A 54,241-nucleotide genomic window follows, 5' to 3' on the forward strand; every position below is an offset into this window, starting at 1 on the left:
TGGCTAGGTCGCCATTGGCCCAGTCGGTCCCGATCGTCGTGGCGTGGCCGGCGTCGTATTCGATCTCGCTCAGGGCGTCGTTCAGGCAGGCTAGCTGGTCGGATTCGGAGAGCTTGCCGACCACGCCGAGGATCGGCCCCAGCCGGTACTGGCTCATGGCCTTGACCTTGACCCCCTTGGCCTTGGCCATCCGCTCGACCGTGCTGACCGGCTTGGCCTCCGAAATGCCGGCGGCCTGGCGGAAGTCGGACATCAGGATGAAGCCGGCCACCCCGGGCTTCCAGTCCTTGTAGGGCACGGCGGTGCGCTGGGCCTGTTCGCGCAGGTTGACGAACCGGGCCCGCAGGTCGGGCGGCAGACGTTCTTCGAGCCGCTTGCCGAACATCGGTTGGCGCAGGCCGGCGCCGCCGGTCAGGAAGAACTTGGTGACCTGCAGCGGCCCGACCGAGGCCTCGGGCGGAACCAGCACCAGGCTGGCCTGGTCCATGGCCCGGTTAAGCCGGGGGCTGTCCCACTTCAGCTGGTGCGGCAGCGGCGGGGCCGAGCCGAGCACATAGAGCTTGGCCCCGCCCTTCTCGACCAGCCACAGGGCCGGTCCCGGCGGGCGGGCGATCACCAACAGTTCCGAGACCACGGCGCTGCCGGGATCGGTCGGGGTCAGCTCGACGGTCTGGGGCGGCGGGGGAGCCTGGGCGGCGGCGGGCGAGGCGAGGGCCAGGGCGGCGACGGCGCTCAACGCCAACAGGGATCGCATCGTCCGGTCTCCTTCATCCGCTCGCCTGTAAGAATAGGTGGCCGCGGGTCGTGGCGAAAGCGCGGCCGTCGTTTCTAGGCGCGCAGTTCCAGGCCGTTGCCCTCGGGGTCGGACAGGCCCAGGAGGCGCATGGCGAAAACCTCTACTGTCGGGGGGAAAGCGCAGCGGGCGGCAGGTCGCGCAGGGTCTCGGCCAGCAGCCGGCCTTCGGATTCGCGGCTGGAGCCGTGGCGCCAGGCGACCACGATCTCGCGGCTGGAATGGTCGGAGATCAGCGGCCGGACGGTGACCGGGGCGTTCTCGGCCAGGCCAGCGGCCACGGCCATCGACGGCAGGAACGACACGCCCAGGCCCGAGCCGATCATCTGCACCAGGGTCGGCAGCGAGGTCGCCGCGAAGGTCTCGTCGTCGTCGCCCAGGCCGACGCCGCGCGGCGGCTCCAGCCCGCAGGCGGCCAGGGCGTGGTCGCGCAGGCAGTGACCGTCCTCCAGCAGGATCATGTCGTCGTCGCGCAGGCTGTCGGGATCGACCCGCTCGAAGGCGGCCATGCGGTGGTTGGCCGGGGCGGCGGCCAGCAGCTCGTCGTCCTCGACATGGGCCCAGTCCAGGCCGGTCATGTCGTAGGGCAGGGCGATCAGGGCGGCGTCCAGGGCCCCGGACTTCAGGCTGGCGATCAGCCGGTGGGTCAGGTCCTCGCGCAGATAGAGCCTCAGCTTGGGAAAGCGGTCGCGCAGGGCCGGCAGGGCGCGCGGCAGCAGGTAGGGGGCGACGGTGGGGATCACCCCGAGCCGGAAGCGTCCGGCCAGGGGCTGACCGGCCCCGCGCGCGGCCTGAACCAGATCCTCGGTCTGGGCCAGTATGCCCTCGGCCCGGCGCACGGCCTCCTGGCCGGCGGCGGTCAGGATCACCCCCGAGCGGGCCCGGTCGACCACCGGCGCGCCGAGGATCTTCTCCAGTTCCTGGATGCCGGCCGACAGGGTCGGCTGGGTGACGTGGCAGGCCTCGGCCGCCCGGCTGAACGAGCCGTGTTCGGACAGAAGCTTCAGATAGCGGAGCTGGCGCAGGGTGGGGAGCATGGCCGTTATATAGGGCATCTCATAGATCGCGCCTATTACCGATGATGAATTAATCGATTGGCCCTATCGCGCGGCGTCTCGTACAAGGGCCTGGCAATTTCGCAGGAGCACTTCATGTCCTTGATCAACACCGCCATCAAGCCGTTCACCGCCGAGGCCTTCAAGGCCGGCAAGTTCATCACCGTCAGCGACGCCGACCTGAAGGGCAAGTGGTCGGTCGTGTTCTTCTATCCGGCCGACTTCACCTTCGTCTGCCCGACCGAGCTGGAAGACCTGGCCGACAACTACGCCGAATTCCAGAAGCTCGGCGTGGAGATCTATTCGGTGTCGACCGACACCCACTTCGCCCACAAGGCCTGGCACGACACCTCCGAAGCGGTCGGCAAGATCCAGTACACCATGGTCGGCGACCCGACCGGCAAGATCACCCGCAACTTCGAAGTGATGATCGAAGAGGTCGGCCTGGCCGACCGCGGCACCTTCGTGGTCGACCCGGACGGCAAGATCCAGATCGTCGAGATCACCGCCGGCGGCATCGGCCGCGACGCCCTTGAGCTCCTGCGCAAGGTCAAGGCCGCCCAGTACGTCGCCGCCCACCCGGGCGAAGTCTGCCCGGCCAAGTGGGAAGAGGGTGAAGCCACCCTGAAGCCGTCCCTCGACCTGGTCGGCAAGATCTAACCGACCCCGACCCGGGGCCCCCCCCCCGGGGGGGGGGGGCCCCGCCCGCCGCCCCCCCCCCCCCCCCGGTTTTTGGGGAGGGGCGCGCGGGTGTTTGTCGCCCACCAGAAGGACCAGCTGAAGGCCTATCTGGGCAATCTGCGCCAGCCGATCGAGCTGGTCGCCGCGCTCGACGACGGCCCCAAGTCCCGCGAGATGCTGGACCTGCTGGAAGACATCGTCGCCGCCTCCGACAAGGTCAGCCTGGCGCGCCGCGACGACGCCCGCACGCCGTCCTTCGCCATCGAGCGCGACTCCCGTGACGCCAGCGTCCGCTTCGCCGGCCTGCCCCTGGGCCACGAGTTCACCTCGCTGGTGCTGGCCCTGCTGCATGTCGGCGGCCACCCGCCGAAGTTCGACGCCGAGGTGCTGGACCAGGTCCGCGCCCTGGAGGGCGAGTTCCGCTTCGAGACCTATTTCTCGCAGAGCTGCCAGAACTGCCCCGACGTGGTGCAGGCGCTCAACACCATGGCCGCCCTGAACCCCAACATCACCCATGTCGCCATCGACGGCGCCCTGTTCCAGGACGAGGTCGAGCAGCGCCAGGTCATGGCCGTGCCGACCGTGCTGCTGAACGGCCAGCCCTTCGGCCAGGGCCGGATGAGCCTGGAGCAGATCCTGGCCAAGCTCGACACCGGCGCGGTGGCCCGCGAGGCCGAGAAGATCAAGGCCAAGGACGCGTTCGACGTGCTGGTCGTCGGCGGCGGCCCGGCTGGGGCCGCGGCGGCGATCTATGCGGCCCGCAAGGGCATCCGGGTCGGCGTCGCGGCCGAGCGCTTCGGCGGCCAGGTGCTCGACACCATGGCCATCGAGAACTTCATCTCGGTGCGCCACACCGAGGGCCCGCAGCTGGCCACGGCGCTGGAGCAGCACGTCAAGGACTATGACGCCGACATCATGAACCTGCAGAAGGCGGTCGGCCTGGTTCCGGCCTCGACGCCGGGCGGCCTGATCGAGGTCAAGCTGGAAAGCGGCGCCAGCCTGAAGTCGCGCAGCGTGATCCTGGCCACCGGCGCCCGCTGGCGGAACATCAACGTGCCCGGCGAGGCCGAGTACAAGAACAAGGGCGTGGCCTATTGCCCGCACTGCGACGGCCCGCTGTTCAAGGGCAAGCGCGTGGCGGTGATCGGCGGCGGCAACAGCGGCGTCGAGGCGGCCATCGACCTGGCCGGCATCGTCGCCCATGTGACCCTGATCGAGTTCGACAGCCAGCTGCGGGCCGACGCGGTGCTGCAGCGCAAGCTGGCCAGCCTGCCCAACGTGCGGATCGTCACCTCGGCCCTGACCACCCAGGTGCTGGGCGACGGAACCCGGGTCACCGGCCTGACCTACAAGGACCGCAACCACGACCAGGTCCATCAGGTCGACCTGGAAGGCGTGTTCGTGCAGATCGGCCTGGTGCCCAACACCGAATGGCTGAAGGACGCCGTCGCCCTGACCCCGCGCGGCGAGATCGAGGTCGATCATCGCGGCGAGACCTCGCTGCCGGGCGTGTTCGCGGCCGGCGACGCGACGACGACGCCCTACAAGCAGATCGTCATCGCCATGGGCGACGGTTCGAAGGCGGCCCTGTCGGCCTTCGACTACCTGATCCGGCTGGAACCCGCGGTTCCGGCCCAGGAAGCCGCCGCCGCCTGAGGCGAAATCGACCTCTGAACGCAGATTTCGAAGCCGTCGCGTCCACCTTTCGAGGCGGATGCGGCGGCTTTCGTCCGTCTGGCGATGCGTCAATGCGCCCCTCGCCGGAAAGGCGATCTTCGCCTCGACATCAATCTTGGCCACGGGCATTCTGTTAACGAATGGGCAAATGATTCTGCGTGGTCGAGGGGCCGAATCGGCGCGATGGGCGTCGCTTCCGCAGGTCGTTAGAGGGTGGGCGAGATGAGGCTGCTGTCGAAGGGCGATCGTAACGGCAAGACCGTGAAGCCGGTGATGCTGGCCACGGACAACGACCGTCCGGAGGCGCCGGAAAGCGTCGACCGCCTGGTCGAGGCCACCCAGGCCATCGGCGTGCGCTATGAGACCATCCATGGCGGCCTCGACAGCATCAGCCGCGTGGTCGAGCACCTGCGGGCGATCGAGCCGCTGCTGTCGGAGATCCGCGGCCCGGTCGCCGAGGAGTTCGAGGCCCGCCGCGCCGAGCACGCCGAGCTGATCTCGCTGCGCGCCGCCTTCGACCAGGCCTCGCGCCAGCTGGGCCTGGCCCAGGCCGAGGAACGCGAGCTGGCCGCCAAACTGGCCACGGCCGAGGCCGCCCTGACCGAGTCCGACGCCCGCCGCCAGGCCCTCGACGTGGCCCTGGAGGACGGGGCGCTGGAGATCGATCGGCTGCGTAATGGCCTGCAGCAGTCCGACCTCAAGGTCGGCGGGCTGGAAGCGACCCTGCGCGACGCCGTCGCCCGCGGCGAGCACCTGTCGCAGGACGTCGACACCCTGCGCGCCCAGACCCAGGACATCGACGCCCGCCGCGGCGAGGCCGAGGCCGCCCTGGCCCGCGCCAACCAGCTTTCGGCCCTGCAGGTCGAGGAGCTGGCCACCCTGAAGAAGCGCCTCGAACAGGCCGGCTCGGACGTCGCCCGGCTGTCGCGCATCGAGACCGAGCTGGAGGCCCACGTGGCCGCCGAGCGCTCGCGCCTGCTGGCCGCCGAGAACGCCCTGGCCACCTTCCAGTCCGACAGCGCCCGCACCATCCGCGGCCTGGAAGCCCAGGTCGAGGCCGGCCGCACCGAGGTCTCGGCCCTGCAGACCCGCCTGGAGACCGCGACCGGCCGCGCCGACAAGCTGGAAGAGATGAACGGCCAGATCTCGGCCCGACTCAACGAGTCCAGCGCCCAGCAGCAGGCGGTCGAGCGCCGGGCCGGCGACCTCAATGTCGCCCTGGAGCGCGCGCTGGAACGGGTCCGCAACCTGGAGGACGAGGTCGAGGACCTGCGCGCCCGCCACGCCGGCGTCGACACCGCCCGCGCCGCCGCCATCGAGCGCGCCGACCAGCTGGCCAAGTCGGTCGGCTCGCATGAAAAGGCGCTCAAGCGCGCCGAGGAGCGGGCCGGCCAGCTGCGCACCCGCTTCGAGGCCCTGCAGGCCTCCGAGGACGAAACGCGCCGCCTGCACGACGAGAAGGTCGCCGAGTTGCAGACCGAGATCGAGCGGATCCGCGCCGAGGCCGCCCTCGCCGAGGGAGCCCTGGAATCGGCCCGCCGCGACCGCGCCCGCCTGCAGATGGCCCTGCTGGGCGCCACCAGCGACGACCTGGCCGTGGCGGGGTAAGCTGCTCTTTCTGTCATTGACGTCATCGTGATCCCGGGCCTCGCGCCCGGGATTTTCGTTTGGTCTGCTCCCTACGGGACCTTGCCGGTCTCGACATAGAGCTTCAGCCGATCGAACTGCTCGCCCAACACCTGGTCGACGACCGGGGCGATCTTGTCGAGGCCGCCCTTCATGTAGCCGCCGACGTCATAGGTCTGGGTCAGGGTGGTCTTGCCGTCCTTCTCCGCCAGGGTCCAGCCCAGGTGCCCGGCCGCGCCGGACATCTGCAGCGGGCCCAGGCCGCCGAACAGCCGCAGGCCCTGGCCCGGCTGGGCGTAGACCACGCTCATGTGCAGCACCGAGCCGCCGCCCGGCAGCTTCTCGCAGAAACAGCCGCCCGACATCGCCGCCAGCGACAGATTGGCCGCCGAGCCCGACCAGGTGTGGTCCTTGTTCCACCAGGCCGAGGGCTGGATCAGGGCGGCGTAGACCTTGTCGGCGGGCGCGTTCAGCACCGCCTCGCGCCGGACCTCGAAACCGTTGGCCTGGGCGTCGACCACCTCGGCGTGCGCCGCGGTGGTGGCGAGGGCCAGGGCGGCGGCGAGGAGGAATTTCATCAGACCCACCATGGCTTCCGCGCGCAAAAAACCCCGCCGGAGCGGGGTGAATCTGCGTCGTGAAATGGCTTGACGTCGCCATGGCTCACGACGGCCCCGGGTGGGGTCTTAGGCGCGGATCGCCAAGGCGAGAGCCGCTTACGGAGACGTAAATGCCTCTCTACAGGTGTTTTGTCAAGTGGGAGAGGCCTATTCCGTTCAAGATGCAGGCCCGAACCTTGCCGAGGTGTTGGGCGCTTATTCTGGAATAGTAGTATTGTCGGCGGCCATCAACAGCCTTTCCCGTTCTTATGAAGTCGAGTCGATGAAAGCCGACACTGGAGATCATGTCTCCTTTCACCCAGACGCCGTCGCTCTGCATCCAATCGGGAAGTTCGGGACGGATATCGATTTGACAATGATAGGCCATGGGCGGAGCCGGTGGCGTCGTGCTCAAGGCGACGACGGTGCAAAGGCCCGGCCTCGCCGCGATCTTTGGACTCACGACGACCACCGGGCGGCGTTTGACCATCTCGGGTTCGCGAAATCCCGAACCGAAGTCGCACATCAACAAAGAACCGATGGGCGGATGCTCTTTGATCGCCACGTTGATCCCTCAGGTCAAACTCAACCTTAGGAACATGTGCGGCTTGCTTCAAGCCGCCGCGAACGCCAGCGGGCCGCCCCAGAAGCTCTCGACCAGGCCGTTCTGCGGGCCCGGCTGGCCGGTGGTCAGGAACTGGCGCCCGCCGCCGGTTCCGGGATCGAGTTCCGGGTGGCGCTGCAGGTAGAGCGCCAGGGCGTCGGCCGTCGCGGCCGGCTGGTGGATGACCGGGGTGCCGGCCGGCAGGGCGGCGCGGAAGATGTCGGCGATGATCTCGTAATGGGTGCAGCCCAGCACGGCGCGGTCGGGATAGCGGCCGATGCGGGTCTTCAGCGCCTGGACATAGCCCTCGACCGCCCTGGCCAGGTCGACCGCCCCGGCGTCGGCCTCGATCATAGGCACAAGGTCCGGGCAGGGTTGCGAGAACACCGCGATGTCCTGCTTGCGCTTGTCGATCTCGATCTCGTAGACGCGCGAATGGGTCGTGCCCTGGGTCGAGAAAACCCCCAGCACGTCGAGCTGCTCGACCTTGTCGCCGCGCCGCTCGGCCTCGTGCTCCCAGGGCAGGCCGGTGGCCGCCTCGATGGTCGGGACGATGATGCCCAGCACATTGACCGGCCGGCCCAGGGCCTTGCGATAGCCGGGCAGCCAGGTCTGCTGCAGGCGGCGCAGGGCGATGGCCGAGGCGGTGTTGCAGGCCAGGACCACCAGGCTGGCGCCGGTCGCGAACAGCCGCTCGCAGCCGGCCCGCGTCAGGTCGACGATTTCCTCGCCCGGTCGCCCGCCATAGGGGGCGTTGGCCTGGTCGGCGAGATAGACGAAGTCCGCCTGGGGCAGACGCTGCACGAGGGCGCGGTGGACCGTGAGGCCGCCCACGCCGGAGTCGAAGACGCCGATGGACATGCCCCTGGCTTAGCGCGCGGCTGCGGAGGCGTCCACGCGCCGGGCTTGAGATTTTGGTGCAGACACCGCGCAGGCGGGGTGGAAACGCCTCGGCGGCGGGCGCGTTGTCGATGAACCTGTCGCAGAATTCATGTTCGGCGGGCGTTTTTGTCGGAAAACCACCTACGCATGCACGGCGCGCCGTCCTAGGGTCGAGGTTCGTCCTTCCGGAGACCCTGCCTTGAAGCGTCGCTCCTTCCTCGCCGCCGCCAGCGCCACGGCCCTGATCCCCATGACCGCCAAAGCCACCGCCCCCGACAATCCGCTGCTGGCCCCCTGGACGGGGCCGCACGGCGGCCTGCCGCCGTTCGACAAGGTCAAGCCCGAGCTGTTCGGCCCGGCCTACGAGGCGGCCATGGCCCAGGAGCGCCAGGAAATCTTCGTCCTGACCGCCAAGCGCTCGGCGCCGACCTTCGAGAGCATCGTCGCAGCGCTGGAGAATTCGGGCCGCGCCCTGACCCGGATCAACGCCGTGTTCGGGGTGTTCACCTCGACCATGAACGACGCGGCCATGCAGAAGGTCGAGGCGCAGACCACCCCGAAGCTGGCGGCCTTCAGCGACGAGATCATCCAGAACGAGCAGCTGTTCGCCCGCATCAAGGCGGTCTACGACGCCCGCGAGACCGCAGGCCTGACGCCCGAGCAGAAGCGCCTGACCTGGGTGATCCACAACAACTTCACCCGCCAGGGCGCAGCGCTGGACAAGGCTAAGAAGGCCCGGCTGGGCGAGATCAACCAGGCCCTGGCCAGCCTCTACACCCAGTTCAGCCAGAACGAGCTGGCCGACGAGGAAAGCTACACCCTGGTGCTCGACGCCGAGGCCGACCTGGCCGGCCTGCCCGAGGCGACCCGCGCCTCGGCCGCCGCGGCTGCCGAGGACAAGGGCCTGAAGGGCAAGTGGCTGTTCTCCAACACCCGCTCGTCGATGGAGCCCTTCCTGGTCTATTCCGAGCGCCGCGACCTGCGCGAAAAGGGCTGGCGGATGTGGATCTCGCGCGGCGACAACAACGACGCCCACGACAACAAGAAAGTGATCACCGGCATCCTCAAGCTGCGAGCCGAAAAGGCCCAGCTGCTCGGCTTTCCGACCTACGCCCACTGGGTCACCGCCGACCAGATGGCCAAGACCCCGGACGCGGCCATGGCCCTGATGATGCAGGTCTGGGCCCCGGCCGTGGCCCGCGTCCACGAGGAGGTCGCCGACATGCAGAAGGTCGCCGACGCCGAAGGGGCGAAGTTCAAGATCGCGCCCTGGGACTACCGGCACTACGCCGAGAAGGTCCGCAAGGCGCGGTATGACCTCGACCAGAACGAGGTGAAGTCCTACCTGCAGCTGGAAAAGCTGCGCGAGGCCATCCACTGGGCGGCCGGCCAGCTCTACGGCTTCACCTTCACCCAGATCAGCGACGTGCCGGTCTGCCATCCGGACGTGCGCGTCTGGGAGGTGACCAAGGGCGGCCCCAATGGGAAGCAGCGCGTGGGCCTGTGGTACTTCGACCCCTATGCCCGGGCCGGCAAGCAGTCGGGGGCCTGGATGAGCGAGTATCGCAGCCAGGAGCGGTTCCGCGGCGAGGTGACGCCGATCGTCTCCAACAACTGCAACTTCGTGAAGGGCAAGGCCGGCGAGCCGGTGCTGATCTCCTGGGACGACGCCGTCACCCTGTTCCACGAGTTCGGCCACGCCCTGCACGGCCTCAATTCCAATGTCACCTATCCGACCCTGGCCGGCACCAATGTGGTCCGCGACTTCGTCGAATTCCCCAGCCAGCTCAACGAGCACTGGCTGCCGACCAAGCCGGTGCTGACCAAGTTCGCCGTCCACTACCAGACCGGCCAGCCGATCCCCGACGCCCTGGTGGCCAAGATCGAGAAGGCCAAGACCTTCAACCAGGGCTTCAAGACCGTCGAGTACCTGGCCTCGGCGATCTACGACATGAAGATCCACCTGGCGGCCAAAGGGCAGGCCATCGACCCGGCGGCGTTCGAGAAGACGACGATGGACGAGATCGGCATGCCGTCGGAGATCGTCATGCGCCACCGGCCCACCCAGTTCGGCCACATCTTCTCGGGCGACGGCTATTCGGCCGGCTATTACAACTACATCTGGGCCGACACCCTGACCGCCGACGCCGCCGAGGCCTTCGCCCAGGCGCCGGGCGGCTTCTACGACAAGCCCCTGGCCAAGCGCCTGCACGACGACATCATGAGCGTCGGCAACACCATCGAGGCCGGCGAGGCCTTCCGCCGCTTCCGCGGCCGCGACGTGCAGATCGGCGCCCTGATGCGCGACCGCGGCTTCCCGGTTCCGCCGGGGGCGTAGGGCGGCAAGGTTCTTTTTCCTTCCCGTCGGCGGATGGGGGTGAACGCGAAGCGTTCCTCGCGCCGCCGACTCAGCAGTCACCCCCATCTCCGACCCTTCCCCCATCGAGGGGGAAGGGAGTCATGCTGCGCGCCGGCTTACTTTTCAGATATATCTAAAACCACTCTTGACGCCATCCTAATCCGATATATCTATAATTCCGATATAACGAAACAGGATCGAACTCTCAATGTTTGGACGTCATTTCCACCCCCACCCCGGCCGTCATGGCCATCACAGCCGCCATCCGTTCGGCTTCCACGGCCATGAAGGCCATCATCGTCGCGGCGGCCGCATGGGTCGGTTCTTCGACCATGGCGACCTGCGCCTGGTCGTGCTCAAGCTGATCGCCGACAAGCCCAGCCACGGCTACGAGCTGATCAAGGCCGTCGAGACCGCCGCCGGCGGCGCCTACAGCCCCAGCCCGGGCGTGATCTACCCGACCCTGACCCTGCTCGAGGAGCTGGGCTACGTCACCGCGGCCGACGCCGGCGGCGGCAAGAAGCTCTACACGATCACCGACGAGGGCCGGGCCTTCCTCGACAGCAACAGCCAGCCGGTCCACGGCCTGTTCACGCGGATGGCCGAGGCCGCCGCCCAGAGCGCCGCCTTCTCGCCGCAGATTCTGCGGGCCCGCGAGAACATCAAGACCGCCCTGCGCCTGAAGCTGACCGCCGGCGCCCTGACGGCCGAACAGGTCTCGGCCATCGCCAAGATCCTGGACGAGGCGGCGGCCGCCATCGAAGGGGTCTAGCGATCATGCAAAGCCACGCCCGCCTGACCACCGACAAGGCCGCCCGCTACATGACCCAGTTGGCCAAGCACTGGTCGCACCGCTTCGAGGTCGCGCTTGACGCGACCTCGGCCCGCATCCCGCTGCCGCTCGGCACCTGCGTGATGCTGGCCGAGCCGGACGGCCTGAACGTCACCGTCGAGGCTCCTGTCATGGAGAGCCTCGCGCGGCTGGAGGACGTTGTCGCCGAGCACCTGTTGCGATTCGCCTTCCGCGAGCCGGTCACCCGCCTGGCCTGGACGCGGGCCTGGGAAGCCGGCCGGATCGACCCGCCGGCGTTGAGGATCAACCGCCTTACAGCCTAGGGGGCGGATGCCGATCGCCTTTTCGGGGAATTCTTCGCCGGACGAGCCGTTAACCCTACTTGCGCAACCCCGCGACCGGGCGTTCTATCGTCGCAAGCTCCAGCGAGAGAGCTTTCGGAGGAAACCCATGGGTCACGTGGTTCACAACGTCCATTTCCGCCCGCGGCCCGACCATCCCCGGCATCGCGGCCATGGCCGTGGGGCCCGGCTCATCGCCGTCGCGGGTTTCAATCTGCTGGTGTGGAGCGGCCTGGTCCTGCTGATCGCGCACGCGATCTGAAGGTCAGCCCAGGCCGCGCAGCACGTCGAGCCGCCGCATCGCCTTGCCCGGCAGGGCCGAGACCGGTCCGAGCGGCAGGGCCTCGGCGACTTGCCGCACGCGATAGGCCGCCTGGCGGGCGAGGGTCGAGACCGAGGGCGCGCCCAGGAAGCCGAACGTCACCATCTGTTGGCGGTTGGACAGCTCGCGCTTGAAGCGATAGTCGCCGGCCCCAAGGTCCAGCCGTTTGTAGGGGCTGGAATCCAGGCCGCGCAGGATGTCCTGGAACAGCAGCAGGCCCGGCGAGTAGCGCTCGAAGCGCGGGTCGTGGGCGATCAGCCAGCCGTGAATCGTGCCGCCGCCGCGCAGGTGGAAATGCGCCGCCGCCAGCTCGTCGCCCAGGTGCAGGGTGTAGAGGCCGCCGCCGAACGCCGGGTCGCGGACCTCGCGCAGCGCCTCGATCAGCCGCATCACCCAGGGGGTCTTGAACAGGTCGGTCTGGCCGGTCGCCGCCAGCTGGGCCCGTTTCCAGGCGATCAGCTGCTCGAAGTCGGCCCGCGAGTCCGACAGGGCGGTGAACCGCGCCGGCCCGACCTCGCGCTCGACCTTGCGGCGCTTCTTGTCGATGTCCTTGAGCACGCCGATCCCGGCCGCCCGGCGCTCGGCCTCATAGGCGGCGTAGCCGTCGCCGAGCTCGACGATCCATGAGGTGCACTGGCCGCGACCGTGGCCGCGAAAGCCCGGATCCTCGGCCTGCATGTGGCAGAAATCGTAGCGCGAGACGCCCATCGCTCTCAGCATGGCGCGGGGGTCGGCGGTGACGTCCTGGCGGGCCACCACGGCCTGGTAGTCGCACATCGGCGCGCCCGGCGGCATGGCGGTGGGGCCGCGCTGGCGTACGGCGAGGAAGGCGGCGGCCTCGCCGGCCCCGTCCCGCTGGATCGCCACCCGCACGCCGCTGGCCGGACCCTGGGCTTGGGCCACGGCCTGCGCCCAATGCGGCGACAGGAAGGGGCTGTCGAACCGCGGATCGGACGCCTGCGCGGCCGACCAGCTCTCGCAGGCCTCCGGCGACAGTTCCAGGGCGGGGACGACGTCGATCTTCAAGACAAACCTCGCTCCGGCCAGCGGACATGCGGCCGAAATCGAGGCGATCTTGATCCCGATAGATTTCCCTGAGGTTTACGCCGCGGCGAACGCCGTTCTTCAGGTTGCGGACTGTCAGTCCATCAGCTTTTTCGACAGATAGACATATTCCAGGGCCTGGCGGCGGGCCGTTTCGGCCAAGTTGGCGCTGGCGGCGTGGCCGCCGTCGATGTTCTCGTAATAGAGCACCGGATAGCCGAGGTCCTCCAGCCGGGCGGCGGCCTTGCGGGCGTGGGCCGGGTGGACGCGGTCGTCCTTGGTCGAGGTCTCGATGAACACCTCGGGATAGGGCCGGCCGGCCTTGAGGTTGGAATAGGGGTCGTACTTGGCGATCACCGCCCGCTGGGCCGGTATGGCCGGGTCGCCGTACTCGCCCACCCAAGAGGCGCCGGCCCCGATCTGGCTGTAGCGGATCATGTCGAACAGCGGCACCTGCACGACGATGGCGTTGTAGAGCTCGGGCCGCTGGGTCAGGGCCACGCCCATCAGCAGGCCGCCATTGCTGCCGCCCATGATCCCCAGGCGGCGGGGCGAGGTGATCCTGCGGTCGATCAGGTCCTGCGAGACGGCGAAGAAATCGTCATAGGCCTTCTGGCGGTTTTCCTTCAGCGCCGCCTCGTGCCAGCGCGGCCCGAACTCGCCGCCGCCGCGGATATTGGCGACCACATAGGTCCCGCCCCGCTCCAGCCACAGCTTGCCCATCACCCCCGAATAGGCCGGGGTCATCGACACCTGGAAGCCGCCATAGGCGTAGAGCAGGGTCGGGGCCGAGCCATCGTACTTCACGGCCTTGGGACGGACGACGAAATAGGGGATCTTGACTCCGTCGCGGCTGGTCGCCTCGAACTGCTCGACCACGTGGGTGGAGGCGTCGAAACGGGCGGGCGAGGCCTTGACCTGCTCCAGCGTCAGCGAGGCCGCGTCGGCCAGCCAGTAGGTGGTCGGGGTCAGGTAGCCGGTGACGCTGACGAACAGGCGCTCGTCCTTCTCCGAGGTCGAACCCACGCCGATCGTCGAATTGGCCGGCAGGGCCAGCTTCCGGAAAGTCCAGCCCCCCGGACCGTGGCCGTAGGCGTAGGCGGCGCCGGTGACGTTGTCGAGCAGGCCGACGATCAGCCGGGTGCGGGTGCTGGCCACCTGTTCGACCGACTGGCGGGCGGTGGGCCGCAGCACCAGGGTGGCGACGGCCTTGGCCGGATCGGCCTTCAGCGCCGCCAGGTCGAAGCTGAGCAGGTCGCCGGTCTTGAAGCCGCGCTCGGCCCAGTCCTGCTCCAGCGACAGCACCAGCTGGCCGGCGACATAGGCCTGGATCGAGCTCTTCAGCGGGAAGGGCAGCTTGATCGGGCCGCCGTCGGCCAGCAGATAGGTCTCGTTCTCGAAGAAGCTGACGCCGCGATAGGCCAGCACCGCCTGGACGACGCCGTCGCTGTCGCGCACCACATTGGGGCCGACCGACACGTCGTCGACGGTTCCGCGATAGAGCTCCTTGGCGTCGGCCAGGGCCTGGCCGCGCTTCAGCGCCTTGAGCACATAGGGATAGCTCGACTTGGTGACCTGGCCCGGCTCCCATTCGCGGGCCACCAGCACGGTGTCGCGGTCCAGCCACTCGACGTTCTGCTTGCCCTCGGGCAGCACGAAGCCGCCGGGAACGAAGCTGCGCGTGACGGTGTCGAATTCGCGGATGGTCACCGCGTCCTTGCCGCCGTCCGACAGGGTGACCAGGCAGCGGGTGTCCTCTGGCGGCAGGCACTGCGCGCCCTTGAACACCCAGTTGGCGTTCTCGGCCTTGGCCAGGGCGTCGACGTCGAGCAGCGTCTGCCACTGCGGCGTGGCCGTGCGGTAGCTGTCCAGCGTCGTCGCCCGCCACAGGCCGCGCACGTGGTCGGCGTCCTGCCAGAAGTTGCGCAGGGATCCGTCGCCGGCGAACGACACGCCCGGCACCCGGTCCTTGGCGTTGAGGATGGCCAGGGCCTGGGCCTGGAGCTCGGCATAACGCCCGTCGCCCTGCAGCACCGGCAGGCTGTGGGCGTTCTGGGCCTTGGCCCAGTCGAGGGCGCGGGTCCCCTCGATCTCCTCCATCCACCTGTAGGGATCGTCCTTGCCCAGTTCGGTGAGCGGCGTGCGGGCCTCGGTGTCGGCCGGAACCGCGGGTTCGGCCGCCTGGGCCGTGGTCGAAAAGGTGGAGGTCATGAGACTCGTGGAGGCGAGAAGGGCCAGAAGCAGGCTGCGCATGTAGGCGTCCATCGGCGATGATGACAGAGCCTAGCCAGCGGCGCCGTTCGACGCCAGCGGCCCGTCGAAACGGCCAAAAGGCCGCAACTTCCGCCCAGCCCTGACGCGGCCACGTTTTTTCGACTATATAGCCGGAACCATGAGCCGCACCTTTCTGAAGATGAACGGTCTGGGCAACGACTTCGTCGTGCTCGAGACCGCCACCCAGCCGTTCCATCCGACGGCGGAGGAGATCCGCGCCATCGCCAAGCGGGACGGCGGCATAGGCTGCGACCAGGTGATCGCCATCGATCCGCCGCGGGCGGAGGGCGCCAGCGCCTATGTGCGGTTCTGGAATTCCGACGGCGAGGAGATCGGGGCCTGCGGCAACGGCACCCGATGCGTGGCCTGGCTGCTGATGGAGTCGGCCAAGAAGACGTCCGTGGCTTTCGACACCGTGACCGGACGGCTGTCGGGGGTGATGGCCGGCGACAAGCGGGTGACGGTCGACATGGGTCCGCCCGGCCTCGACTGGCGGCAGATCCCGCTGGCCGAGGAGATGGACACCGCCCGGGTCGAGCTGCAGGTCGGCCCGATCGACGCGCCCCTGGTCCACACCCCGGTCTGCGTCTCGATGGGCAATCCGCACGTGGTGTTCTTCGTCGACGCCCCGGTCAGCGACGATTTCGCGCGGGGGACCGGATCCCTGATCGAGCATCACCCCCTGTTCCCGGAAGGGGTCAATGTCGGCTTCGCCCACGTTGCCGCCCGCGACCACATCCAGCTGAAGGTCTGGGAGCGCGGCGCCGGCCTGACGGCGGCCTGCGGCACCGGGGCCTGCGCGGCCCAGGTGGCGGCGGTGCGCCGCGGCCTGACCGACCGGGTCGCCAAGGTCGAGTTCGAGAGCGGCGCCCTGACCATCGAGTGGCGCGAGAGCGACGGCCACGTGATCATGACCGGCCCGGTGACCCTGGAATTCACCGGCAAGCTGCCCGAGCGGGTCGCGGCGTGACCGACTCCGTGCTCTACGACAAAGCCGACTGGCATTCGGGTGGAGATTTTCCTGATGATCTTCCGCCCGTCGCCGGTGGGACGCACATCGGGATGTTTTTCGCTTGGGCGGCCATCCACGACTTAGCCGGGGAGCTTCATCGTGAGGATTTTCCGGAGGGTCTTGCGTCACTGATCGACCGTCGCGTCACGCCGGCTCAGGCTTGCGAAGAGTTGTTGGATGGGAAATTCCACGACGAGGATCTGTCACCCGAAGGCAATGCGTTTGCGCAGGCCTACTACAATGCCAAAGGCTACTATCGAGATCTCGGCGCGGTGAGCACGGCGCTTGAGCTTGCCTCTGTCTATCACATTCCGGATTCATGGGTGTCATACGACCTGATCGCCCCATACATCGACAAGCAATTCAAGAAGTGGAAGAGGCCAGGCCTGTTGGGTCGGCTTTTCGAGCGATGACCGAAGATACCGCCATAAAGGTCGATGAAGACGACGTCGCCATCGTCACCTTCGGCTGCCGGCTGAACGCCTATGAGTCCGAGGCCATTCGGGCCCGGGCCGCCGCCGACGGCCTCAGCGACGCCGTGGTGTTCAACACCTGCGCGGTGACCAACGAGGCCGTGCGCCAGGCTCGGCAGGCGATCCGCAAGGCGCGGCGCGAGCGGCCCGACGCCCGGCTGATCGTCACCGGCTGCGCCGCCCAGATCGACCCCGCCGCCTTCGCCGCCATGCCCGAGGTCGACCTGGTGCTGGGCAACGCCGAAAAGGCCGCGCCGGGGGCCCTGCTCGACACCTCCACCCGCGTGCGGGTCAACGACATCATGTCGATCAAGGAGACGGCGGGCCACCTGATCGCAGGCCTCAAGGATCGCGCCCGGGCCTATGTCGAGGTCCAGAACGGCTGCGACCACCGCTGCACCTTCTGCATCATCCCCTATGGTCGCGGCAATTCGCGCTCGGCCCCGGCCGGCGAGGTGGTCGAGCAGGTCCGCCGCCTGGCCGCCGAGGGCTATAACGAGGTGGTGCTGACCGGCGTCGACGTCACCTCGTGGGGCGCCGACCTGCCCGGCCAGCCGACCCTGGGCCAGTTGGTCGGCCGCATCCTGCGGCTGGTCCCCGACCTGCCGCGCCTGCGGCTGTCGTCGATCGACGCCGCCGAGATCGATCCGGACCTGTTCAGGCTGCTGGAGACCGAGCCGCGGCTGATGCCCTATCTGCACCTGAGCCTGCAGGCCGGCGACGATCTGATCCTCAAGCGCATGAAGCGCCGCCACAGCCGGGCCGACGCCCTGAGGCTGGTCGAGAGCGTGCGGGCCGTGCGCCCCGACACCGCCTTCGGCGCCGACCTGATCGCCGGCTTCCCGACCGAGACCGACGAAGCCTTCGAGAACACCCTGAGGCTGGTCGAGGAGGCGGGCCTGGCCTTCCTGCACGTCTTTCCCTACAGCGCCCGGCCCGGCACCCCGGCCGCCCGGATGCCGCCGGTCAAGGGTCCGGTGATCAAGGACCGCGCCCGGCGCCTGCGCGAAGCGGGCCAGGCGGGGCTGGAGCGGCATCTGGGCCGCCAGGTGGGCCGCATCCTCTCCGGCCTGGTCGAGCGCGACGGCGTGGCCCGGGCCGAGGACTTCACCGAGATCGCCTTCGATCCCGCCTCGGGGGGCGCCGCCCCGCAGGGCCAGATCGCCGCCTTCCGGGTCACCGGCCATGACGGAACCCGGGTGATCGCGGAGCTCGCCGCCTGAACTCGATCTTGACGACCGCCGCCCTGGCCGCGGCCCTGCTGACCGCCGCCCCGGCCGCCCTGGCGCAAACCCAGGCCCAGGCGCCGCCGGTCGTCCTGACCTTCCCCGCCCCGGCCACCGAGGACACCCCGCCCGCCCCGTTCCAGCCGGTCGGCCCTATCCGGCCGGTGACGCTGAGCGTGATGACCTACAATGTCGAGGGCCTCCCCTGGCCGGTGCGGACCGGGCGCGGCTCCAAGCTCAAGGCCATCGGCGAGCAGCTGGCGGCCCTGCGCGCCCGGGGCCTGCAGCCCGACGTCGTACTGCTGCAGGAGGGCTTTCGGGCCGAGGTCGCCGACCTGATCGAACGGAGCGGCTATCCCCATGTCGCCCGCGGCCCGCGCAAGAAGCAACGCGACGGCAGCCTGCTCAGCCGGGACGACCGGCCGCGCTACAAGCGCGTGAAGTACCGTCGCAAGGGCGAGGGCTGGGGCAAATGGGGCTCCAGCGGCCTGTGGGTGCTGAGCGACCACCCAATCAACTGGGTCAAGTCGCACGCCTACCACTATTGCGCCGGCCTCGACTGCCTGGCCAACAAGGGGGTGATGCTGGTCAGCCTCGACGTGCCGGGCCTGCCGGTTCCGGTCGAGATCGCCGACACCCACCTGAACTCCAAGGGCGCCTCGGGCGTGCCGCGCAACCGCAACCGCGTCGCCCACCACCTGCAGGCGGCCGAGCTGGGGCGGTTCATGCAGGCCGACCGCACCCCGGGCGCCCCGCTGATCGTCGGCGGCGACTTCAACGTCATGCACGCGCCCGACCGCTACGACTATGTGATGCAGCGCTACCCGTTCGAGGTGGTCAGCCAGGTCTGTTTCCAGACGCCGCAGAGCTGCGACGCCAAGATCTCGGCCGACGGCGACGCCCCTTGGCTCGACACCCAGGACCTGATCGGCTTCAAGGCCGGCGACCGGGTGGCGATCCGGCCGATCCAGGTCGAGGCCCGCTTCGACGGCTCGGCCACCGGTGGGCCGGTGCTGTCCGATCACGACGCCTATGAAGTGACCTTCCGCCTGACGCCGCTGCCCGCTCCCCAGCCCTGAGGCCCTCCATGCCTGATCCGTCCTCGCCCCTGACCGGCGGCTGCCAGTGCGGCGCGGTGCGTTTCCGGGTGGAGGGAGAGGTCGGCCGCGCCTCGATCTGCCACTGCCGCATGTGCCAGAAGGCCTTCGCCGGGCCGTTCGGGGCGCTGGTGACCGTGGCGGTCGCCGGCCTGACCTGGACCCGCGGGGCCCCGGCCGGCTTTCAGAGCTCCGACGCGATCCGGCGCGGCTTCTGCGCGGCCTGCGGCACGCCGCTGACCTTCGAATGGAGCGCCGAGCGGATCGACCTGGCGGTGTTCGCCTTCGACGATCCGTCCCGGGTCGAGCCGGTGGTGCAGCTGGCCGTCGAGGGCCGCCCGGCCTGGATGGACCACCTGGCCGATCTGCCGGTGCGCCCGCCGCAGGGGCCGTCGGGACCGGTGATCAGCCGCCAGCACCCTGACCACGACACCTGAGCGCGTTCCCAGCTTTTTCGTTCATCCCCGCGAAGGCGGTAAACTACGATATTCCTCATCCTGAGGCGCCCGCGTAGCGGGTCTCGAAGGACGCGGCGCCGGTCCGCTTCGCGGCAAACGGACTATGACAGGATCGATCCGGAGACGGTGAGTGGAACAGGAGATCAGTATCATTCGCGACGAGGCCGACTACCTGGCGGCCCTGGCGGTTTATGAAGCCTATTTCGACAACGAACCCCCGGCCGGCAGCGAGGACGGCGATCGCTTCGAGCGCCTGGGCCTGTTGCTGGCCGAATACGAAGTGAAGACGGGCATTCAGCCCTGAACTTCACTCCCGTTGCGGCTCGCAAGCTCCACCAGCCGCGCGATCAGTTCGGGCGGCACGAAGCCCGAGCCTCCGAGATAGAGGCCGCCGATGCGGATCCGCCGGCTCGTCCACGGCGCTTCAACCGCCCAGACGCGTCGCCGCAGGAGGATCTCGAGATGGTACGGCGAGCGCCATCCGGCCTGGCGAATGCGGAGGATATTTCCCCACGGCGCCGCCTGGCCGCAAAGAGAGGGGTGGAAGGTCAGGCCGTAGGCGTCGACCACGAGCATGGGCCGGCGGTCGACCGCGCGCCACAAGGCCCCGAACCCGCGTGCGCAAAGCCAGACCGTCGCCGCCGCCAGGGCCGTGCAAGTGATCGCAAGGTCGGAAACCGTCCTCGACAGGAACGGGATCTGCGGCCCCTCCGGAGGGAGAAGCGTATCGGGGAAGATCAGGAAGTAGAGGCAGCACCCCAGGGTGAAGACGGCGAGGGGCAGTGCGGCCACCAGCACTAGGACGTCCAGGGCCGTACCGGCCGGAATGAGGATTTCCCGCTCTTCGCTCACGCCCGCTCCTCGCCCCCCGCAAACCCCGGCAGGCTCCAGCCCAGCTTGATCGCGCAGGCTCGCAGGCCGAAGGCGGCGGCGAAGCCGGCGATTCCTGCCGGCCAGAAGGCCGCGCCCAGCAAGGTCAGGCCCGCGAACACGCCGGCCCCCAGCAGGGCGGCGGTGATGTAGATCTCGCGGCGCAGCAGCAGGTTCGGCTCCTCGGCCAGCACGTCGCGCAGGATGCCGCCGAAGGCGGTGGTCAGCACGCCCATCACCACCGCGGTGAACGGATGGACGCCCAGGCTGAGAGCCTTGCCGTGCCGACCACGGCGTAGGCGGCCATGCCCAGGGCGTCGAGCCACAGCAGGGCCCGGAACCGCCAGCCGCGCTTGCCCAGCAGCCAGACGACGACAGCCGCCGCCAGGCAGACCATCACGTAACCTGGCCGCTGCACCCAGAACACCGGCGCGCCGATCAGCAGGTCGCGCAGGGTGCCGCCGCCCATCCCGGTGATGGCGGCGAAGAAGCCGAAGGTGATGATGTCGTGCTTGCGCCGCGCGGCCGCCAGCGCCCCGGTCGCGCCGAACACGGCGACGGCGGCGTAATCGAGCCAGAACAGCGTGGTCGACAGAGCGTCCATTGGCGTTTCATGCCACGGCCGATGGAGCCTGTCTCAGGCTCCATCCCTATTTATTGGAGCGTGGCGGACGCTGAAACCGCTCACACTTTCAGCCGCCACGCTCTAAAGGAACGCCATGAACGAAAAGCCCGAGCAGAAAAAAGGCTGGTTCCAGCGCCTGACCTCCGGCCTGGCCCGGTCGTCCCAGGCGATGACCGAGCAGGTCGCCGGCGCCTTCACCAGGAAGCCGCTGGACCAGGAACAGCTGGACCAGCTGGAAGAGATGCTGATCGAGGCCGACTTGGGCCCGCAGATCGCCGCCCGCATCGCCGACGCCTTCGGCAAGGCGCGGTTCGGCAAGTCCTCGACCGAGACCGAGGTCAAGGAGGCCCTGGCCGAGCTGGTCGCCGCCGAACTGGTCGACCGCGAGGGCAGCTTCGACCCGCTGTCAGGCCCCAGGCCCTATGTGGTGCTGTTCATCGGCGTCAACGGCTCGGGCAAGACCACCACATTGGGCAAGATCGCGTCGGACCTTACTGGAAAAGGCGCCAAGGTGCTGATCGCCGCCGGCGACACCTTCCGCGCCGCCGCCGTCGAGCAGCTGAAGGTCTGGGCCGACCGGGCCGGGGCCGACTTCATGTCGCGCCCGCCCGGGGCCGACGCCGCCGCCCTGGCCTATGAGGCCGTCGAGCGCGCCAAGCTCGAGGGCCATGACGTGGTGCTGATCGACACCGCCGGCCGGCTGCAGAACAAGCAGGGGCTGATGGACGAGCTGCTGAAGGTCATCCGGGTGCTCAAGAAGGTCGATCCGGACGCCCCGCACGAGACCCTGCTGGTGCTCGACGCCACGGTCGGCCGCAACGCCCTGGCCCAGGAGAAGATCTTCGGCAACCAAGTCGGGGTCTCGGGCATCGTGATGACCAAGCTGGACGGCACGGCGCGCGGCGGGGTGCTGGTGCCGGTGGCCCGGGCCAGCGACAGCCCGATCAAGCTGATCGGGGTCGGCGAGGGCGTCGACGACCTGCAACCGTTCGACGCGCGGGCCTTCTCGCGCTCGCTGGTGGGGCTGGAGGACTGAGCCATGACCGACACGCCTCCGCCCGCGCGCGCGCGCGCACCAGAGACCGGCCACAAGAAGCAAGCCGCCTGGGTGCGGACCGCCGTCGACTACGGCGCGCCGATCGCCTTCGCCGTCGCCTTCTTCACCACCAAGAACTTCCAGACCGCCACCTGGGTGCTGGTCGCCGCCTCGGCCCTGGCCCTGGCCCTGGGCTATCTGGTCGAGCGCCGGGTGGCCCTGCTGCCGCTGTTCTCCGGCGTCATGGCCCTGATCTTCGGGGTCCTGGGCCTGGTGTTCCACAGCGACGTGTTCGTGAAGGTCAAGGTGACGGTGGTCAACGCCGCCCTGGCCGCGTTCATGATCGGCGGGGTGTTGACGGGCCGCGCGCCGCTCAAGGCGCTGATGGGCGAGGCGGTGCACCTGCCCGACGCCGCCTGGCGGACCCTGACCCTGCGCTATGGCGGCTATTTCGCTTTCGCCGCTGTGGCCAACGAGATCGTCCGCATGACCCAGAGCACCGACATGTGGGTGAAGTTCCGCATCGGCCTGCTGCCGCTGGCCTTGCTGTTTTCGCTGAGCCAGGCGCCGTTCATGATGAAGCACATGGCCAAGGGCGATGAGGCCGCGCCTCCCGAGCCGCCGGACGCCGGTTTCTAGATCTCTCGCCGGCCCATCCGGCTTCGGCCGCCCACGGACCATCTGTCGTCAAATCGACTTGGAACCATGGTATTTAGAAGTCCGTCGACGGAAACGAGGGACGACGGACCATGGCCAAGACCAAGGGCGACAAGGACGGCAAGGCCGGACACGGCGGCGTCCTGGAGCGTTCCCCCAGCCATCTGCTGCACCGGGTCCTGCAGCTGGCGCTCGACATCTACACCGAGGAGAGCGGCGCCACCGGCGTCACCCAGCGCCAGTTCGCGGTGCTGGCCGCCGTGGCCGAGAACGAGGGCGTCACCCAGACGGGTCTGGTCCGCGCCACCGGCATCGACCGCTCGACCCTGGCCGACATGGTCGCCCGGATGATCGCCAAGGGCCACCTGGAGCGCCAGCGTTCCGATCTCGACGCCCGCGCCAACACCGTCCGCCTGACCCCGGCCGGCGCCGCCGTGCTGGAGGAGAGCCGTCCCAAGGCGGCCATGGCCGACAGCCGCATCCTGGCCCTGCTCAAGCCCAGCAAGCGCGAGGGCTTCCTCGAACTGCTCGGCGAAATGGCCGCCTCCGACGTCCACGCCGCCGAAGCCGAGCCCAAGGCCAAGAAGATCAAGGCTCCGAAGGCCGACAAGCCGGCTCACAAGGACGGCAAGAAGGACAAGAAACCCAAGAAGGACAAGGCCGCCAAGAAGGCGGCGTGAAACCCTTAGGCGCCGGCCGGGCGACCCTCTAGGATCGCGTCACGCCGAAAGGGCGGCTCGGCCCGCTGGACCTCCCCGGCGCGCGAGCGTCCTGGCAGGAGCCGCCATGGCCAAGGGTCAGAAGAAGTCCAACAAGGAAGTCCGCAAACCGAAGGCCGACAAGAAGACGGCGCCGGCCTCGGTCTCGCCGTTCATCGTCACGCCGGGGAAGAAGTAGCGCCGTTCCTTCGTCTCACGGCGAGACGACCGTCGGCTGGGCGGGACCGGCCCAGGCCGCAAGCGCCGCCGACAGGCCGTCCGCGCGTCCGTCGCTGTCTACCCAGGCGGCATAGCCGTCCGGGCGGATGAGCACGGCGAGGGGAGGCGGAACCTCGTCCAGCACCGGCAGCCGCCAGGGGCCGGCATAGCACGCCTCGACAAGCCGGAGGCGACCGGTCCAGGCCGCCAGGTCCGGGCGGGTCGCCAAGCCAAGGTCGAGCAGCACGGGGCGGGCCGCGTGCAGAAGCTCATAGGTCCGGACCGGCCCGTCCGCGGTCGCCAGGTCGAGGTCGGGCATCCGGCGGCCGAGCAGGGGATGTCCCGCGCCAAGGTCGTAGCAGATGTCCAGGCCCGACATCATGCCGGCGAGCCAGGCGCGCGGCGCGTCCAACTGCAGGAGCTCGGCCATCACCTCGCGCAGGGCGGCCTTGCGGTCGTCGAGGCGGCCCAGCAGCGCCACCTGGGCCATGGTGTTGCGCAGGACGCGGGTGACGACGGGACGTCGCTCGCGCTCGTAGCTGTCGAGCAGGCTCTCGGGGGCGATCTTCCGGACGACCTGCCCGAGCTTCCAGCCGAGATTGACCGCGTCGTGGATGCCGAGGTTCAGGCCCTGGCCGCCGGCGGGGTAGTGGACATGCGCCGCGTCTCCGGCCAGCAGCATCCGGCCCGCGCGATAGGCGGACGCCTGCCGGGCGGCGTCGTTGAAGCGGGAGATCCAGGCCGGATCATGGACGCCGTAGTCCGTGCCGTAGACGGCGACCAGGGCGGCCTTCAGGTCCTCCAGACTGGGCTCACCCGCCTGCCCCAGCTGGGACTCGCTGACCAGGATTCCGACGCCGGAGCCGTCCGGCAGCGGGTTCAGCCCGTGCAGCCCCTGCGCGTCGTGACGCATGCCCCATTCCGGCGTCTGGGCCAGTTTCGCCTCGGCGATGATATGGCTGATCGTCGGCCCCGAGCCGGGGAAGGCGATCCCGGCGGCCTTGCGCACCAGGCTGCGCCCGCCGTCGCAGCCGACCAGATATGCGCCGCGCAGGCGGGCGCCGTCGGACAGGACGACCTCCACCCCCGCGTCGTCCTGGTGGATCTGAGCTGCCGCCTGACCGCGCAGCACCGGCACGGCCAGGTCCTCGACCCAGTCGGCGAGCAGGCGCTCGGTCGGCTGCTGGGCGAGGGCGAGACCGTAATTATGCCGGGTCGGGAAGTCGCTGATGTCCAGCGGCATCCAGGCGAAGCCGGCGACCTGGGCCTTGCGGCCCGCCGCGAGGAAGCGGTCGATCACGCCCCGCTGGTCGAGGATTTCCAGCGTGCGGGCGTGCAGGCCCCCGGCGCGACGGCCGAACAGATCCTGGTTCGGGCGCTGTTCGATGACCACGGCGTCCACGCCCGCCAGCGCCAGTTCGGCGGCCAGCATCAGTCCGGTCGGGCCGCCGCCGACGATCAGTACGTCGTGCTGGATCATGTCACCCTCCTGCTGCGATGAGGGCTCCACAAGCTGCGGATATTTCGGCGCGCGGCAATTCTTGAACGCGGTTATTTTGCGCCCATCTCCAGAATGCCGGGAGATGAATGCGAGCTCGCCGCGACATTTCCGCGGGCGTGCGGCGTACTCCAAAACGCAAACCGCCCGCCTCGCGTCGGCGAGGCGGGCGGCTGCGCGCCATCAGGCCTGGACGCTTAGGCCGGCTGTTGCAGGCCGGCTTCGTTCAGCCATTCGAGAATCTTGGCCTTGGGCATGGCTCCGACCTTCATCGACGACATCTGGCCGCCGCGGAACAGCATCATGGTCGGGATGCCGCGCACGCCGTAGCGCGACGGGGTGGTCGGGCTGTCCTCGATATTGATCTTGGCGACGGTGACGTGGTCGGCCAGTTCCTCGGAGATCTGCTCCAGGGCCGGGGCGATCTGCTTGCACGGACCGCACCACTCGGCCCAGAAGTCGACCAGCACCGGCTTATCGGCCTGCAGGACGTCGCGTTCGAAGGATTCGTCGGTCACCGCTACGGTGCTCATCGGTCAGCTCCATCTGGGCGCCCGGCGGCGAAAGCCTCGCCGGCGCGCGCGGGAAACAAGGGTTTGGGGATTCGCGCCCCGTCTTGCTGCAAGATTTAGGGGTCCCGACCCCCGCCGGCAATGCTCTAGAACAGCCGGGCCAGGGCCTGGGCCATCACCTTTTCTGGTATCGCCATGAGTTTGGGACCGTCGGTCCAGACGATCGCCGCCTCCACCGGCCGGTCCGGGAACACCTGGGCGAGCACCGCCGCATAGATCGCCATCTGGCCCAGATAGGCCGGGTCGGCGTCGTCGATGCGGGCGGGCGAAGGGCGGTTGGTCTTGTAGTCGACGACCAGCACCGCGTCCGGCGTCACCACCAGCCGGTCGACGCGGCCGGAGATCGCCAGCCCCTGGGGCAGGCCCGCGGCCCCGCCGGCCAGGGCGACCTCGGCCCGCGAGCCGGGGCCGAACACCCGGGCGAAGCGGTCGTCCTCCAGCACTCCGAACGCCGCGGCCGCCATTTCCGCGCGCTGGTCGGCGGTCAGGTCGCGCTCGGCGGCCAGCAGCCGGTCGGCCGCAGCGCGCCGGGCGGCGGGGTCGATGTCGGGCAGCAGCTGCAGCAGGCGGTGGATGATCTCGCCGCGCCGGTAGCGGCCCAGGCCCGACACCGCCGCCAGGGGCGAGGGGGCGCCGCCCCGGGCCTCGTCCTCGAGGGTCGAGGGAGCGGCGTAGCGGGCGGCGGGGGTCTCCGGCCGGGCCGGCGCCAGGGTCCAGGCGGGCGTCGGAACCTCGGCGGGTCCTTCGGGCGGCGCCGCGGCGTCCAGGCGCAGCGGGTCGGGGCCGAAGCGCAGGCGGCCGTCCTGGTCGATCTCCCGCACGCCCGGGGCGACGTCCGGATGGGCGAAGGCGGCCTGGGCGGCGGCGTACCAGCCGCCGACGTTCTCGTCCTTGGTCCGGGCGTCGATGCGGCCGCAGAGGACCAGGCGATCGCGCGCCCGGGTCAGGGCCACGTAGTAGAGCCGCAGGGCCTCCTCGGCGTCCTTCTTCTCGCGCCGTTCGCGGGCCCGGGCCGAGGGTTCGCAGTCATTGGCCTTGGACGCGCACCACAGAAAGCCGCCCTCCTCGGTCGCCATCAGCGGCGAGCCGCGCGCCCCGCCCTTCATCGTCGTCTCGGGCAGGAAGACGATCGGCGCCTCCAGGCCCTTGGCCCCGTGGGCGGTCATCACCCGCACCTCGCGCCGGACGCCCTCCATCTCGCGCTTGACGACGATGTCGAGGCTGGCGAAGTCGGCGACCAGGCTCTCCAGGTCGCGGACGCCGCGCTGCTCGGCGGCCAGCACCTGGGCCAGGAACTCGTCCAGGGCCTCGGCCGCCTCCTCGCCCAGCCGGGTCAGGACCTTGGCGCGGTTGGAGCGCACGGTCTCGTCCACCCGGCCCAGCAGCAGGGCGTAGAACTCGAAGGGCTGACGGCGGCGGGCCTCGGCCAGGGCCCAGCGCAGCAGGCCGCGGGCGGCGGCCCAGGCCGGCCGCTCGTCGGCCCGACCGTTCAGCGTCCTCCACAGGGTGGCCGGCGCGCGGTCCTTGGCCAGGGCGTAGAGGTCGTCGTCCGACAGGCCGCAGAACGGGCTCTTCAGCAGGGCCGCCAGGGTCAGGTCGTCGTCGGGGAACAGACAGAAGCGGCCCAGGGCCAGCAGGTCGTCGAAGACGATGTGGGCCGACAGGCTCAGGCGGTCGGCCCCGGCCACCGGCACGCCCCGGCGCTTGAGGGCCCGCAGCACCTCCTCGAACAGCGCCTTGCGCCGGCGGACCAGCACCAGCACGTCGCCGAAATGGGCCGGGCGCCAGACCTTGTCCTCCTTGTCGAACACCGCGTCGCCGCGGGCCACCAGGGCGGCGATCTCGGCGGCGATCTTCTCGGCCAGCCGGCGGTTGGCGCCGTGCTGGCTCTCGGCGTCGAGCGGCGCGTCCCAGGCCTCGCGCTCCTCGCCGGCCGGCTCGCGCTCCAGCGGCCACAGGTCGACGCAGCCCTTGTGGTCGACCCGGAACGGCTGGTGGCGCACCAGGTCCTCGCCGGCCGGGGCCGGCACGCCCGAGCGGGTCTCGGGGGCCGAGAACAGGGCGTCGACGAAGCTCAGCACCTCCACCGTGGAGCGATACGACATGGTCAGGGGCACGGCCTTGCCGACCCGCTCGGCGGCGGTGATCTGGGCGATATAGGCCTGGGTCTCCGACAGCAGCCGCTGGGGATCGGCCCCCTGGAAGGAGTAAATCGACTGCTTCTCGTCGCCGACCACGAACAGGGTGCGGGCGTCCTCGCCGCCTCTCCAGCGCGCCGCGCCCTCGCCGGCGAAGAAGTCCGAGGTCAGGGCCCGCAGGATCGCCCACTGGTCGGGGGCGGTGTCCTGCGCCTCGTCGAGCAGGATGTGGTCGATGCCGCCGTCCAGCTTGTAGAGCACCCAGGCCGCATCGACCTTCTCGGTCAGCAGCACGCGGGTGCGGTCGATCAGGTCGGCGAAGTCCAGCGCGCCGCGGGCCGCCTTCTCGACCTGGTGCGAGCTGATATAGAGCCCCGCCAGCCGCAGGGCGTCGGCGCTGTCCTCGGCCACCCGGGCGGCGCGCAGCCATTCGCGGGCCTCCTCCAGCCGCTCCTGCTCGGCCAGCAGGCGGGCGCGCAGGTCCTCGCGCCCCTTCAGGCCCGAGGTCTTGGCCGGCCAGGTCGCCGGCGTCCCCGCGCCCCGCTCGGTAAACAGCGCCGCTAGGGCCTGGTCGAGGCCGGCGTCGGGATCGTCGGCCACCGCCAGCATCTGGCCGGCGCACTTGACGTCGGTCTTGCCGCCGCCCAGCAGCACCTCGGCCACGGCCCGCCACAGGTCGCGGTCGAGCTCGGCCATGGCCTCGGCGGTCACCGCCTCGACGCTGCTGGCCCCGTAGTGGAAGCCGCAGACCTTCCAGACGTCCTCGATCGCCCCGGCCAGCCCGCCCTGGGCGGCCAGATAGGCGGCGATCGCCCCGCGCTGGCTCTCGAAGGTGGCGAACATCGCCTGGAAGGCGTTGAAGTCCAGCGCCACCGAGAACCGGGCATAGGCCTGGGCGAAGGCGTCGTCATGGTCGGTGACCCAGGCCGCCACCTGCCGCAGCGCCCCCTGAGCGATCGCCGCCGAGGCCGCGTCGTCCATCACCGTGAAGCCCGGCGACACCCCGGCCTCCAGCGGAAAGCGCCGCAGCAGCTTCTCGCAGAAGGCGTGGATGGTCTGGATCTTCAGGCCGCCCGGCGTCTCCAGCGCCTTGGCGAACAGGCCCCGGGCCCGCGACAGCTCGCCAGGACTGAAGGTCGCCGGATCGCGGCCCTCCAGCGCCCCGACCTGGCGGCGCAGCTCGGCGTCGGGGGTGACGCACCACTCGCCCAGCCGCTCGAACAGCCGGCGCTGCATCTCGGCGGCGGCGGCCTTGGTGTAGGTGACGCAAAGGATCGCCTCCGGCGTCGAGCCGGCCAGCAGCAGCCGGGCGACGCGGTCGATCAGGGTCTTGGTCTTGCCTGAGCCGGCGTTGGCGGTGACGAAGGCCGAGATGGCCGGGTCGGCGGCGATGCGCTGGGGGTCGATCATGAACCCCTCTCCCGTGGGGAGAGGGAGGGGCCCGCGCCCAATGGGCGTGGGAGGGTGAGGGGGTAAGGCCTTTCGGGTTGTCGCGCGGAAAGATCGGCGCGGAGACGGCCGACGGCGAAACCCCTCACCCTCCCGTCGCTTCGCGACGGGCCCCGCCCTCTCCCTGTGGGAGAGGGATCAAAAAGCGACCTCACTCCGCCCCCTCCGCGTCGTCGCCGCTGGTCGACCATTCGAACACCCGCGCCAGGTGGCCGTAGTCGCCGGCATGGTCGTGGACGAACTGCGGGGCCACCCGCGACAGATAGGGCTGGCCGGGATCGTCATACCGCTCGACCAGCTCGCGCAACCCGTCCAGGGCCTTGATCGCCGCCGCCTGGCTGTCGGGGCCCGCGGTCGCCCGGACCTCCTCGACGCCGGCCGGCTTGCGGCCGGTGACCCGCAGATAGGTCAGGTCGCCGGGCTCGCGGCGGCCGACCTCGGGGAAGCCGCCCTCGCGCAGGATGGCGGCCGTCAGGGTCAGCTGCGGCGAAAAGCCGGTCTCGACCTGCTTCTTCGACGGCGCGGCGCCGGTCTTGTAGTCGAGGATGTGGGCCAGGCCCTCGGGGGTCGGCTCGATGCGGTCGGCCTTGGCGGTGACGGTGAACGGCCGACCGCCGATGTCGAGGGTCAGTTCGCCGGCCGCCTCGACGACGATGCGCTCGGCCCCGGCCCGGCGGCGGGTCTCCAGCGCCGCGACCCACAGGGCCGCCTCGCGGGCCAGGGCGCGTTCGCGGGCCAGGGCGGCCGGCGGCATGCCGGCCTTGACCAGTTCATCGAGATAGAGGCCGGCGAAGATCTCGGCGGCGTCGCTCGGCACCGGGCCGGGATGGTCGCGCGAGAAGGTCTCGAAGGCGGCGTGGATGGCGGTGCCGCGAGCCCGGGCCTCGACCGGCTCGTCGGGGCGGTCGAGCGGATAGAGCTTGAGGATGTCGCGGGCCCAGACGGCGTAGGGGTCGCGGGTCAGGGCCTCGATGCGGGTGACGGCCATCCGCCGCGGCCGGTCGGCGACCGGCGGGGTCGGGGCCGGGCGGGCGATCGGGGCGTAGGGGCCGGGGGCGTCGAGGTCGCGCGCCCAGGCCAGGACGTCGGGACGCTCGGCCAGGGTCAGCTGGGCGCCGCGGGCCAGGGTCTTCAGCCGCCACAGCCAGCGGCTCTCGACGGCCGGGGCCCCGCCGCGCCGCTCGCTATGGACCAGCACCACGTCGGGCGCGCAGGCGGCCTGGGCGAAGTCGTGGGCGGTCAGGCCGATGCGGCGCTCGGGCGGCGGCAGGCCCAGGCGGCCGCGCATCGGCCGCGACAGGAACGGATCGATCGGCGCCCCCCGCGGCCAGATCCCCTCCTCCAGCCCGGCCAGGATCAGCCGGTCGGCCCGCACCAGCCGCGCCTCGATGGCCCCCAGGATGCGCAGCCGCGGATGGGTGGCGCCGCCGGTGCGCACGGTCTCCTCGTTGACCAGCCGGTCGAGCAGGTCGGCAAAGCCCAGGGGCGTGGCCGGCGGCAGGGCCAGGCCGTCGGTGATCAGCGACGACAGCAGGCCGGCCAGGCTCTCGCCCGCCGCCCCCGCCCACAGCTCGGCGGGATCGGCCAGGGCCTCCAGGCTCTCGACCAGGGCGCGGGCCGCGGCGGCCGGCTGGGCCTGGTCGTCGATATAGGGAGCGGCGGCGCGGCCGGCGGCGGCCAGCACCCGCTCGGCCAGGGCCAGGGCGTCGGGGTGGTTCTCAAGCTTGGCCCGCAGTTGATTGGCGTCGCGCGGGGCTGGGCCGCGCAGGCCCTTCAGCTCCAGGTCGCGGGCGGCGAAGGGCTCGGCGCCCAGCAGCGGATGCTTGGCCACGGCCAGCAGCCGCACCGGGTCCAGCGGCGCGACCGCCAGGGCGGCCAGATGCTGGGCGAGGATCGCCGCCGGGCTGGCGGCCAGAGGCGCGCCGGCCGAGCTGTCGGCGACCACGCCCCAGCGGGCCAGGCGGGCGCTGACTCGGCGGGCCAGCTCCTGGTCAGGCGTCACCAGGGCGGCGGTCAGGCCCTCGGTCTCCAGGGCCTCGCGCAGCAGCAGGGCGCAGGCGCTGGCCGCCTCCTCCTCGGTGCGGGCGCTGAGCAGGGACAGGCCCTTGAGGCCTTCGGCGATCGGATCGACGTCGGTCGATTCGGCCCGCAGCCGGTCGATCTGGGCCAGCCAGTCGGCGGTGGTCTCGGCCGGCCGCAGGGCCTCGTTGATCAGCCGCCGGCGCCAGCGGCCGCGGCTGTCGGCCTCGGGGACCCAGGGACGGACGTCGGCGCGGGTCGCCCCGGCCCCATCCAGCAGCCGCCGCATGGCGCCCTGCGGATGCTGCTCGCCGACCTGTTCCCAGGCGTCCTCGGCCAGGCCCTCGTCGAGGCCGGGCAGCACCACCGCCCCCTGCGGCAGGCCGGCGATCACCCCCAGCAGGCGGGCGGTGGCGGGGGCGGTGCCGGTCGAGCCGGCGGCGACCAGCACGCCCGGCGGCGGCTGGGCCGTCCACTGGTCGGCCAGAGCGTTGAGCAGCCGCACCCGGCGGTCGCTGACGTCGATCAGGCCCAGTTCCTCCAGCCGAACCGGCCAGGCGGTCAGGATCGCCTTCAGGAACCGGGCCGAGACCTGCCAGTGCCGGGCCAGGTCGCCCTCGGCCAGGTCCTCCAGCCGACCGTCGCCGACCACGACCTCCTCGATCTGGCAGCTGTCGAGGAAGTCGGCCAGGGCCTTGGCCATCTCCAGGGCCTGGCCGGCCTGGGGGCGGAAATCCAGCAGGTCGGCGTGCTCGGCCACCAGCCGGGCCAGTTCGAACCGCCGCCGGCGCGACGACACCGCGGGCGGCAGGTCCAGGCTCAGCTCGCCGGGCTCGAACGGCGGCTCGCCCTCGTCCAGGTCGCCCAGCGGCCGGATCTGCGGCAGCAGCAGGGCCTTGCCGCCGCCGACCGCCACGAAGGCGTCGGCCAGGGCTCGGGCGCCGCGGCGGGTCGGGGTCAGGACCGTCGCCTGCGGCAGGGCCTCGGGACCGAGCGGGGCCAGGGCGGCCAGCAGGCCGCGCGCTAGGTCCTCGACGAAGGGGCGGTGGGCGGGGATCGAGAACCAGCGCGGCCCCGAGGTGGAAAAGGGGCCCGCCGCGCTCATGCCAGGCTCTTGCTGGCCAGCCGGGCCTCGGCGGCGGCGACCGCCTCGGGATCGCCGACATGCATCCACAGGCCGTCGGGGGCGACGCCGTGCACCCGGCCTTCGGCGGCCAGGGCCTTCCAGATCGGAGTCAGCGAGAACGGCCCGTCGGGACCGTCGGCGACCACGGCCGGCTTGCAGATATGGACGCCGACATAGACCAGGGGCGCGATCTCGCCGGCGGCCTTGAACCGCACCGCGCCGTCTTCTCGGAGAAACACGTCGCCGCTGTCGTGGAAGCCCAGGGACCCGACGGTGGGGGCCAGCATCAGGCAGACCTCCATCCGGGCGGGGTCCCAGGCCCGGACCAGGGCGTCGATCGCCGCGCCGGCGGGCTCGAGCCACACCGAGTCGATATTGGCCACGAAGATGGGCTCGTCGCCGAGCAGGGGCAGGGCCTGCTTGACGCCGCCGCCGGTCTCCAGCGCCTGCGGGCGCTCGTCGGAGATGACGATGCGCGGACCAAGGCCCCGGGCCGTGCGGGCGGCCAGGTGCGCCTCCAGCCGGTCGGCGAAATAGTGGACATTGACCACCGCGGTCTCGACCCCGGCGGCGGCCAAGCGGTCGAGCATATGGTCGATCAGCGCCTTGCCGCCGACCTCGACCAGGGCCTTGGGCCGGTCGTCGGTCAGGGGCCGCATGCGGGTGCCCAGGCCCGCGGCCAGGACCATGGCGACCCTGGGCGTGTTCGCAGCGGCGCTCATCGGCGGACCTCGGCCGGAACATGGGCGTCGAACCAGGCCTTCAGCCCGGCCAGCGCCGGATTGGCGAAACAGGCGTCGAGATAGGTCCACAGCCGCGGCACGAAATCGGCGTAGCGCGGTTTCCCGTCGCGGGTCACCAGGCGGGCGAAGATGCCCAGGATGCGCACGATGTTGAGCGCCCCCAGGGCGTGGTAGTCGGCCAGGAAGGCGACCCGGTCGAGGTCGGGCCTGCCGGCCAGGTAGCGGTCGAGGCCGGCGGCCTCGCGCTGCGGCGACACCGTGCGGCGGGCGTCGTGCAGCAGCATCGACAGGTCCCAGGCCGGATGGGCCAGCACCGCGTCCTGGAAGTCCAGCAGCCCGACCCGGGCCGCGCCCTGGCGGTCGGGCAGCCAGATCAGGTTCTCGGCGTGATAGTCGCGGTGGCAGAACACCGTGGCGCCGGCCTCGCCCCGGGCCCGGATCGGGGCCCACAGCGCCTCCCAGTCGGCCAGGGTGGCGGCGTCGAGGGTCACGGGCCGGAACCGCGGCATCCATTCGACGAAGATGTCGTGGGCGGTCTTCAGGGCCAGGCCGTCATAGGTCAGCAGCGGCCAGGTCGAGCCGCCATAGGCCAGCACTCCCGGCGTCGGGGCGGCGTGCAGGGTCAGCAGGCCGTCGACGGCGGCGTCGTAGAGCGGGGCCTCGTCGGCCCCGGCCTCGATCAGGCGGGCGTAGAGGTCGTCGCCCAGGTCCTCCAGCACCGCCAGGCCCGCGGCCGGATCGGCGGCCAGCACCTGGGGGGCCGACAGGCCCTGGGCGCGGAGCCAGCCGGCGCAGGCGACGAAGGCGTCCACCCGGCCAGCGGCCAGGCGGGCCAGGGCGTTGTAGCCGAGGGCGGCGCGCTCGGCCGGGGTCGCGTCCGGCGGACAGGGCGCGGTCTCGATCGACGGCGGCTGGTCCATGAAGATGAAGCTGTCGCCGCCACGATGCAGGCGCTCGTAGCTGCGGGTCGAGGCGTCGCCGCCCAGCGGCTCGCGGCGAACGTCGCCGAAGCCATGGGCGGCCAGGAACGCCGCCTTGGCCGCTTCCCGGGCCGTGTCGCGATCAGGGCTCAAGCTTGCGTCCTTCGAAACTGCCGTGCGGCGTCAGGCGGGCGCGGCGCGCCGCGCCGTCCGCGCTGGGGGTGATGTCTATATCGAGTCGGTCCGTCGGCAGACGGCCCTGCAGCCGCTGCGGCCACTCGATCAGGGCCGCGCCGTCCTCCAGCGCCTCCTCAAGGCCGATCTCATAGGCCTCGTCGGGGTCGGTCAGGCGGTAGAGGTCGAAATGGGCGACCGGGAAGGCCGGGCCGTCATAGAACTGCACCAAAGTGAAGGTCGGGCTGGGCACCTCCTCGTCGGGCGAGGTCAGGGCGCGGACCAGGGCCCGGGCCAGGGTCGACTTGCCGGCCCCCAGCGGTCCGGTCAGGCAGACGGCGTCGCCGGGCCGCAGCACGCCGGCCAGCCCCTGGCCGAGGGTCTGGGTGGCGGCCTCGTCGGGCAGAAACACTTCGATCACGGGCGGCGCCGTCCCTGGCAGGCGGGCGCTCGAAAGATCGACCCGCGGACGATCTCTAGAACATGGCGCGCCCCGCCTCCAAGGCGCGGCCGGCCTCGCCGACAGGAAATTTGACGCGACGGCCGCGGCGTTCGACCCTAGGAGGAGGAACCGCCAGGAGCGCGTGATGAAAAACCTCGGCCGCTGGATCGTCGCCGTCGCCGTGCTGGTCGCCCTCGGGGCCGGTCTGTGGGCCTATTGGAACTTCGAACTGCGCTGGCGGCCCAAGACCATCACCCGTCACCAGGCCGAGATCGCCAAGATCCTGGAAACCTCCGGCTGGGTGTCGCCGGGCCTGGGCGGAGCGAAGCTCTACATGGTCAGCTTCCGCACCTGCCCCGACTGCGTGCGCTTCAAGCACGAGGAATATCCGCGCCTGCACAAGGCCGGGGTCGACACCCGGCTGATCGAGATCGCCCGCGCCGACCGCAACGGCGTGCCCAAGTCGACGCCGGCCGAGCGGGCGACGGTGGCCGAGCTGTGGGTCAACCGCAGCTGGGCGTTGTCGGAACGCTGGGACGCCACGCCGGTCGAGGCCTGGACCGCGGCCGGGCTCAAGCCGGCCGACGGCGACCTGGCCCGCACGGCGGTGATCGAGGCCGGCCGCAAGACCGTCGAGGACCTGCGGCCGCTGCTCAAGGACAACGGCGTCAGCTTCGCCTATCCGCTGCTGGTCTGGTGGAGCAAGGACGGCAAGATGAAGGCCTGCGCCTGCGAACGCCGCGAGACCTACCGCTTCGTACGCAAGGACCTGGGGATTTGATGACCTTGTCCGAAGACGAGTTTCGACAGGGACTTGTCCGCCTTGAGGCGGTCGCGAACGACGCCGAACGCAACGCCTTGGCGCTCGACCTGGCCGAGACGGGCCGACAGGAGGTATTCGAACCGCTCACGCGGCTGATCGACCGGGAAGATCTTCGCAACCGTCGTGGGACGCTCGTCCACGCGCTTCGCTATCTGGATTGCTCCAGGCATGTCGCGTTTCTCGCCGGCTTGGTGGACGGGGAACTACGAAGTTGCGCATGAAGCGCTTTACATTCTGGAGAGCGTGGAGGCCGCGCCAGGCGAAGAGGTCGACCGCGTGGCGTCCGCCGCCGAAACGGCGCTCGCGTCGGCCGGCCTGGAAGACTGGCGGCGCGAACTCCTGAAAGACCTCATCGAGTGCTACGGCCCGCTCAAATCGGCCGCCGGCTGATCTCGTCCTTGCGGGCCTGGCGGGTCTTGCGGCCGTGCTGCTGGTCGAGCTCGTCGTTGCGCGGTTCGTCGCCGGCGTCGATTTCGAGATTGTCGTCGGCGTCGTAGATCGCCTGGGTTTCGCCCTCGGGCGCGAGGTCGGAAGGGATGGGCGTGCGGCTGCGGTCTTCGGCCTGGGCCATGACGGACTCCTCTGACGTTGCAGGAGAGGAAACAAACTCGCCTCCAGCCACGTTCCGCGGCCGGAGGCGATCAGGGTCCGGAGGTCAGAAGTCCTGGGCGGTCGGGCGGATGGCGATTTCGTTGACGTCGACATCGGCCGGCTGCTCGACCGCGTAAGCGATGGCGCGGGCGATCGCCTCGGCCGGGATCGAGATCTTGTAGAATTCGTCCAGGCTCTTGCGCGATTCCGGATCCGAGCTGCCCAGCTTCAGTTCGCTGTCGACCGCGCCCGGCGAGATCACCGTCGTGCGGATCCGGCCGCCGACCTCGTGGCGCAGGCCTTCGGAAATGGCCTGCACGGCGAACTTGGTGCCGCTGTAGACCGCGCCGCCCGGGCTGAAGACCTTGCGGCCGCCGATCGAGGCGATGTTGACGAAGTGGCCGGAACCCTGGCGCTCGAACACCGGCAGGGCGGCGGCGATGCCGTACAGCAGGCCCTTGATGTTGATGTCGATCATCCGGTCCCACTCGTCGGTCTTGGCCGCCGACATCGGGGCGATGGCCATGTAGCCGGCATTGTTGACCAGCACGTCGACCCGGCCGAAGGCCTGGACGCCGGCCGCGATCATCGCCTCGACCTCGGCCTTGACGGCGACGTCGGTCTGGACGGCGACGGCCTGGCCGCCGGCGGCGGCGATCTCGGCGACCAGGGCCTGCAGCCGGTCGATCCGGCGCGCGGCCAGCACCAGGCGGGCGCCCTTGGCGGCGAGATGGCGGGCGGTCGCTTCGCCCAGGCCGCTGCTGGCCCCGGTGACGACGACGACCTTGCCCGAAATATTGCTGTTGGCGGTCATGGCGGATCTCCTTGTGCTTGGGGGCGTCTCGCCCCCTGGCCAGAAGATGAGGGATCGACCCCGCCGCGATAATTGTTGATAGTTTGAACGTCGTTTCAAAGGGAATTTGATAATGCAGCGTGACCTGATGGACGGCGTCGTCGCCTTCGCCGCCGTCGCCCGCCGGCGCAGCTTCACCGCCGCCGCGGCCGACCTGCAGGTGACGCCGGCGGCGGTCAGCCATGCGGTCAAGCAGCTGGAGGCGCGGATCGGCGTGGCCCTGTTCGCCCGCACCACCCGGGAGGTCGGCCTGACCGAGGCGGGTCGCCGGTTCCTGGACGGCGCCCGGCCGGCGGTCGAGGCCATGGAGGCGGCGACGGCGGCGGCCCGGTCATTGGGCGAGGGTCCGGCCGGCCGCGTCCGGCTGACGGTGTCGCGTCTGGCGTTCGGCATGGTGCTGGCCCCGGCCATGGCCGACTTTTCCCGCGCCTTCCCCGACGTGCGGCTGGAGGTGGCGGTCGACGACACCTCGGTCAGCATCATCGACCAGGGCTTCGACGTCGGCCTGCGACTGGGCGAGATGATCGCGCCGGACATGGTGGCGGTGCGGGTCTCGCCGGCCTTCCAGTTCTGCGTCGTCGCCGCCCCTGCCCTGCTGGAGCGGCTGGGCCGGCCCGCCCATCCCCGCGACCTGAAGGGCTTTCCGTGCCTGAACGTCTTCCAGCTGACCCGCCGCCACGACTACCGCTGGGAGTTCGCCGAGGGCGGCCGCGAGTTCGAGGTGGCGGTCGAGGGGCCGTTCAGCCTCAACGACTTCGGCTTCCTCGTCGAAAAGGCGATCGAGGGGCTGGGCCTGGCCTACGAGCCCGAGCCCCTGGTGGCCGAACATGTGGCGGCCGGACGGCTGGAGCGGGTGCTCGACCCCTATCTGGCCGGTCCGACGGCTTGGCATCTCTACTATCCCAGCCGCCTGGGCGCCTCGGCCCCGCTGCGGGCCTTCGTCGAGTTCATGCGCGGGCGCCTGCGCCTGGCCGAACGCGGTTCCTGAGGCCCATGGACCTTTCGGGTCTTTCCCCGCGGGCCCCGGCGCGCTAACCGGACCGGCGATGCCCACATCCGTCCGCACCGCCTACCGAGAGCGCCTGGCCCAGGGCGAGATCAAGCCCGACGTCGCCCAGGCCGGCGCCGTCGACGCCTTGTCGCGGCTGGAAGCCGACCTCGACAGCGCCGGCGAGCCGGGCTTTTCGCTGTTCGGCCGCAAGCCCAAGGGCCAGAGGGGCGTCTATCTCTGGGGTCCGGTCGGGCGCGGCAAGTCGATGCTGATGGACCTGTTCTTCGACAGCGCCCCGGTCGGCCGCAAGCGCCGCGTCCACTTCCATGTGTTCATGGCCGAGATCCACGCCCACATCGACGCTTGGCGCAAGGGCGACGCGGCCGAGCGCAAGGCGCGATTCGGCCAGCACAAGGGCGACGATCCGATCGTCCCGACCGCCGACCTGATCGCCGCCCAGGCCCGCCTGCTGTGCTTCGACGAGCTGCAGGTCACCGATATCGCCGATGCGATGATCCTGGGCCGGCTGTTCGAGGCCCTGTTCGCCCAGGGCGTGACCCTGGTGGCCACCTCCAACCGCCCGCCCGACGATCTCTACAAGGACGGCCTCAACCGCCAGCTCTTCACGCCGTTCATCGCCATGCTGAAGGAGAAGATGGACGTGGTCGCCGTGCGCGGGCCGGTCGACTTCCGCCTCGACCGGCTGCGGGCCGCCCGCACCTGGCTGGCCCCCGACGACAAGGCCAACGCCGCCGAGTTCGACCGGCTGTGGCGCGACATGCTCGATGGAGCCGAGGAAACCGGCGGCAAGATCGAGGTGCTGGGCCGCAAGATGCACTTCCCGCGCGCCGCCGGGGGCCTGCTGCGGGCCTCGTTCGCCAGCCTGTGCCAGCAGGCCCTGGGGCCGCAGGACTATCTGGCGATCGCCGCGCGCTTCCACACCCTGTTCCTCGAGGACGTGCCGACGCTGACGCCCGAGCGGCGCGACGCGGCCAAGCGGTTCAACACCTTGGTCGACGCCCTCTACGAGGCCGACGCCAAGCTGGTCGCCCTGGCCGACGGCGAACCGGAGGCCCTCTACCCGGCTGGCGACGGGTCGTTCGAGTTCGAGCGCACGGTCTCGCGCCTGCAGGAAATGCGTTCGGCTGACTATGTGGCCCGCATCCGGGACTGAGCTAAGGGACTGAAATCATGAGCGTCTCCGACCGGATCCGCGTGCGCGACGTCCAGCTGCTGTCCGACGATCATTATCTGCTGAAGAAGACCACCTTCGACTGGCGCAGCAACGACGGCCAGTGGCGGACGATGAGCCGCGAGACCTATGACCGCGGCGACGGCGCCGTCCTGCTGCCCTACAATCTTGACCGCCGCACGGTGCTGCTGACCCGGCAGTTCCGCTACGCCGCCTATGTCAGCGGTTATGACGACCTGCTGGTCGAGGCGGCCGCCGGTCTGCTGGACGACGCCTCGCCCGAGGACCGCATCCGCGCCGAGGTCGAGGAGGAGGTCGGCTACCGTCTGACCGCGGTGCGCAAGGTGTTCGAGGCGTTCATGAGCCCGGGCGCGGTGACCGAGACCCTGCACTTCTTCGTGGCCGAGTACGACGCCGGCATGAAGGTGTCCGAGGGCGGCGGGCTGATTGACGAGGGCGAGGAGATCGAGGTGCTGGAGCGCACGATCGACAACGCGTTGGCGATGATCGCCACCGGCGAGATCCGCGACGCCAAGACCATCATGCTGCTGCAGTACGCGGCGCTGAACCTGTGGCGGTCCTAGAGGGCCCCTACGGCAAAGCTGAGAACGTTTCTCAACAAGGGCGGCTGCGTTGACAAGGGGGGCGCCGCGCTTACAAAGCGTCCCGCAACGCACAAAACCAAAGGGTTGGACGTTTTCATGACCGACACCAGCGGGGGACTTCCCGAGCGCCCACTGTCGCCGCACCTGCAGGTCTGGCGCTGGCATGTCACCATGGCCTGCTCGATCCTGCACCGGGGCTGCATCATGGCCCTCTATGTCGGCGTGCTGCTGCTGGCCGGCTGGGCCCTGGCCCTGGCCTCGGGTCCCGACGCCTATGCCGGCTACACCGGCCTGCTCGGCTCGCCGATCGGCAAGCTGGTGCTGTTCGGCCTGACCTTCGCCCTGCTGTTCAACCTGGCCTACACCGTCCGCCAGACGTTCTGGGACGCGGGCCAGGGCTTCACCCCCAAGGTCGCAGACATGTCCGGCGCCTGCGCCATCGCCTTCGCGGTGGTCGGCGCCATCGTGGTCTGGGTGATCGCCGCCCAAACCGGAGCGCTCTGATCATGGCCAATCCTCCCACCGCCGGCCGGTTCCGCACGCCGATCTCCCGGGCCCGCGGCCTGGGCGCCTCGCACCACGGCGTCGGCCACTTCGTCACCGAGCGGGTCTCGGGCCTGGCCCTGATCCCCCTGGCCCTGTGGGGCCTGTTCGCCGGCCTGCGGCTGGCCGGCATCGGCTATGAGGGGGCGGTCGACTGGGTGTCGATCCCGCTCAACACCGCCCTGCTCTGCCTGTTGATCGTCGTCGCCCTGGTCCACCTCAAGGGCGCCGTCCAGGTGGTGATCGAGGACTATGTCGAGGGCTTCGTGATCAAGTCGATCCTGGTGGTCGGCAACCTGTTCCTTTGCGTCCTCGGCGGCGCCGTGGGGGTCGTGTCGATCCTCAAGGTCGCCTTCACCGGAGCCTTTTGATGTCGGCCTACAAGTTCATCGACCACAAGTTCGACGTCGTCGTCGTCGGGGCCGGCGGCTCGGGCCTGCGCGCCGCGCTCGGCTGCGCGCAAGCGGGTCTGAAGACCGCCTGCGTGACCAAGGTGTTCCCGACCCGCAGCCACACGGTCGCCGCCCAGGGCGGGATCTCGGCCTCGCTGGGCAATATGGGCCAGGACGACTGGCGCTGGCACATGTTCGACACCGTCAAGGGCTCGGACTGGCTGGGCGACCAGGACGCCATCGAGTACCTGACCCGCAACGCCCCGGCGGCGGTCTACGAGCTTGAGCACTGGGGCGTGCCGTTCTCGCGCACCGTCGACGGCAAGATCTACCAGCGCGCCTTCGGCGGCATGACCAAGAACTTCGGCGAAGGCCCGATCCAGCGCACCTGCGCGGCGGCCGACCGCACGGGTCACGCCATGCTGCACACGATGTACGGCCAGTCCCTGGCGCACGACACCGAGTTCTTCATCGAGTACTTCGCCCTCGACCTGATCATGGAAGACGGCGTCTGCCGCGGCGTCACCGCCTGGAAGCTGGATGACGGCACCCTGCACCGCTTCCAGGCTCAGATGGTGATCCTGGCCACCGGCGGCTACGGCCGCGCCTACTTCTCGGCCACCTCGGCCCACACCTGCACCGGCGACGGCAACGCCATGGCCCTGCGGGCCGGCCTGCCGCTGCAGGACATGGAATTCGTCCAGTTCCACCCGACCGGCATCTACGGCGCGGGCTGCCTGATCACCGAGGGCGCCCGCGGCGAGGGCGGCTACCTGACCAATTCGGAGGGCGAGCGTTTCATGGAGCGCTACGCCCCGTCCGTGAAGGACCTGGCCCCGCGCGACATGGTCAGCCGGGCCATGACCATCGAGATCCGCGAAGGTCGCGGCGTGGGTCCCAACAAGGACCACATCTTCCTGCACCTGGACCACCTGGACCCGAAGATCCTGCACGAGCGTCTGCCCGGCATCTCCGAGACCGCCAAGGTGTTCGCCGGCGTCGATGTCACCAAGGCCCCGATCCCGGTGCTGCCGACCGTCCACTACAACATGGGCGGCATCCCGACCAACTATCACGGCGAGGTCGTCACCAAGTCGGGCGACAATCCCGACCAGGTGATCCCCGGCCTGATGGCCGTGGGCGAGGCGGCCTGCGTCTCGGTGCACGGCGCCAACCGCCTGGGCTCCAACAGCCTGATCGACCTGGTGGTGTTCGGCCGCGCCGCAGCTTTGCGCTGCGCCGAGATCCTCAAGCCGATGGCCACCCAGCCGGAGCTGAAGGCCAGCCAGACCGATCCGCACCTGGCCCGCTTCGACCGCTACCGCAACGCCAACGGCAATCAGCCGACTGCCGCCCTGCGTCTTGAGATGCAAAGGGCCATGCAGGAGGACGCCGCGGTGTTCCGCACCGGCGAGACCCTGGAAGGCGGCCTCAAGCGCCTGGGCGTGGTCTGGGACAAGGCCAAGGACATCAAGGTCAGCGACCGCGGGCTGGTGTGGAACACCGACCTGATGGAGACCCTGGAGTTCGACAACCTGATCGGCCAGGCGGTCGTCACCGTGGCCGGGGCGGTCAACCGCACCGAAAGCCGCGGCGCCCACGCCCGCGAGGACTTCTCCACGCGCGACGACGCCAACTGGATGAAGCACACCCTGGCCTGGCTCGACCAGTCGACCGGCCAGGTGAACATCGATTTCCGGCCGGTGCACAGCTACACCATGTCCAAGGACATCGACTACATCCCGCCGAAACAGCGCGTGTACTGAGGGTACGATCGATGGTCCAGCTCACGCTCCCCAAGAACTCCACCGTCCAGAACGGCAAGCACTGGCCCGCGCCCGCCGGCGCCAAGAAGACACGCGCGTTCAAGGTCTATCGCTACGATCCGGAAGACGGCCGCAATCCGCGCTGGGACACCTACGAGGTCGACGTCGAGGCCTGCGGCCCGATGGTCCTGGACGCCCTGCTCTACATCAAGAACACCATCGACCCGACCCTGGCCTTCCGCCGCTCGTGCCGCGAAGGGGTCTGCGGCTCCTGCGCCATGAACATCGGCGGCCGCAACACCCTGGCTTGCACCCACGGCCACGCCGACACCCCCGGCAAGGCCGTGCAGATCAGCCCGCTGCCGCACCAGCCGGTGGTCAAGGACCTGATCCCCGACCTGACGCTGTTCTACGCCCAGTACGCCTCGATCGAGCCGTGGCTGCACACCACCACGCCCGAGCCGCAGACCGAGTGGAAGCAGTCGCCGGAGGACCGCTCCAAGCTGGACGGCCTCTACGAGTGCATTCTCTGCGCCTGCTGCTCGACCTCGTGCCCCAGCTACTGGTGGAACGGCGACAAGTATCTGGGTCCCGCCACCCTGCTGCACGCCTATCGCTGGCTGATCGACAGCCGCGACGAAGCCACCGGCGAGCGCCTCGACAGCCTTGAGGACCCGTTCAAGCTCTATCGCTGCCACACGATCATGAACTGCGCCCAGGTCTGCCCCAAGGGCCTGAACCCGGCCAAGGCGATCGCCGAGATCAAGAAGATGCTGGTCGAGCGCGTCGTCTGATCCTCTAGGGTGACGGCGACCTTGCCAGAAGGTGACGTCGCCGTCATTTTTGTCTGAGCGGGAGGATGCGGCCTTGAGCCAAGCGGGCACCGGCGACCTGAACAGTCGTGTCGTCATCGTCGGCGCCGGCCATGCCGGCGGTTCGGCCGCCGCCTTCCTGCGCCAGTACGGCCATACCGGCCCGATCGTGCTGATCGGCGACGAGCCCCTGCTGCCCTACCAGCGCCCGCCGCTCAGCAAGGCCTGGCTGAAGGGCGAGGCCGACGCCGAGAGCCTGCAGCTCAAGCCCGACAGCTGGTACGAAGAGGCGAGCGTCTCGTTGCGCCTGGGGGCCACCGCCGCCAGCCTCAACCGCGGCGCCCGGACGGTGACGCTGTCGTCGGGCGAACAGCTTTCCTACGACTACCTGATCCTGGCGACCGGGGCGCGGGCGAGGACCCTGCCGATCCCCGGCGCCGACCTGGCGGGCGTCCTGGCCCTGCGCACGGCGGCCGACGCCGAGGCCCTGAAGGGCGCGCTCGGTCCAGGCAAGCGCCTGGCGGTGGTCGGCGGCGGCTATGTCGGCCTGGAGGCCGCCGCCTCGGCCCGCGCCCTCGGCGGCGAGGCGACGATCATCGAGCGAGAGTCACGGGTGCTGGCCCGGGTGGCCTGCGAGACCCTGTCGAGCTTCTTCCAGGCCTATCACGGCGCCCGCGGCGTCAGGTTCGAACTCAGCGCCGGCGTGGCCGGCTTTGAGGGTGCGGACGGCCATGTCACCGGGGTCAGGCTCAGCGACGGCGCGGTCGTGCCCTGCGACGCGGCCCTGGTCGGGGTCGGAGCCCATCCCAACGACGAGCTGGCCAAGGACGCGGGCCTGGACTGCGCCAACGGCGTGGTGGTCGACATCGAGGCCCGTACGGCCGACCCGCACGTGTTCGCCATCGGCGACGTCACCCACCGGCCGCTGCCGCACTACGACCGCCAGTTCCGGCTGGAGAGCGTGCCCAACGCCTTGGAGCAGGCCAAGCAGGCCGCCGCCGCCATCGCCGGCAAGCCGATGCCGCCGCACGAGGTGCCGTGGTTCTGGTCCGACCAGTATGACCTGAAACTGCAGATCGCCGGCCTGCCGTTCGACGCCGACCGCCAGGTGGTGCGCGGCGACGTCGCCGCCGCCAGGTTCGCCGTCTTCCACCTGAAGGGCGACCTGGTCCAGGCGGTCGAGGCGATCAACGCCCCGCCCGAGTTCATGGCCGGCAAGCAGCTGATCGCCAAACGCACGCGAATTGATATCGACCGGCTGATGGACGCGGCGATTTCCATGAAGGACGTCGCGGCGTAGAACGACCGTTCACGACCTGCCCAGGGGACCCATGGCCAAGATCACCTATATCGAGCACGACGGCGAAGAACATGTCATCGAGGTCAAGCCAGGCCTGACGGTCATGGAAGGCGCGGTGAAGAACAACGTCCCGGGCATCGACGCCGACTGCGGCGGCGCCTGCGCCTGCGCCACCTGCCACGTCTATGTCGACGACGCCTGGCTGTCCAAGACCGGCGACAAGTCGGCGATGGAGGAGTCGATGCTCGACTTCGCCGAGAACGTCGAGTCCAATAGCCGCCTGTCGTGCCAGATCAAGGTTTCCGACGCCCTGGACGGCCTGGTGGTGCGGCTGCCGGAAAGCCAGCACTGACGGCATCTGCCGCTAGTTGTTGAAGCGCCTCAGCTCGAAGGTCGGCGGACCGCCGGCCAGGAACAGGCCCTGCTCGACCCTCAGCGGCCGGTCGGTCGGGCCGGGCGGGTAGATCAGGTAGACGAAGTAGAACGCCCCGGGATTGGCCACGGCCAGCCGCTCCAGCTGGCGGAACGGGCCGATATTGACCGAGCCCAGCTGCACGAACAGGTTGATGTCGGTGCCGCCGTGGCCGCTGTGCGGGATCAGGTGGCCGCGGTGATAGGCGGGGCCGGCGCTGTGGGGGTGGCCAGCCATGCGGCTGGCGTCGCGCGGCAGGCGGTTGCGGCCGTTCATCAGGCCGTAGGCGGCGATCGTCAGCTCGCTGTCGAGATCGAACAGATAGGTGAAGTGATCCAGCTGCACGCTGACGATCTGGGCGGTGGGCCGGCTCCGGTAGAAGTCGGCGCACCAGGCGTCGGCCAGCAGTCCCGGCAGCGTCATCCGCGAAAAAACGTCGAAGCCGGGGGCGGTCACCGCCTGCAGCGGCGCGTTGAGGAAACCGTAGTCCATGGGCCCAGCCTCGTCAGTGCGTTCCGCCGCGATGGCGAGGCGGCCACGCCGGTCTCAGCCGAAGCCAAGCTAAGGCAGCCGCCGCGGGCAATCAAGAGTCGAGCCGCGGGGCCGGCGCCTAGAACCCGAACTCCGGCTGCGCCGCGCCCGGCTGCTGGGTTTCGGGCAGGTGGCAGGTGAAGGTCGAGCCCGCCCCCGGCTCGCTCTCCAGCGCCACCCAGCCGCCGTGCAGCTCGACCAGGGCCTTGACCAGGGCCAGGCCCAGGCCCGGGCCGCCGCGGTCGCGGCCGACGAAGCGGTCGAAGATGTGGGCCTGGACGTGGAAGGGCACGCCGCGGCCGGTGTCGGAGACATCCAGCCGCACCTCGCCCAGGGCCCGGCGGGCCGACAGGGTCACCACCCCGTCCGGCGGCGTCTGGCGCAGGGCGTTCTCGACCAGGTGGTCGAGGATCTGCGACAGCCGCTTGAGATCGCCGCGGATCAGGCCGACGTCCTTGTCGCACTCCACCGACAGGGTCACCCCGCCGATCTGGGCGGCCTTCAGGGCCCGTTCCTGGGCGTCGCTCATCAGGCCGGCGACACGGATGTCCTCGATCTCCAGGGCCATCTCGCCGGCGTCGATCTGGGCCATGTCGAGCACGTCGTCGATCGAGCGGGCCAGCTGGGTGGCGGCGGCCCGCACCGAAGCCACGTGGCCGCGGCTGCGCTCGGACAGGCCGTCGGCCCGCTCCAGCAGCTCCGAATACCCGATGATCGTCGTCAGCGGCGTGCGCAGTTCGTAGGAGACGTTGCCGACGAAGTCGCGCTTGAGCCGCTCGGCCTCGGTCAGGGCCTGGGAGCGGTCGGCCAGGGCGGCCTGCAGGTCGCGGGTGTCGGTGACGTCGGCGAAGGCGATCAGGGTCGCCCCGTCCGGCAGCGGCCGGCTCTGATAGACGATGATGCGGTTGTCCGAGGTGCGGGTCTCGCCTGAGGTCGGGGCGCGCATCTGCGGGTCGGGATCGGCCACCCGGCCCTTCAGCTCGCGCCAGAAGCTCAGGTCGTGCAGGCGCGGCACGCACAGCTCGACCACGCCCTCGAAATCGACCGCCGCCTCCAGGGCCTGGGCCGAGACGTTCCAGAAGCTCTCGAACGCCTCGTTGTGCAGCCGCAGCCGGCCGTCCGAGCCGAACACCGCCACCGCGTCGTTGAGCTTGTCGAGCGTGGCCTGCTGCACCTGGATCAGGGCGTTGTACTGGGCCTTCAGCCGCAGCTCGCCGGTGATGTCGGAATAGAGCAGCAGCATGCCGCCCAGCGGGTGGGGCTGGCGCACCACGCGCAGGGTGCGGCCGTCGGGCAGGTCCCACATCTCGTCGGGCTGCGGTCCCAGGTCCTCGTAGCGGGCCAGTTCGGCGGCCTTCCATTTCGCGTAGTCGACCGTCTCGGGCAGCCGGCGGCGCTGGCGCAGGCGGTCGAGCACCTCGCCGTGGGTCGGCCGTTCGGCCAGCCAGGCCGGCTCCAGGCCCCAGAGCTCGGCGAAGGCGGTGTTGTGGAAGGCCAGGCGGCGGCTCTGGCTGAAGATCGCTACGGCGTCGGCGATGTGGTTGAGGGTCTCGTCATGGGCCTCGACGTGCTTCTTCAGCGCGTCGCGCATGTCCTCGACCTCGGTGACGTCGCTGCTGAACACCCCGACCCCGCCGCCCTCCAGCGGCTGGGCCGAGAAGCGCAGGGCCCGGCGGCGGCCGTCGATCGGCACCCAGCGCACCACTTCGCGCAGCTCGCCGACCTTGGCTGCCTCGGCGGCCAGGGCGTCGGCGGCCCGGTCCACGGTCTTGCCCTCGCGCGCGGCCTCGGCCGCCGAGGCGGCGCCGACGACACGCAGATAGGCGGCGTTGCCCCAGACCGGCGTGCCGTCGGCGCCTGAGATCCAGGCCGGCTCGACCAGACCGTCGAGGAAGGTCGCGAAGCGGACGGCGTCGGGCAGGCCGGTCTGGTCGGCGGCGGCGGCGGTCAGGCGCAGCCAGGCCAGGGCCCCGGTCGCCCGGCCCTCGACCGACACCCCGCCGTCGGCGGCGCGGGCCTCGAAGGCGCAGGCCTCGCCGCGCTCGAACAGGCCGGCCAGCTTGTGGGCGTAGTCCGGATCGGCCCCCGCCAGGGCGTCGACCACGCCCTGGGCGTCAGCCGGCGCGCCGAGGATCCGGGCGCACACGGCCAGGGCGTCCTCGCCCGAGACCAGCCGCGCCGCGCCGCCTTCCACCGCCACGACCACGGTGTCGAAGGCCTCGGCCGCGGCCTGGGCGGCCAGGCCGCCGTGCTCCAGCCCTTCGAGCTGGGCGCGCAGCTGGGACAGCTGGCCCTCGAACCGCCGCCGCTGGGACATCGCCCAGAGCGTGGCGCAGAGCGCCAGGCAGACCGCGCCGGCCGTCGCGGCCAGGATCAGATCAGGCGAGGTCATCAGGCTTGTCGCGCGCCCCAAGGATTAGCGAATCAGAATCCCAGATTAGGACGCCTCTGGCCAGAGCGCGATGAGCGCTGCTGTCGCGGCCTTTTCCGCGCCGACGCCAGGCTGGTAAGCCCCGGCAATCGGCCTATCTACGATCCATGACCTGGACCGACCGCCTCGCGCCCTCGCCCGACGATTTCGCTGTCCTGGCCCGCCGGACCTTCGAGGCCTTGCCGGCCGACGTCCGCCGCCAGGCCGGCGAGGTGGTGTTCCAGGTCGAGGACTTCGCCGCCGACGCGCTACTCGACGACTTGGGGATCGAAGATCCCTTCGAGTTGACCGGCCTCTACTCCGGCCCGGATCCCGCCCGCCAGGCGTCCGATCCCTCGACGCCGGTGTTCGTCCTCTATCGCCGCCCGATCCTCGACGAATGGTGCGAGCGCGGCGACGTCGCGCTGGGCGAACTGGTCATCCAAGTGCTGGCCTATGAACTGGGCAAGGTCGGGGGGATTCCCGTGGACTACGAGGCCGGCCCCTTGGAGGACTGGTCCGGGACACTAGCGCCCTCGCTCGAGGACTTCGCCGAGATCGCCGGCCGGGCGCTGGAGGGCCTGCCGCCGCCGATCCGGGCCGCGGTGGGGGACGTGCAGGTCCGGGTCGAGGAGTTCGCCGACGACGAGACGCTCGACGCCCTGGGCATCGCCGACCCCTTCGAACTGACCGGCGTCTACGAAGGCGTCGACCTGACCCGGCGCAGCCTGTTCGACGCCGTTCCCGGGACCTCGGCCATCCGTCTTTTCCGCCGCCCGATCCTCGACGAATGGTGCGAAGGCGAGGTCGGCTTCCAGTCGCTCGTGCAGCACGTCCTGGTGCACGAGGTCGCCCACCATTTCGGCTTCAGCGACGCCGGCATCGATCAGGTCGAGCGCTCATAGCGGCCCTCGCGCTCGACGAAGGAGTCGCGAGCAGATAACGCTGTTTTTCGTCTCGTGATTGAGTCTAACCTCGCCGCGCGCCTTTCGGCGTCGGGGGAAATCGCCATGAAGGCTTCGACACTCATCCTGGCCGCGGCGGTTCTGTTCGCCGCGAGTCCGGCGGACGCCGGCCCGACCTACCGCCAGCAGGTCGTGGATGTCTTCAAACAGGTCTGCCTGCCTGCCGGGACCAATCCGGCGGCTGTCGGGATCGCCGCCGCCAAGCTCGGCTGGAAGCCGGCTCCGGCCTCGATCAAGGCGTTCTACCCCGGGCCCCAGACCAAGGTCTGGGTGTCGCCCGCGACGTCCAGGTTCTATCTCGCCCAATCGCCGAACATCGGCATCTGCCAGGTCGGCTATTATGACGGCCAGGAGACCAAGGAGCCGATGACCAATCCCGCGGCCTTCTCCAACAAGCTGCGCTACATCATGATCCATGCCGGCATCGCCGTCGGTTCCGGGTTCGTGAAGACCGACGAGAATGAAGAGCTGCTCCAGCAAGGTTATTACATCTCGCCCAACTATCCCGGGCTGAAGATGACCGTGGGGGTCACCAATTTCCCCAACGCGCCGAACTTTTTCCTGCACACCAGCACGCCCTGACGCCGCCGGCGCGGCGCCTTCCTATCGGCGCCGGATAACGGGAGAACCCTTTCGGGAAGAGAAATTACACCTGTGGCCCAATCTCGGACGTATTCCGTCACCATAAGGGTTGCGAGGGAACGCCTGTCGGTTTTAATGCCGACCTCTTGCCTAGTGGGGATATCTCGACCATGCGCCTTGCGCTCGCCACCCTGATCGCGCCCGTCCTGATGCTGGGAGGCGCGGTCTCGACCGCCGCCCTCGCTCAGGAACAGACCGCCCCGGCTCCGGCGGCGGCTCCCGCCGCGCCGATGCAGACGCCGACAACCCCCGCTCCGGCCCAGGCTCCGATCGGCGGCGCCCCCGCTGACCAGGCCGCGCCGCCGGTGGCCGCGCCCCCTGCCGGCACGGCCCCGGCCTATGTCGAACCCGTGCGCCCGCCGCCGACCACCGATCCGGTCTCGCTGCAGCTGTTGGGCGTGCTCGACAAGGTCTGCAAGCCGGCCGTGGTCGGTGGCGACGTGGCCAGCCTGGCCAAGGCGGCGGGCATGAAGAAGAAGAAAGAGCAGTGGGTGCTCGACATCGGCAAGCCCTACATGATCGCGGTCGACAACCCCGGCTCCAACAAGAACGTCTGCACCGTCACGATCAACTACGCCCAGGGCAACGACCAGGCCCAGGCCCTGGCCACCGCCCTGCACGACTGGGCGACCTGGGAGAACAAGCCGCAGCTGCGGCTGATCCGCAACGACCAGACGATCGGCAGCGACTTCAAGCGCTTCACCGTCTCGTGGGACGACGCCTGGGCCGACGGCCACGCCGGTCTGGTCTATATGCGCCTGAAGAAGCTGGACGACAGCTCGGTCGGCAAGAACTTCGAACAGGCCCAGATCCTCTACAGCACGACCAGCCGCTAGGATCGGAGGGCTCCGGCCCTCCCTTCGAGACGCTGCGGCAATGAAAAGGCGCGGGAGTGATCCCGCGCCTTTTCTATTCCCCTCCGCCCTGCGCGCCGTGATCGCTGACGGCCAGGGTCGCAACGTCGATCAGCGGCCAAGACGGAACCTGATGCCGGGGGGGACCTCAGCGCTTGCCGCGCGGCGGTCCGGACTTGCCCGGACGGGGACCGGCCGGCTTGTCGCTGGCCGACTTGGCCATTCCCGGCTTGGACCACACTTTGCCCGGTTCGCCGGGCTTGCCGGCTCCCGCCGCCTTGACCGTGCTCGGCTTGCCCGCCGGCTTGGCCGGCCCCTCGGCCAGCGGCTTGTAGCCATTGGCCCGCAGCGCCCCGAGCTTCGGCTTGGAGGACGGCTTGGCCGGACGGGCCTCCTTGCCGGCGGCGGCCCGCTTGTCGGCGGCGTTCTTGTCGGCCAGGTCGCGGTCGCGGACCCGCTTGGCGGCGGCGTCGCGGTAGGAGAGCGGCTTGGGGCCGATCATCTTGCTCTCGAGCGACTTGGCGGCCCGCGGCGCCTTCTCGCGGCCGGCGGTCGCCGGCTTCTTCTTGGGCTTGGCCCACCCCGGCTTGCGGACGAACTTTTCTTCCTCGACCTTCTCCTCGGGGGTGATGATCGAGACCTGGGCCAGCTTGTTGGTGCGGGGCACGCCGCGCCGCTGCATGTCGCCGCCGCCCGCCGTGCCGACCGCCTTCAGCGGATCGGCCACGCCGATGAACTGCGGCTTGTCGCCCTTGGGCATGTTCTCGTCGGCGACGATGCCTTCCAGCAGCTCGCGGATCACCCGCGGGCCGACCTCCTCGATCTGGCCCGGCAGCAGCGTGCCCAGGGCGAACGGACCGTAGGACAGGCGGATCAGGCGGTTGACCTTCAGGCCGATGGATTCCAACACCCGCCGCACTTCGCGGTTCTTGCCCTCGCTGAGGGTCAGGGTGATCCAGATGTTCTTGCCGCCGCCGGCCTTGTCCTGGGCCTTGTCGAGGCGGGCCTCGATCGGGCCGTAGCGCACGCCCTCGACGGTGACGCCGTCCTTCAGCCGGTCGAGCTTGGCCTGGGTGGTGTCGCCGAAGGCGCGGGCGCGGTAGCGCCGCACCCAGGCGTTCTGCGGCATCTCCAGGGCCCGCGACAGGGCGCCGTCATTGGTCAGCAGCAGCAGGCCCTCGGAGTTGAGGTCCAGGCGTCCGACCGAGATCAGGCGCGGCAGGTCGCGCGGCAGGGCCTGGAACACCGTCGGGCGCTGCTTGGGATCGTGGTGGGTGGTCATCAGCCCGGCGGGCTTGTGATAGCGGAAGACGCGCGTCGCCTCGGGCTCGTCGATCATCTTGCCGTCGACGGTCAGGATGTCGCCGGGGCGGACCCGAATGGCCGGGGTGGTCAGCACCTCGCCGTTCAGGGCCACCCGCCCGTCCTCGATCAGTCGCTCGACCGCGCGCCGCGAGGCCACGCCGGCCCGGGCCAGCATCTTGGCGACCCGCGCGCCGTCTCCGTCGTCGTCTTGACCCGGAATGGCGTTGTCATGCAGGTGGGGCTGGTATTTCTCGGTCATGGCGTCGTCCTTCGAAGGGCTGGGCGCATCTCACGATGGGCGGTTTCTAATGCGCACCGAAAGCGGCGGGGATCAAGGTTGACTGGGTGCGACAAGAACAGGATATACTAAGTATATTCGACTTTTTTGGGAAGGCCGCGCGATGAAGTACGAGCCTTTGAAGCGACACTTGGAGAGCTTGTTTTCACGCGGCGAGGTGCGCCTCGAATTCGCAGAGATCGAACGTATCCTGCACTTTCCCTTGCCGCGCTCCGCTCGCACCCATCAGGCTTGGTGGTCGAATACGAGGGCCGGTCACTCGCACGCAGCCGCTTGGCTCGACGCCGGCTGGAAGACAGCCGCCCTCGACCTCGCCGCGCGGAAGGTCAGCTTCGTCAAGGAAAGCGTCGGATCCGGCCTTGCCGAGCAAGGGTCGCCCTTCCGGCATCAGAACGAGGAGACCATTGCCCTGCCCACGAAAGCGCTTGGTGAACGCGCCCTGCGGATGCTCGATGAGCACGTCAAGACTCATGGTGGTGATCGGGCCAGCGCCTGTATCGCCCTGCTTGACCAGTTGGCCAATGATCGGCTGGCGGCGATGGTCGAGTGGTTTCAGAACGCCTCGCCGCGTTCAACGGTCGACGCCGTCGACCTGATCCGCGAGGATCGGGACAGCGATGAGCGATGAGGTCGTTCTGGACGCCTCGGTCGCCGTGGACTGGCTTCTTCCAGGGCCACGGTCGGCGGTGGCTTTGGCCTTCCTGCAGACGGGCGCGCGGCGAATCGCGCCGGACCTGATCTTCGCCGAGTTTGTGTCGGTGGCGGCCAGATTCACGCGGAGGGGTCTGGCGCCAGAAGCGGATGCACGCGCGGCCGTTGAACGGCTTCCGCAGTTGATCGACGAGGTGGTTGCCTTGAGCGATCTGTCGGCGCCCGCCTATGACCTAGCGACGCGCTACGGCTTTTCGGCCTATGACGCCGTCTATCTGGCCGTGGCGTTGCGGCGTCGTCTCCCACTTGTCACCGCCGACGCGAACCTTGCCAGACGGGCGGTGGATGTCGGGTTGGCCGCATCCATCCGCCTCCTGATCTCGGAGCCTTGACCATCGCCGCCGCCCCGCTCACCGACGAAGCCGCCATGGCCATCGCCCTGGACGAGGCCCGCGCCGCCGCCGCGCGGGGCGAGACGCCGGTCGGGGCCGTGATCCTCGACCCGGCGACCGGCGAGATCCTGGCCCGGGCCGGCAATGGTCCTATCGGCGCCCACGATCCCACCGCCCACGCCGAGATCGCCGCCCTGCGGATCGCCGCCGCGCGCCTGAGCAACTATCGCCTGACCGACCTGACGCTGGTGGTGACGCTCGAGCCCTGCGCCATGTGCGCCGGGGCGATCAGCCACGCGCGGATCGGCCGGGTGGTGTTCGGGGCCGAGGATCCCAAGGGCGGGGCGGTGGTCCATGGCCCCAGGTTCTTCGACCAGCCCACCTGCCATTGGCGGCCGGCGGTGACTGGCGGGGTGATGGCCCAGGAGAGCGCAGAGCTGTTGCGGGGGTTTTTCAGGGAACGGCGGAAGCGCTAGTTCACCAGCGCCGACCCGAGCAGCACCTTGGCGCCCGCGCGGCCCAGCACCTTGTCGGCGGCGACCTGCATGCGATTGCCCAGATAGCCGAGATCCGGCGCCGCGCCGCGCGGCAGGCCGGCGGTGTAGGTCATCAGCACTTCTGCGAAGGCGGCGCGCAGGCGCGGCTGCGAGGCCTGGGCCCGCTCCATCAGCTTGGGATCCAGCGCCTGGACGCCGGTCTCCAGGGTCATCACCCCGCGCCGGCCGTCGCGGCGCATGACCGTGGCGGTCAGCGGGTCGAGGGCGAAATAGCTCGGCGGGGCCTTTTCCTTCTCGCCATGGCCGGCGAAGGCCGGCGGGGCGGCAAGACTGGCGGCGGCCAGCAGCGACAGGACGGGGAGGAAGAGGGCGCGGCGCATGGGTCCCTTTTTGCCATGCCGGGATTGACGTCCTCTTTACGTCTGGCGCGCACAAAGGGGCGTTAACCATGAATCGGCCCGCGCGCGGTCAGGCGCGGCGGGCGCGCAGGAGGCTGAACTTGGGGCGCTTTTCACCGAAAACCCTCGATCTGGACGGCAAGGTCATCCTGGTGACCGGCGGCACCGGCTCTTTCGGCCGCCGTTTCATCGAAACCGTCCTGCGGCGCGCCAGCCCCCGGAAGGTGATCATCTATTCCCGCGACGAATTGAAGCAGAGCGACATGCAGATGGAACTGCGCGAGCAGTTCGACGAGGCGACCTACGCCAAGCTGCGGTTCTTCATCGGCGACGTGCGCGACCGCCAGCGCCTGACCCTGGCCCTGCGCGGGGTCGACATCGTCATCCACGCCGCCGCCCTCAAGCAGGTGCCGGCCGCCGAGTACAATCCGTCCGAGTGCATCCACACCAACATCATGGGCGCCGAGAACGTGGTCTGGGCCAGCCTGACCAACCACGTGCAGCAGGTGATCGCCCT

Annotated in this window: 57 protein-coding genes and 1 pseudogene (2 of these 58 only partly in view); 35 read left to right on the forward strand and 23 right to left on the reverse strand. The window is 70.1% G+C overall.

What is annotated here, in order from left to right:
* Together ACIPQB_RS17240 and ACIPQB_RS17245 are read right to left on the reverse strand one after the other, a co-directional pair.
* Positions 1-754 carry the 5' portion of a TraB/GumN family protein gene (locus ACIPQB_RS17240; RefSeq protein WP_446486484.1) on the reverse strand. The gene continues 233 nt to the left of window position 1, outside the view, so the window shows 754 of its 987 coding nt (coding positions 1-754); the start codon lies at positions 752-754; its stop codon lies off the left edge, out of view.
* Between the two features lie 142 nt (positions 755-896).
* A complete protein-coding gene (locus tag ACIPQB_RS17245; protein ID WP_446486558.1) occupies positions 897-1,829 on the reverse strand; it encodes a hydrogen peroxide-inducible genes activator in 933 nt (310 codons plus the stop codon).
* Positions 1,830-1,943: 114 nt separating this feature from the next.
* Here ACIPQB_RS17245 and ahpC point away from each other — a divergent pair, with 114 nt between their 5' ends.
* From ahpC to ACIPQB_RS17260, 3 genes are all read left to right on the forward strand, one after another.
* A complete protein-coding gene (gene ahpC, locus ACIPQB_RS17250; protein ID WP_446486485.1) occupies positions 1,944-2,507 on the forward strand; it encodes an alkyl hydroperoxide reductase subunit C in 564 nt (187 codons plus the stop codon).
* A gap of 90 nt (positions 2,508-2,597) precedes the next feature.
* Entirely contained in the window at positions 2,598-4,184 is a 1,587-nt protein-coding gene (gene ahpF, locus ACIPQB_RS17255; protein ID WP_446486486.1) for an alkyl hydroperoxide reductase subunit F, read from the forward strand.
* Between the two features lie 243 nt (positions 4,185-4,427).
* Positions 4,428-5,813 carry an intermediate filament-like cell shape determinant CreS gene (locus ACIPQB_RS17260; protein ID WP_446486487.1) on the forward strand — a complete coding sequence of 462 codons (1,386 nt, stop codon included), beginning with the start codon at positions 4,428-4,430 and terminating at the stop codon, positions 5,811-5,813.
* A 71-nt stretch (positions 5,814-5,884) separates the two neighbouring features.
* On the opposite strand, the gene ACIPQB_RS17265 is transcribed toward ACIPQB_RS17260, so the two are convergent.
* From ACIPQB_RS17265 to ACIPQB_RS17275, 3 genes are all read right to left on the reverse strand, one after another.
* On the reverse strand, positions 5,885-6,409 hold the full coding sequence (locus ACIPQB_RS17265; protein ID WP_446486488.1) for an ATPase: 525 nt from the start codon (positions 6,407-6,409) through the stop codon (positions 5,885-5,887).
* A 160-nt stretch (positions 6,410-6,569) separates the two neighbouring features.
* Positions 6,570-6,995, reverse strand: a complete 426-nt coding sequence (locus tag ACIPQB_RS17270; RefSeq protein WP_446486489.1) for a type II toxin-antitoxin system PemK/MazF family toxin — start codon at positions 6,993-6,995, stop codon at positions 6,570-6,572.
* Positions 6,996-7,043: 48 nt separating this feature from the next.
* Complete coding sequence (locus ACIPQB_RS17275) at positions 7,044-7,895, reverse strand: glutamate racemase (RefSeq protein ID WP_446486490.1); 852 nt, start codon at positions 7,893-7,895, stop codon at positions 7,044-7,046.
* Positions 7,896-8,115: 220 nt separating this feature from the next.
* Here ACIPQB_RS17275 and ACIPQB_RS17280 point away from each other — a divergent pair, with 220 nt between their 5' ends.
* The 4 genes from ACIPQB_RS17280 to ACIPQB_RS17295 all read left to right on the forward strand — a co-directional run bounded on the left by ACIPQB_RS17280 (position 8,116) and on the right by ACIPQB_RS17295 (position 11,671).
* The gene (locus ACIPQB_RS17280; RefSeq protein WP_446486491.1) at positions 8,116-10,254 is read left to right on the forward strand and encodes a M3 family metallopeptidase; all 2,139 of its coding nucleotides are present in this window, start codon (positions 8,116-8,118) and stop codon (positions 10,252-10,254) included.
* A 229-nt stretch (positions 10,255-10,483) separates the two neighbouring features.
* Positions 10,484-11,047: a PadR family transcriptional regulator gene (locus tag ACIPQB_RS17285; protein ID WP_446486492.1), complete on the forward strand. Its 564-nt coding sequence runs from the start codon at positions 10,484-10,486 to the stop codon at positions 11,045-11,047.
* 5 nt (positions 11,048-11,052) lie between these two features.
* A complete protein-coding gene (locus ACIPQB_RS17290) occupies positions 11,053-11,391 on the forward strand; it encodes a DUF2218 domain-containing protein (RefSeq protein ID WP_446486493.1) in 339 nt (112 codons plus the stop codon).
* Between the two features lie 127 nt (positions 11,392-11,518).
* The gene (locus ACIPQB_RS17295) at positions 11,519-11,671 is read left to right on the forward strand and encodes a hypothetical protein (RefSeq protein WP_446486494.1); all 153 of its coding nucleotides are present in this window, start codon (positions 11,519-11,521) and stop codon (positions 11,669-11,671) included.
* A 3-nt stretch (positions 11,672-11,674) separates the two neighbouring features.
* Here the strand turns inward: ACIPQB_RS17295 and ACIPQB_RS17300 are convergent, their stop codons facing one another.
* Both ACIPQB_RS17300 and ACIPQB_RS17305 read right to left on the reverse strand, forming a co-directional pair.
* The gene (locus tag ACIPQB_RS17300; protein WP_446486495.1) at positions 11,675-12,757 is read right to left on the reverse strand and encodes a GNAT family N-acetyltransferase; all 1,083 of its coding nucleotides are present in this window, start codon (positions 12,755-12,757) and stop codon (positions 11,675-11,677) included.
* 114 nt (positions 12,758-12,871) lie between these two features.
* The gene (locus ACIPQB_RS17305) at positions 12,872-15,028 is read right to left on the reverse strand and encodes a prolyl oligopeptidase family serine peptidase (protein ID WP_446486496.1); all 2,157 of its coding nucleotides are present in this window, start codon (positions 15,026-15,028) and stop codon (positions 12,872-12,874) included.
* Between the two features lie 139 nt (positions 15,029-15,167).
* On the opposite strand from ACIPQB_RS17305, the gene dapF reads away from it, so the two are divergent.
* The 6 genes from dapF to ACIPQB_RS17335 all read left to right on the forward strand — a co-directional run bounded on the left by dapF (position 15,168) and on the right by ACIPQB_RS17335 (position 19,619).
* Positions 15,168-16,019, forward strand: coding sequence for a diaminopimelate epimerase (gene dapF / locus ACIPQB_RS17310; RefSeq protein ID WP_446486497.1), 852 nt, complete (start codon positions 15,168-15,170; stop codon positions 16,017-16,019).
* Complete coding sequence (locus tag ACIPQB_RS17315) at positions 16,016-16,474, forward strand: DUF7832 domain-containing protein (RefSeq protein ID WP_446486498.1); 459 nt, start codon at positions 16,016-16,018, stop codon at positions 16,472-16,474. The genes dapF and ACIPQB_RS17315 overlap by 4 nt, the downstream gene beginning before the upstream one ends.
* Positions 16,471-17,757 carry a tRNA (N(6)-L-threonylcarbamoyladenosine(37)-C(2))-methylthiotransferase MtaB gene (gene mtaB / locus ACIPQB_RS17320; protein ID WP_446486499.1) on the forward strand — a complete coding sequence of 429 codons (1,287 nt, stop codon included), beginning with the start codon at positions 16,471-16,473 and terminating at the stop codon, positions 17,755-17,757. The genes ACIPQB_RS17315 and mtaB overlap by 4 nt, the downstream gene beginning before the upstream one ends.
* An 8-nt stretch (positions 17,758-17,765) precedes the next feature.
* Positions 17,766-18,839, forward strand: a complete 1,074-nt coding sequence (locus ACIPQB_RS17325) for an endonuclease/exonuclease/phosphatase family protein (RefSeq protein ID WP_446486500.1) — start codon at positions 17,766-17,768, stop codon at positions 18,837-18,839.
* An 8-nt stretch (positions 18,840-18,847) separates the two neighbouring features.
* On the forward strand, positions 18,848-19,294 hold the full coding sequence (locus ACIPQB_RS17330; protein ID WP_446486501.1) for a GFA family protein: 447 nt from the start codon (positions 18,848-18,850) through the stop codon (positions 19,292-19,294).
* Between the two features lie 151 nt (positions 19,295-19,445).
* Positions 19,446-19,619: a hypothetical protein gene (locus ACIPQB_RS17335; protein WP_446486502.1), complete on the forward strand. Its 174-nt coding sequence runs from the start codon at positions 19,446-19,448 to the stop codon at positions 19,617-19,619.
* On the opposite strand, the gene ACIPQB_RS17340 is transcribed toward ACIPQB_RS17335, so the two are convergent.
* Both ACIPQB_RS17340 and ACIPQB_RS17345 read right to left on the reverse strand, forming a co-directional pair.
* Positions 19,610-20,167: a hypothetical protein gene (locus tag ACIPQB_RS17340; RefSeq protein ID WP_446486503.1), complete on the reverse strand. Its 558-nt coding sequence runs from the start codon at positions 20,165-20,167 to the stop codon at positions 19,610-19,612. The two genes, ACIPQB_RS17335 and ACIPQB_RS17340, sit on opposite strands and share 10 nt — an antisense overlap.
* Positions 20,164-20,789 (reverse strand): annotated as a pseudogene (locus ACIPQB_RS17345) (trimeric intracellular cation channel family protein). The gene ACIPQB_RS17340 and the pseudogene ACIPQB_RS17345 overlap by 4 nt, the downstream one beginning before the upstream one ends.
* Before the next feature lie 115 nt (positions 20,790-20,904).
* Between ACIPQB_RS17345 and ftsY the strand changes: the two are divergent.
* From ftsY to ACIPQB_RS17365, 4 genes are all read left to right on the forward strand, one after another.
* Positions 20,905-21,846: a signal recognition particle-docking protein FtsY gene (gene ftsY / locus ACIPQB_RS17350; RefSeq protein WP_446486504.1), complete on the forward strand. Its 942-nt coding sequence runs from the start codon at positions 20,905-20,907 to the stop codon at positions 21,844-21,846.
* Positions 21,847-21,849: 3 nt separating this feature from the next.
* On the forward strand, positions 21,850-22,485 hold the full coding sequence (locus ACIPQB_RS17355) for a septation protein IspZ (protein WP_446486505.1): 636 nt from the start codon (positions 21,850-21,852) through the stop codon (positions 22,483-22,485).
* Positions 22,486-22,595: 110 nt separating this feature from the next.
* Positions 22,596-23,183, forward strand: a complete 588-nt coding sequence (locus ACIPQB_RS17360) for a MarR family winged helix-turn-helix transcriptional regulator (RefSeq protein ID WP_446486506.1) — start codon at positions 22,596-22,598, stop codon at positions 23,181-23,183.
* Positions 23,184-23,289: 106 nt separating this feature from the next.
* Complete coding sequence (locus tag ACIPQB_RS17365; protein ID WP_018061233.1) at positions 23,290-23,400, forward strand: hypothetical protein; 111 nt, start codon at positions 23,290-23,292, stop codon at positions 23,398-23,400.
* Between the two features lie 15 nt (positions 23,401-23,415).
* Here ACIPQB_RS17365 and ACIPQB_RS17370 read toward each other — a convergent pair whose 3' ends face one another.
* The 7 genes from ACIPQB_RS17370 to tsaE all read right to left on the reverse strand — a co-directional run bounded on the left by ACIPQB_RS17370 (position 23,416) and on the right by tsaE (position 34,480).
* Entirely contained in the window at positions 23,416-24,900 is a 1,485-nt protein-coding gene (locus ACIPQB_RS17370; protein WP_446486507.1) for an FAD-dependent monooxygenase, read from the reverse strand.
* 215 nt (positions 24,901-25,115) lie between these two features.
* On the reverse strand, positions 25,116-25,451 hold the full coding sequence (trxA, locus tag ACIPQB_RS17375; protein ID WP_446486508.1) for a thioredoxin: 336 nt from the start codon (positions 25,449-25,451) through the stop codon (positions 25,116-25,118).
* Positions 25,452-25,576: 125 nt separating this feature from the next.
* Positions 25,577-29,038, reverse strand: a complete 3,462-nt coding sequence (gene addA, locus ACIPQB_RS17380) for a double-strand break repair helicase AddA (protein ID WP_446486509.1) — start codon at positions 29,036-29,038, stop codon at positions 25,577-25,579.
* 190 nt (positions 29,039-29,228) lie between these two features.
* Positions 29,229-32,201 (reverse strand): double-strand break repair protein AddB, encoded by a 2,973-nt coding sequence (gene addB / locus ACIPQB_RS17385; RefSeq protein ID WP_446486510.1) that lies wholly within the window; start codon positions 32,199-32,201, stop codon positions 29,229-29,231.
* Entirely contained in the window at positions 32,198-32,944 is a 747-nt protein-coding gene (gene murU / locus ACIPQB_RS17390; protein WP_446486511.1) for an N-acetylmuramate alpha-1-phosphate uridylyltransferase MurU, read from the reverse strand. The genes addB and murU overlap by 4 nt, the downstream gene beginning before the upstream one ends.
* Entirely contained in the window at positions 32,941-34,038 is a 1,098-nt protein-coding gene (gene amgK / locus ACIPQB_RS17395; RefSeq protein WP_446486512.1) for an N-acetylmuramate/N-acetylglucosamine kinase AmgK, read from the reverse strand. The genes murU and amgK overlap by 4 nt, the downstream gene beginning before the upstream one ends.
* Positions 34,028-34,480 carry a tRNA (adenosine(37)-N6)-threonylcarbamoyltransferase complex ATPase subunit type 1 TsaE gene (gene tsaE / locus ACIPQB_RS17400; RefSeq protein WP_446486513.1) on the reverse strand — a complete coding sequence of 151 codons (453 nt, stop codon included), beginning with the start codon at positions 34,478-34,480 and terminating at the stop codon, positions 34,028-34,030. Before tsaE ends, amgK begins: the two co-directional genes overlap by 11 nt.
* A 166-nt stretch (positions 34,481-34,646) precedes the next feature.
* Here tsaE and ACIPQB_RS17405 point away from each other — a divergent pair, with 166 nt between their 5' ends.
* On the forward strand, positions 34,647-35,282 hold the full coding sequence (locus tag ACIPQB_RS17405; RefSeq protein ID WP_446486514.1) for a hypothetical protein: 636 nt from the start codon (positions 34,647-34,649) through the stop codon (positions 35,280-35,282).
* Here the strand turns inward: ACIPQB_RS17405 and ACIPQB_RS17410 are convergent.
* Complete coding sequence (locus ACIPQB_RS17410; RefSeq protein WP_446486515.1) at positions 35,249-35,494, reverse strand: hypothetical protein; 246 nt, start codon at positions 35,492-35,494, stop codon at positions 35,249-35,251. The two genes, ACIPQB_RS17405 and ACIPQB_RS17410, sit on opposite strands and share 34 nt — an antisense overlap.
* On the opposite strand from ACIPQB_RS17410, the gene ACIPQB_RS17415 reads away from it, so the two are divergent.
* Complete coding sequence (locus ACIPQB_RS17415; RefSeq protein WP_446486516.1) at positions 35,493-35,714, forward strand: hypothetical protein; 222 nt, start codon at positions 35,493-35,495, stop codon at positions 35,712-35,714. The two genes, ACIPQB_RS17410 and ACIPQB_RS17415, sit on opposite strands and share 2 nt — an antisense overlap.
* On the opposite strand, the gene ACIPQB_RS17420 is transcribed toward ACIPQB_RS17415, so the two are convergent.
* Positions 35,695-35,895 carry a hypothetical protein gene (locus tag ACIPQB_RS17420; protein WP_446486517.1) on the reverse strand — a complete coding sequence of 67 codons (201 nt, stop codon included), beginning with the start codon at positions 35,893-35,895 and terminating at the stop codon, positions 35,695-35,697. The genes ACIPQB_RS17415 and ACIPQB_RS17420 overlap by 20 nt on opposite strands.
* Before the next feature lie 84 nt (positions 35,896-35,979).
* Positions 35,980-36,729, reverse strand: coding sequence for an SDR family oxidoreductase (locus tag ACIPQB_RS17425; protein WP_446486518.1), 750 nt, complete (start codon positions 36,727-36,729; stop codon positions 35,980-35,982).
* A gap of 112 nt (positions 36,730-36,841) precedes the next feature.
* Between ACIPQB_RS17425 and ACIPQB_RS17430 the strand changes: the two genes are divergently transcribed.
* The 9 genes from ACIPQB_RS17430 to ACIPQB_RS17470 all read left to right on the forward strand — a co-directional run bounded on the left by ACIPQB_RS17430 (position 36,842) and on the right by ACIPQB_RS17470 (position 44,721).
* Positions 36,842-37,756, forward strand: coding sequence for a LysR substrate-binding domain-containing protein (locus tag ACIPQB_RS17430; protein ID WP_446486519.1), 915 nt, complete (start codon positions 36,842-36,844; stop codon positions 37,754-37,756).
* 58 nt (positions 37,757-37,814) lie between these two features.
* On the forward strand, positions 37,815-38,933 hold the full coding sequence (gene zapE, locus ACIPQB_RS17435; RefSeq protein ID WP_446486520.1) for a cell division protein ZapE: 1,119 nt from the start codon (positions 37,815-37,817) through the stop codon (positions 38,931-38,933).
* Positions 38,934-38,950: 17 nt separating this feature from the next.
* Positions 38,951-39,535: an NUDIX domain-containing protein gene (locus ACIPQB_RS17440; protein ID WP_446486521.1), complete on the forward strand. Its 585-nt coding sequence runs from the start codon at positions 38,951-38,953 to the stop codon at positions 39,533-39,535.
* Between the two features lie 117 nt (positions 39,536-39,652).
* Positions 39,653-40,060 (forward strand): succinate dehydrogenase, cytochrome b556 subunit, encoded by a 408-nt coding sequence (gene sdhC, locus ACIPQB_RS17445; RefSeq protein ID WP_446486522.1) that lies wholly within the window; start codon positions 39,653-39,655, stop codon positions 40,058-40,060.
* A 2-nt stretch (positions 40,061-40,062) separates the two neighbouring features.
* Complete coding sequence (gene sdhD, locus ACIPQB_RS17450; protein ID WP_446486523.1) at positions 40,063-40,470, forward strand: succinate dehydrogenase, hydrophobic membrane anchor protein; 408 nt, start codon at positions 40,063-40,065, stop codon at positions 40,468-40,470.
* On the forward strand, positions 40,470-42,257 hold the full coding sequence (gene sdhA / locus ACIPQB_RS17455; protein WP_446486524.1) for a succinate dehydrogenase flavoprotein subunit: 1,788 nt from the start codon (positions 40,470-40,472) through the stop codon (positions 42,255-42,257). Before sdhD ends, sdhA begins: the two co-directional genes overlap by 1 nt.
* Positions 42,258-42,268: 11 nt before the next feature.
* On the forward strand, positions 42,269-43,051 hold the full coding sequence (locus ACIPQB_RS17460; protein WP_446486525.1) for a succinate dehydrogenase iron-sulfur subunit: 783 nt from the start codon (positions 42,269-42,271) through the stop codon (positions 43,049-43,051).
* A gap of 97 nt (positions 43,052-43,148) precedes the next feature.
* A complete protein-coding gene (locus ACIPQB_RS17465) occupies positions 43,149-44,369 on the forward strand; it encodes an NAD(P)/FAD-dependent oxidoreductase (protein ID WP_446486559.1) in 1,221 nt (406 codons plus the stop codon).
* 31 nt (positions 44,370-44,400) lie between these two features.
* Positions 44,401-44,721, forward strand: coding sequence for a 2Fe-2S iron-sulfur cluster-binding protein (locus ACIPQB_RS17470; RefSeq protein ID WP_446486526.1), 321 nt, complete (start codon positions 44,401-44,403; stop codon positions 44,719-44,721).
* A gap of 12 nt (positions 44,722-44,733) precedes the next feature.
* Here ACIPQB_RS17470 and ACIPQB_RS17475 read toward each other — a convergent pair whose 3' ends face one another.
* Positions 44,734-45,273, reverse strand: coding sequence for a hypothetical protein (locus ACIPQB_RS17475; RefSeq protein ID WP_446486527.1), 540 nt, complete (start codon positions 45,271-45,273; stop codon positions 44,734-44,736).
* A gap of 118 nt (positions 45,274-45,391) precedes the next feature.
* The gene (gene divL, locus ACIPQB_RS17480) at positions 45,392-47,704 is read right to left on the reverse strand and encodes a cell cycle protein kinase DivL (protein ID WP_446486528.1); all 2,313 of its coding nucleotides are present in this window, start codon (positions 47,702-47,704) and stop codon (positions 45,392-45,394) included.
* Between the two features lie 146 nt (positions 47,705-47,850).
* On the opposite strand from divL, the gene ACIPQB_RS17485 reads away from it, so the two are divergent.
* From ACIPQB_RS17485 to ACIPQB_RS17495, 3 genes are all read left to right on the forward strand, one after another.
* Positions 47,851-48,627, forward strand: coding sequence for a metallopeptidase family protein (locus ACIPQB_RS17485; protein WP_446486529.1), 777 nt, complete (start codon positions 47,851-47,853; stop codon positions 48,625-48,627).
* A 105-nt stretch (positions 48,628-48,732) separates the two neighbouring features.
* A complete protein-coding gene (locus tag ACIPQB_RS17490; protein WP_446486530.1) occupies positions 48,733-49,269 on the forward strand; it encodes a hypothetical protein in 537 nt (178 codons plus the stop codon).
* Between the two features lie 170 nt (positions 49,270-49,439).
* Positions 49,440-50,165 (forward strand): hypothetical protein, encoded by a 726-nt coding sequence (locus tag ACIPQB_RS17495; RefSeq protein WP_446486531.1) that lies wholly within the window; start codon positions 49,440-49,442, stop codon positions 50,163-50,165.
* A 166-nt stretch (positions 50,166-50,331) separates the two neighbouring features.
* Here ACIPQB_RS17495 and ACIPQB_RS17500 read toward each other — a convergent pair whose 3' ends face one another.
* Positions 50,332-51,747: a pseudouridine synthase gene (locus ACIPQB_RS17500; RefSeq protein ID WP_446486532.1), complete on the reverse strand. Its 1,416-nt coding sequence runs from the start codon at positions 51,745-51,747 to the stop codon at positions 50,332-50,334.
* 142 nt (positions 51,748-51,889) lie between these two features.
* Between ACIPQB_RS17500 and ACIPQB_RS17505 the strand changes: the two genes are divergently transcribed.
* Genes ACIPQB_RS17505 through ACIPQB_RS17515 form a run of 3 tightly spaced genes read left to right on the forward strand, consistent with a single transcriptional unit; the run spans position 51,890 to position 53,305 of the window.
* Positions 51,890-52,414, forward strand: a complete 525-nt coding sequence (locus ACIPQB_RS17505) for a DUF7662 domain-containing protein (protein ID WP_446486533.1) — start codon at positions 51,890-51,892, stop codon at positions 52,412-52,414.
* Positions 52,404-52,829 (forward strand): type II toxin-antitoxin system VapC family toxin, encoded by a 426-nt coding sequence (locus ACIPQB_RS17510; protein WP_446486534.1) that lies wholly within the window; start codon positions 52,404-52,406, stop codon positions 52,827-52,829. Before ACIPQB_RS17505 ends, ACIPQB_RS17510 begins: the two co-directional genes overlap by 11 nt.
* Positions 52,826-53,305 carry a nucleoside deaminase gene (locus tag ACIPQB_RS17515; RefSeq protein ID WP_446486535.1) on the forward strand — a complete coding sequence of 160 codons (480 nt, stop codon included), beginning with the start codon at positions 52,826-52,828 and terminating at the stop codon, positions 53,303-53,305. Before ACIPQB_RS17510 ends, ACIPQB_RS17515 begins: the two co-directional genes overlap by 4 nt.
* On the opposite strand, the gene ACIPQB_RS17520 is transcribed toward ACIPQB_RS17515, so the two are convergent.
* Entirely contained in the window at positions 53,302-53,706 is a 405-nt protein-coding gene (locus ACIPQB_RS17520; protein WP_446486536.1) for a hypothetical protein, read from the reverse strand. The two genes, ACIPQB_RS17515 and ACIPQB_RS17520, sit on opposite strands and share 4 nt — an antisense overlap.
* A 119-nt stretch (positions 53,707-53,825) precedes the next feature.
* Here ACIPQB_RS17520 and pseB point away from each other — a divergent pair, with 119 nt between their 5' ends.
* A protein-coding gene (gene pseB, locus ACIPQB_RS17525; protein ID WP_446486537.1) for a UDP-N-acetylglucosamine 4,6-dehydratase (inverting) crosses the window boundary here: on the forward strand, positions 53,826-54,241 show its beginning. Its footprint extends 619 nt past the window's final position; the window shows 416 of its 1,035 coding nt (coding positions 1-416); the start codon lies at positions 53,826-53,828; the stop codon falls past the right edge of the window.

The organism is Caulobacter sp. LARHSG274 (assembly GCF_052871235.1).

What these genes read in the sequence shown, in the direction of transcription:
- ACIPQB_RS17470 (WP_446486526.1), top strand. Translation starts at nt 44,401, where the DNA reads ATGGCCAAGATCACCTATATCGAGCACGACGGCGAAGAACATGTCATC.
- ACIPQB_RS17410 (WP_446486515.1), bottom strand. Translation starts at nt 35,494, where the DNA reads ATGCCTGGAGCAATCCAGATAGCGAAGCGCGTGGACGAGCGTCCCACG.
- ACIPQB_RS17290 (WP_446486493.1), top strand. Translation starts at nt 11,053, where the DNA reads ATGCAAAGCCACGCCCGCCTGACCACCGACAAGGCCGCCCGCTACATG.
- ACIPQB_RS17460 (WP_446486525.1), top strand. Translation starts at nt 42,269, where the DNA reads ATGGTCCAGCTCACGCTCCCCAAGAACTCCACCGTCCAGAACGGCAAG.
- ACIPQB_RS17265 (WP_446486488.1), bottom strand. Translation starts at nt 6,409, where the DNA reads ATGAAATTCCTCCTCGCCGCCGCCCTGGCCCTCGCCACCACCGCGGCG.
- ACIPQB_RS17490 (WP_446486530.1), top strand. Translation starts at nt 48,733, where the DNA reads ATGAAGGCTTCGACACTCATCCTGGCCGCGGCGGTTCTGTTCGCCGCG.
- sdhA (WP_446486524.1), top strand. Translation starts at nt 40,470, where the DNA reads ATGTCGGCCTACAAGTTCATCGACCACAAGTTCGACGTCGTCGTCGTC.
- ACIPQB_RS17420 (WP_446486517.1), bottom strand. Translation starts at nt 35,895, where the DNA reads ATGGCCCAGGCCGAAGACCGCAGCCGCACGCCCATCCCTTCCGACCTC.
- ACIPQB_RS17285 (WP_446486492.1), top strand. Translation starts at nt 10,484, where the DNA reads ATGTTTGGACGTCATTTCCACCCCCACCCCGGCCGTCATGGCCATCAC.
- ahpC (WP_446486485.1), top strand. Translation starts at nt 1,944, where the DNA reads ATGTCCTTGATCAACACCGCCATCAAGCCGTTCACCGCCGAGGCCTTC.
- ACIPQB_RS17510 (WP_446486534.1), top strand. Translation starts at nt 52,404, where the DNA reads ATGAGCGATGAGGTCGTTCTGGACGCCTCGGTCGCCGTGGACTGGCTT.
- ACIPQB_RS17405 (WP_446486514.1), top strand. Translation starts at nt 34,647, where the DNA reads ATGAAAAACCTCGGCCGCTGGATCGTCGCCGTCGCCGTGCTGGTCGCC.
- ACIPQB_RS17425 (WP_446486518.1), bottom strand. Translation starts at nt 36,729, where the DNA reads ATGACCGCCAACAGCAATATTTCGGGCAAGGTCGTCGTCGTCACCGGG.
- sdhC (WP_446486522.1), top strand. Translation starts at nt 39,653, where the DNA reads ATGACCGACACCAGCGGGGGACTTCCCGAGCGCCCACTGTCGCCGCAC.
- ACIPQB_RS17295 (WP_446486494.1), top strand. Translation starts at nt 11,519, where the DNA reads ATGGGTCACGTGGTTCACAACGTCCATTTCCGCCCGCGGCCCGACCAT.
- ACIPQB_RS17505 (WP_446486533.1), top strand. Translation starts at nt 51,890, where the DNA reads ATGAAGTACGAGCCTTTGAAGCGACACTTGGAGAGCTTGTTTTCACGC.
- murU (WP_446486511.1), bottom strand. Translation starts at nt 32,944, where the DNA reads ATGAGCGCCGCTGCGAACACGCCCAGGGTCGCCATGGTCCTGGCCGCG.
- ACIPQB_RS17360 (WP_446486506.1), top strand. Translation starts at nt 22,596, where the DNA reads ATGGCCAAGACCAAGGGCGACAAGGACGGCAAGGCCGGACACGGCGGC.
- ACIPQB_RS17500 (WP_446486532.1), bottom strand. Translation starts at nt 51,747, where the DNA reads ATGACCGAGAAATACCAGCCCCACCTGCATGACAACGCCATTCCGGGT.
- trxA (WP_446486508.1), bottom strand. Translation starts at nt 25,451, where the DNA reads ATGAGCACCGTAGCGGTGACCGACGAATCCTTCGAACGCGACGTCCTG.
- zapE (WP_446486520.1), top strand. Translation starts at nt 37,815, where the DNA reads ATGCCCACATCCGTCCGCACCGCCTACCGAGAGCGCCTGGCCCAGGGC.
- addB (WP_446486510.1), bottom strand. Translation starts at nt 32,201, where the DNA reads ATGAGCGCGGCGGGCCCCTTTTCCACCTCGGGGCCGCGCTGGTTCTCG.
- sdhD (WP_446486523.1), top strand. Translation starts at nt 40,063, where the DNA reads ATGGCCAATCCTCCCACCGCCGGCCGGTTCCGCACGCCGATCTCCCGG.
- divL (WP_446486528.1), bottom strand. Translation starts at nt 47,704, where the DNA reads ATGACCTCGCCTGATCTGATCCTGGCCGCGACGGCCGGCGCGGTCTGC.
- ACIPQB_RS17355 (WP_446486505.1), top strand. Translation starts at nt 21,850, where the DNA reads ATGACCGACACGCCTCCGCCCGCGCGCGCGCGCGCACCAGAGACCGGC.
- ACIPQB_RS17485 (WP_446486529.1), top strand. Translation starts at nt 47,851, where the DNA reads ATGACCTGGACCGACCGCCTCGCGCCCTCGCCCGACGATTTCGCTGTC.
- ACIPQB_RS17330 (WP_446486501.1), top strand. Translation starts at nt 18,848, where the DNA reads ATGCCTGATCCGTCCTCGCCCCTGACCGGCGGCTGCCAGTGCGGCGCG.
- ACIPQB_RS17415 (WP_446486516.1), top strand. Translation starts at nt 35,493, where the DNA reads ATGTCGCGTTTCTCGCCGGCTTGGTGGACGGGGAACTACGAAGTTGCG.
- ACIPQB_RS17520 (WP_446486536.1), bottom strand. Translation starts at nt 53,706, where the DNA reads ATGCGCCGCGCCCTCTTCCTCCCCGTCCTGTCGCTGCTGGCCGCCGCC.
- addA (WP_446486509.1), bottom strand. Translation starts at nt 29,038, where the DNA reads ATGATCGACCCCCAGCGCATCGCCGCCGACCCGGCCATCTCGGCCTTC.
- ACIPQB_RS17440 (WP_446486521.1), top strand. Translation starts at nt 38,951, where the DNA reads ATGAGCGTCTCCGACCGGATCCGCGTGCGCGACGTCCAGCTGCTGTCC.
- ACIPQB_RS17245 (WP_446486558.1), bottom strand. Translation starts at nt 1,829, where the DNA reads ATGCTCCCCACCCTGCGCCAGCTCCGCTATCTGAAGCTTCTGTCCGAA.
- ACIPQB_RS17365 (WP_018061233.1), top strand. Translation starts at nt 23,290, where the DNA reads ATGGCCAAGGGTCAGAAGAAGTCCAACAAGGAAGTCCGCAAACCGAAG.
- ACIPQB_RS17370 (WP_446486507.1), bottom strand. Translation starts at nt 24,900, where the DNA reads ATGATCCAGCACGACGTACTGATCGTCGGCGGCGGCCCGACCGGACTG.
- ftsY (WP_446486504.1), top strand. Translation starts at nt 20,905, where the DNA reads ATGAACGAAAAGCCCGAGCAGAAAAAAGGCTGGTTCCAGCGCCTGACC.
- ACIPQB_RS17430 (WP_446486519.1), top strand. Translation starts at nt 36,842, where the DNA reads ATGCAGCGTGACCTGATGGACGGCGTCGTCGCCTTCGCCGCCGTCGCC.
- dapF (WP_446486497.1), top strand. Translation starts at nt 15,168, where the DNA reads ATGAGCCGCACCTTTCTGAAGATGAACGGTCTGGGCAACGACTTCGTC.
- ACIPQB_RS17305 (WP_446486496.1), bottom strand. Translation starts at nt 15,028, where the DNA reads ATGCGCAGCCTGCTTCTGGCCCTTCTCGCCTCCACGAGTCTCATGACC.
- ACIPQB_RS17475 (WP_446486527.1), bottom strand. Translation starts at nt 45,273, where the DNA reads ATGGACTACGGTTTCCTCAACGCGCCGCTGCAGGCGGTGACCGCCCCC.
- ACIPQB_RS17260 (WP_446486487.1), top strand. Translation starts at nt 4,428, where the DNA reads ATGAGGCTGCTGTCGAAGGGCGATCGTAACGGCAAGACCGTGAAGCCG.
- ACIPQB_RS17275 (WP_446486490.1), bottom strand. Translation starts at nt 7,895, where the DNA reads ATGTCCATCGGCGTCTTCGACTCCGGCGTGGGCGGCCTCACGGTCCAC.
- mtaB (WP_446486499.1), top strand. Translation starts at nt 16,471, where the DNA reads ATGACCGAAGATACCGCCATAAAGGTCGATGAAGACGACGTCGCCATC.
- ACIPQB_RS17495 (WP_446486531.1), top strand. Translation starts at nt 49,440, where the DNA reads ATGCGCCTTGCGCTCGCCACCCTGATCGCGCCCGTCCTGATGCTGGGA.